The following is a 44,707-nucleotide window of genomic DNA, read 5'->3' as shown; positions in this document are numbered from 1 at the left end:
AGGTAGGCCTCGAGGGTGCCGTGATAGTCGAGGTGGTCGTGGCTCAGGTTCGTGAACACCGCGGCGGCCAGCTCGAGTCCGTAGGCGCGACGAGGGCGCGCGCGCCGTCGTCGCGCAGCGTCGCGAGCGATTCGTAGATCGCGATCGCATCCGGAGTGGTGAGCGCCGAGGCGCGGACCTGATCGCGAAAACGCACTCCGGTGGTGCCGATCACGCCGGCGGCGATGCCCGCATGTTCGAGCATCGCCATCGCGAGGTAGGTGGTGGTGGTCTTGCCGTTGGTTCCCGTCACGGCGATCACGTCGAGGGTCGTGGCGGGATCCGCGGTGAAGCGTCGGGCGGCGAGCGCGAGCGCGATGCGCGGATCCTCGACTTCGATACGTGCCGTGGCGCTCATCGGAGGCCATGCGGTTCCGCGCCGCGCGACCACCGCCGCCGCCCCCGCCCGCTCGGCGTCGCGGACGAATGCGCTCCCGTCCGCGTTCGCACCGGCGAGCGCGAAGAAAGCGTCACCGGGCCGCACGCGGCGAGAGTCGAGCGCAAGTCCGGTGATCTCGACGTCGAGCGTACCCGAGAGCGCCGTGCCGCCGGCCGGATCGAGCAGCGCACGCAGGGTCACCGCGCAGTTCCGATCCCGTGACCGCGCGCGGCAGCCGCGCGGGCGAGCACCACGGAGCGGGTCGTGCGACCGCCGAGTTGCCCGGAGAGAGTCGCGTCGGGACGTTTCGCTTCGGCGTCCGCGGCGTCGCGACGCGACGGTGCACCGGGCGCGCAGTAAAGAACGCAGGGGCGTTCGATCGGCAGCGATGCTCCGGCGGGCGGCTCCTGACGCACCACGTTTCCATGCCCGACCAGCCTCACCGCCACCTGGCGACGCGTCAGCTCGCGCAACGCCTCTCGAATCGGACGTCCGACCAGATCCGGCAGCGTGCGCCCGAGCGAGTCGTCGGACGCGGCGAGCCACACCGTCACGCGCGAACCGCGTTCGGTCGCGACCCCCGCGGCGGGTTCCTGCCCCAGCACCCGCGGTCCGGCGCCTTGAAACGCAGCGCGCAGTCCGTAGTCGGCCAGCCGCGACTCGGCGACACGGCGCGGCAGCAGTCGCAGATCCGGCACCGTGACGGGCGCCGGTGCCGGAGGGCGCGCGGCGACCAGCGCGGTGCCCGACTGCATCGGAGCGCTCGGCAAGCCGCGCCAGTCGAGCAGCACCTGTCGGAACACCGGAGCCGCGACCTCGCCGCCGTAGTAGTGGCGACCGCGCGGCTCGTCGATCACGACCACTCCGACGAGGGTCGGTGCATCGGCCGGCGCGAAGCCGGCGAATGAAGACAGATACATGCCCTTTCCGTAGCCCCCGACCGACGCGTCGTATTTCTGGGCGGTGCCGGTTTTGCCCGCCACTCGCAGTCCTGGCACCTGGGCAGCCCTCGCGGTGCCGCTGTCGACGACCGCCGCCATCATGTCGCGGACCTGATCGGTGGTGTGCTCGGAGAATACGCGCTGCGCGGCTTCGGGCGTCTCGCGCCACACCACGGCTCCGCCGGGTCCTCGTACCTCACGGACCAGCCGCGGTCGCATCAACACGCCACCATTCGCGATCGCGGCGTAGCCCATCACGAGCTGCAGAGGCGTCACCGAGAGTTCGTGACCGATCGCGACGGTCGGCGCCGAGCGCAGCGACCAGTGATCCGGCGTGCGCAGGCGTCCACCGGCCTCGCCGGGAAACGTGATGCCGGTGATGCTTCCGAAACCCAGCGCGCTCACGTAGCGGTAGAGGCGCTCGTCGCCGAGCATCAGCCCTACTCGCCCGAGCACGATGTTGCTCGACCATCGAACCGCATCGAAGAACGAGTAGCGAGGCTGCTTGTGTACGTCGTGGAACACCGCGCCCTGGACCAGCTTCGCCTCGCCGTTCGGAGACGCTTCGATGATCTGCCCGGGGCGCACCAGACCTTCCTCGAGCGCCGCCGCCGCGGTGAACACCTTGAACGTCGAGCCGGGCTCGTAGACATCGGTAAAGCTCCAGTTGCGACCGCGGCCCGCCGGCAGGTGCGGGGCGTTGGCGCACGCGAGGATCTCGCCGGTGCGTGGATCGACGAACAGCGCGAAGCCGCGCACCGCACGCAGCGAGTCCACCGCCGCCGCGAGGCGGCTCTCGACGATCGCCTGGAGATCGGAGTCGAGCGTCAGCATCACGTGATTGCCGTCGACCGGATCGCGGCGCATGCCGCGCGGCAGCTCGTGCGAGCGTCCGCGGCCGTCGCGGAATCGCGTCACCCAGCCGGAGCGCCCTCGCAACTCCTCGTCGTACTGCAGTTCGAGGCCTTCGACGCCGGAGTTGTCGAGATTGGTGCGTCCGAGGATCTCGCCCGCCGCCGCTTCAAGCGGATAGACCCGCTGAGTTTCGGGCGTCAGGTAGAGCCCGCGTTCCTTGAGTCGTCGCACGCCCTCGGCGATCTCGGGAGCGACGTGGCGCGCGACCCACAGGTAACGCGGCTTGCGCGTGAACTCGCGCTGAAGTCGGCGCGGTTCCTGCTCGAGCAGGCGCGCGAGCGCGCGCGCGGTCACCTGGGGATCGCGCATCTCCCGCGGGGCAGCCGCGATCGAGTAGGTCACGAGGTCGCGGGCCATCACGCGACCATGGCGATCGAGCAGCCGTCCGCGCACCGCGCGCAGCGGCACGCGCTGCTCCTGCAATTCCTCGGCTCGCTGCGCGTAGTGGCCGTGCAGGCACAGCTGCAACCACACCAGGCGGCCCCACAGCACCGCGAAGCCCAAACACAAACCGGCCGCGACCATCAGCACCCGACTCCTGCGCGATTCCGTGTGGGCCAACTTCCCTCCCTGGAACGGCGGGTCACGCATCCCGCCAGGCCTTCACCCGCGCGGTGCTGTAGTGCGGCCGGCCCGTACGCTCCGGACCGTCCGTCCGCTTATGGTCGACGAAGCGTCAGCGATCCCGGCGCCCGCGTGCCATGGCATCCGGCACGATCGAACGCGCTGCCCTTTCTGCCCAGGCCACCACCGTGCCGGGCGCGCTCCGTACCGCGTCATCGTCGACGAGATAGCTGGAGGGCAGCACGACGACGTGGTTGGCATCGAGCGGCGCCAGGCCCAGGTCGTCGGCGACCGGAGCCAGTTCGGCGCGGGTGGTGCGGCGCTCGTGCTCGGCGCGCACGAACTCGAGTCGTGCGTCCGCCTGCTGAAGCGCCGTGCGATGCTGCCCGAGCGCCAGCGAGAGCGCCGCCATGCGCGAGCTCTGCCACACCTCGACCAGCAAGAGAGCGATGACGACGATGCCGAGAAGCCACAACTCCGGTCGGACGACGCGGACTTCGACCGCGCCCCACGACGGGACGGAACGACGCATGTCCCTGATCATGTCCGCTTCCTCCGGAAGGCTCGCAACCGCGCACTGCGTGCACGGGGGTTCGTAGCCGTCTCCTGTTCGCTCGGTCGCACGACCCGGGACGTCAGCGCTTCCCAGGGACTCACGGCCGCAGATTCGATCGCCACCGGCAGGCGCCGCGGCGTGAACGTCACGCGACCGCGCACGGCCTGCTTGATCCTGCGATCCTCGCCCGAGTGATAAGCGAGGGTCACCACCACCCCACCCGGACGCATCACGCCGGGCAACCACTCCAACATTCCGTCCAGATCCCGCGCCTCGTCATTGATCCACGTGCGCAATGCCTGGAAAACCTGAGCGTAGCGTCGCGGATGCGGACGCCCGCCGAGCACTCGATCGATCAGGGCGCACAATTCGGAGGTCCGCTCCAACCGGCCCTCGCGCGCCGCCCCCACGATCGCGCGAGCGAGCGCACGGGATCGCGGCACGTCACCATGAACGTGCAGGGCATCCGCGATCTCCGCTTCGCCTGCGGTCGTGAGCCGGGCGCGCAGCGGCGTGCCCGATCCGGTGTCGAAGCGCAGATCCAGCGGTCCATCGGCGCCGAAGCTCATCCCGCGCGACGGATCGTCGATCTGTCGGGACGACAAGCCCAGATCCATCAGCGCACCGGTGAACGGCTCGGCGCCGATCGCGAGGTGCGCTTCGCGCACTTCGCCGAACGTCGCCTGGGCGAGTGTCACGCGCGATCCGAACCGTGCGAGTCGCTCGCGTGCGAAGGCGAGCCCGAGCGCGTCGCGGTCGGTGCCGAGCAGCCGGGCTTCGGGCTCTGCCTCGAGCAGTGCGAACGCGTGTCCGCCGTCACCGAGCGTCGCATCGAGATAGAGTCCGGGGCCGGCGCGCAGGAAACCGAGCACCTCGGCGAGCAGCACCGGCTCATGACGCGCGCTCACCGAGTCCCGGTTGCAGCGAGGTCTCGACCTCGAGCAGCTCCGACGCGGAAGGCCAGCTGCGCAACCGGCCTTCACAACCGGACAGGCGAAACAGGTCACGCAAGTGTCGAGACAGCCCGCACACCACCACGCCCCCGACGCGCGCTTCGAAGCGCTCGAGGCGCTCGACCAGCTCGGCGGTGAGGCGATAGTCGATGTGCCGCAGCTGCGCGCAGTCGAGCAGCACCTGGTCGACGCCGCGCAACGCGAGGTCGTCGAGGGCGCGGCCGAGCCGCTTGAGCGCGGGCTGATCCATCCAGCCGCGCACACCGATCCAGGCCAGACGGCGAACGCCCGGTGGGGAGTCCGGGCGTTCGTGGAGCTCGACCCGGGCCGAGGCGCCGTGCCGGCCATGGCTCAGCTCCAGATCGAGGGCCAGGATTGCATGCGGTCGTTCGGTGGTGGCGATCATCCGAGGTCGTCCTTGAGGAACTGCTCTCCGAGCCGCTCGTACTCGCCGTCCACGTCGAGCACCGGCGCCAGTGCCGCGGCATACGCTTGCGGATTCCAGATCTCGATGTGGGTGCCCGCGCCGTGCAGGACGGCTTCCTTGCCGAGGCCTGCACGACGGATGAGTGCCGGTGGGATCGGGACCCGTCCTTGGGCATCCACCGTCACTTCTCGAGCATCACTCATGAAGGCCCGACGAAAGCGTCGCGCGAGCGCCACATCCCTGGCGCGTCGAATTCGCTCCATCCATTCGCCCCACTGCGTCGGCGAATAGACGTTCACGCAACCGTCGAACCCCATGTTCACGAACAGCGCGGCCAGTGGCTCCCCATCGGCATCGCGGCGCAGATGCTCCGGGATGACGATGCGGCCCTTGTGATCGAGCGAGTAGTTGTCAGTGCCGACGTGAAATGTCATTCGCGACCCACTTCATTTCACGGCGGTACCATTCATTGCCACCCGTCACCACAAATCACCACCGCCGGACGGAAACTTAGCCGCGAGGGAGCGGTCTGTCAAAAGGAAATTGCGCCGTAAGCCAGATTTCTTCTTGGACTTACGCTGCACGCACGTGCAGTGGTCGAGGTGCGAATCGAAGCGCACTTCCCCACTTCAGCACCCGTCGACCGAAATCTCCTCGACGGCGCTCACTGCACTTCTTCGCGCGCCACCCGTGCGGCGCGGAGTGAATCGAACACCGCCCAGTCGATGCGATAGACGGAGTAGACCGCCGGAGTCGGTCGCGCGATTCCGAGATTCGGAATTGCGGCGACGCCAAGCGGAGTCAGCGCGCGCGCATACGGCGAGCGGCGCAGCAGTCCGTACGCTTCCGGGTCGCGATCCATGAGGTAGTCGGGTCGCGAGAATGCTGCGAACGCGAACGAAGCGACCGCGTCCTCCATCGGCGCGCGCACCAGCGCCGGAATCATCTCGGGGGTCACGAGCCCCGCGAGGTCGATGACGCGTCGCTGACTGTAGTAACCCAGCGCGCCGATGTCGGGTGCTGCGATCACGGTGCCGGGCGGCGTGTAGGCGCCGAACCAGCGGCCCCATCGAATCAGACTGGTGCGAAGCGCCGGGCTGAACGATTGCACCTGCGGGACCACTTTCTCGCGGTATACCACCAGGTTCTGCACCGTCACGCCGAGCGCCAGCGCACAGGCCAGCACCTGTCCGGTGCGGCGGCGCGCACTCGATGCCTCCGCGTCGCCGACCCACCAGCGGTCCACCACTCGCCACGCCAGCCAGGCGAGCACCGGCAGGATCGGGAGCGCGTAGCGCGACAGCACCGGCACGCCGCGCAGGTTGTAGAGCATCGGCAACCCGATCACCCAGCACCACGGGAGGAAGCGTTGGGCGTTGGCGGGTCGTGCGGCGAAGACGAGCTTGAATGCGAAGACCAGCCCGAGCGCAAGGATCACGAGATAAGCGCCGTCGGTCGCCGCGATGAGCTTCAGGGTGCGTCCGAGATTGTCGAGCACGAACTGGGGATCACCGCTGCCGGCCGCCTTGGCGGCGAGTGTCTGCGGCCAGAACGTTCCGAAGTAGAAGCGCGCGAACACCAGCCACGCGCCGTAGATCAGGGTCGGCGGCAGCACGCCGGCCACGAATCGCCGCAGACTCTCGCGCGTGTCGGTGTCGATCAGCAGAAACGAACCCCAGAACAGCAGCAGCAACCCGGCCTCGGGCCGCGTGAGTGCGGCGAGCGACCACAACGTGCCGGTTCGCACCGGCCGCGAGCCCCACTGCCGCCCCTCGGTGAAGGCCACGAAGCCGGCGAGCGTGAGCGCCACCGCGAGCGGCGTCTCCATGCCGGACATCGCCCAGCGGATCATCCACGCGTGGCTCGCCCACGCGACCGTCGCCGCCGCGCGCACCACCGGATTCGTGACCGTACGGCGCATGAGCTGCAGGAACAGCCCGACCGATGCGAGTGTGGCCGCGTAGCCGGCCATCTTCGAGAACCACAACCCGTCGATCCGCAGCAGCATCGCGTCGGCCAGCAGCGTGACCCACAATGGACTGGTGCAGCCGTAGACGCGTTCGCCGACGTTGAACACCAGTCCGTGCCCGGTCGCCAGATTGCGGGCGTATTGCAGGTGAATGAACGTGTCGTCGGTGATATAGCCGCGCACGAACCACATCAGGACACCGGCGAGGACCAGGCCGAGTACGAGGCCGGCGCGCTCAACGGGCTGAATGGGCTGGCTGGTGGACTGGATCAACGGCGTCCTTTCACGATCGTCTCGAGTGTGCCGGCGAGTTCGGCGGCAAGCCGCTCACGCGCGTGTCCGGTCAGCCACGCGGGACGCCGCTCGGGTACCCGCCCGCCTTGCAGCCACGATCCAAAGGCGGCTTCGAGCGCTCGCTCGACCGCCGCCGCATCGCCCGGCGGCACCACCGTTCCGCCCGCATCCAGGACCATCCGCGCAGCCTCGTCGTCGGACGGCAGCAGCGCGAGGATCGGACGCCCCGCATCGAGGTACTCATAGAGCTTGCCCGGCACCATGGTGCGATATCCGACTCCGAGCGGTTTCCACAGTAGCAGCACATCGGCCTTCCGCTGCAACGCGCGCGCCTGATCGTGGGCGAGCGATCCGGTGAGCCGCACCAGGTCCGCGAGCCCGAGTGCTGCCACGCGTTGCGCATAGCTGCTTTCGTAGGGGCCCGCGAGCACCATCTGCAACTGCGAACGAGCCGCCGGTCGCGCGCGCACGAACCGCGCGAGTGCTTCGAGTGCCGTGAACGTCGAGTCCATGAGCGCGAGCGTGCCGGTGAAGACCAGCAGGAAACGGCTCTCGGTCGACGCGGTCGGCGCGCCGCCATCGCGCGACCGAGGCGGCGACTCGGCATCCGCGCTCGCGGCGGCATTCGCAGGCTCGTAGCCGTTCGGGAGCCACACCACGGAGCGCGCCAGCGGGCGACCGTCGCGGCCCCGCAGTGCCTGCAGCTCACGCTCGTGTGTGTGCGACGCCGCCAGCACCACGGCTGCTTCCGCCACCACTGCGCGCTCGGCCGCCCGATGCCGCGCGCGGTGCCAGGGTGTCGGCGGCGTTCGAAAGTGGAGCCCCACCCACGGATCTCGGAAGTCCGCGACCCACGGCAGCCCGAACCGGCGAGCCAGCGAGCGTGCCGCCAGATGCGAGCTGTCGGGCGGCGAGCTCGAGAGCAGCACCGAGATGTCGCCGCGGGCCAGCCGGCGCGCCGCGACCGCGCGGGCACGAGCGGCCCAGCCGGCATAGCTGTCGGGAAACGCGAACCAGTCGACGGCGCGTCGCAGCCATCCGATCGTCGTGCTCGAGCGCGTCGCGGAGGTTCGCGCGCCGCGCAGCCGCTGCAGCAACGCGAGTCCACTGCCACCTCCCACCCGCAGGACTTCGGTGCCGGCCGGCACGCGATCCAACAGCGAAGGGTCTCGGATCCAGGAGTCGTCGGGCCCTGCGCACACCACCGTGCAGTCCCAGCCGTGCGCGGGAAGGTGGCGCGTGAAGGACAACACGCGATGCACGCCGCCGCCCGCGAGCGGCGGATAGAAGTACGCGAGGATCATCACGCGTCGGCGCTCGCCGCTCACGCGCGCGCCCCGCTCGACGGCGCGCCGGCGCCGCGCCCGCCCCGGCTTGCGGCGAGCCGTTCGAAGTGCGCTTCGATCGTCGCCATGTTGCGCGTCAGGTCACCGTGCGCGACGACTCGCTTTCGTGCGCGCGCTTGCGCGCGCTCACGCCATGTGGCGTCGGTGAGCGCCACGTCGAGTGCCGCGACGAGCGACTCGAGGCCGGGCCCGAACAGTCGGCCCTCCACCCCGTCATCGATCCACTCGCGGTTCCCCTCGATGTCGCTGACCACCGGCACCGCGCCGCTCGCCATCGCCTCGAGCAGCGAAATCGAGGTCGAGTCCGAACGCGAGGCCGACACCATCACCTCGGCGCGCGCGAGCCACTCGGACATGACGTCCGGAGTGAGCAGGCCGATGAACTCATAGCGTCCCGCCGGCAGGCAGCGAGCCGCGAGCCGCTCCAGCTCGGGGCGCATGGAGCCGTCGCCCGCCACCACCAGTCGCGCCTGCGGATGGCGCGCCAGCAGCCGATCGAAAGCGAGGAGGATTCGTTCGATGTCGTAGATCGGCTCGTGCATCCGAGTGCTGAGCACCAGACCGCGCTCGCGCTCGCCGCGGGGCCGAAAGCGCGTCAGGTCGACGCCCCACGGCACGCACGCGACGCGCTCCGCGGGGGCCCCGAGCCGCACCGCCGCTGCCGCCAGGTTGCGCGCATCCGTGATCACCAGATCGGCGCGTCTCAGCACCCAGCGGCTGCGCGCACGTCGCAACACATCGGCGGAGCCCGAGATCAACAGGTCGGAGCCCCACGCGCTCACCACCAGCGGACGGCGCCCGGTCAGCGCTCCGAGCAGGCCGTAGTTCGGCACGTAATGCGCGTCGACCACCGCGGGAGCGAACTCGGCGAGTGCGCGGGCCAGTCCCGGTGCTGCGAGCGGATAGCGCAGCGCTCCTGGCACGGGGGCATTCGGCAGCTCTATCGCACCGAGTTCCGACGGGCCAGGCTCGAGCGACCACAGGCGCACCTCGTGACCGCGCGCTCGAAAGTGCTCGACCCAGCGGCGCGTGTGGCCGACCGAGGCATTCGAGAGCGTCGCGATCTTCATGGTGAGCGTTCCATGTCGGGCGCGCGCTCGAATCCGGCCTCCGGCGTGCCGCGAGCACGCGCGCTGCGCGACCACCGCTGAATCGCGAACAGCGCGCGGCCGACCGACGACGCGTGCGTCGGCGTGATCCATCGCACCCCCACCGACTCGGTGCGGGCACCGAGCGAGCGCTTGAACGCCTCGACGCTCGCGCTCTGCGCGCTGGCACCCGCGTTGAAGCGTCGTGCGCCGTGGCGCGCCGCTTCCTCGGCCAGGTGCCACATCAACACTGAGAACGCGGAACGCCGGCGCGCTTCCGCACGTGAACCGCTCCACCATGCGAACCACTCATGCGCGCCGACCAGCACCTGCACCGCCGACAGGATGCCGCGCGCGTCGCGCGCCACGTAGAGCCGCGCGAGCGGAACCCCCGCGGAATCGTTGCCGAGCAGTCGTCGCGCCAGCTCGATCGGCAGCGGGCGATGGCCGTGCCACGCGCGCGCCTGCGACGCGTACAGCGCATGCGCATGCTCGAGCGCCTCCGGCGCTTCGGCGACTTCCACGCCGCGGCGCCGGGCGACGGCCATCTCCTGGCGCGCATGGCGGTCGACGCGGCGCAGCGCGACCTCGATGCCGTGATCGAGATCCACGATCGCGCGCTCCATCGAACGCGTCTCGCCCGCGACGCGCTCGAGTACGGCGACGCTCCGACCCTTTCCGCGCGCCACCACCCACTCGCCGCCGATCGCGCGCCGCGTCGCCAGCAGCGATGCAAGCGCAGCGGCGCAGGCGTGGTCGACACGCTCATGCTGCCCGTCACGGGCGAGCGGCGTTCCGGGCAACAAGTGGGGCAAGGCGTGAATCGACTCGAATCCGGCGCGACGCATGATCAGCACCGGCATGCCCCCGGCGGGCTCATGCTCGGGGCCGACGATCAGGTAGCCCGCGGTCGCTCCCGGTGTGGTGGCGGCGAGCGCGTCGACGAAACCGCTGCGATGCGCGGGACCGGCCGCGACATCGTGTTCGACGAGCGCGTCCCACGCGGAGGGCGCGCGCTCGAACCACCGGGCGGCGTCCGGAGCTTCGGTCACCGCAGCAGAACGATGCGGGCGACGGCTTCGCGACCGCCGGCGAGAACCCTCAGGAAGTAAACCCCGGGCATCACCGCGCGGCCGTCCGCGTCGCGTCCATCCCACACCACCTGGCCATTCGCGGACGTGGAGAATCTCCTCAGCTCGCGACCGTTCAGATCGTAGATGGCTCCGGTGTAGCTCGAGCCATCCCCTCCGAGTCGCAGCGTCGTTCCGATTGCGGTGACGCGCGCGGGGTTCGGCCACACCCGAACCGACAGACGGTCGATCGACGGAGGCGCGGGCGGAATGAAGTTCGGATCGAAGCGGTTGAGCGCTCCGACGCTGGTGATCCACAGTGCGCCCGTGATCGGATCCAGCGCGACCGAGCGAACCAGATCGGAGCCGAGCGGCGAGTTCGCAACCGTGTACGACCGGGCGGTCCCGTCGGGGCGGAAGCTTCGCAATCCGGCCCCGGTCGCCACCCACACCGTTCCGTCGAGTCCGACTGCGAGCGGCTTCACGCTCAGGTCGGTGGTTCCTCCGAATACGTCGAGCGTGTCACGGGCGGTCGCACTGGTGGGCCCCGCGATGCCGAATCGATACAACCGGGTCGAAGTCAGGATCCACAGCGAATCGCCGCGCGCCAGCACATCGCGCACGTTCTGCCCCTGCAATTCGGACAGACGCAGCGCCGAAAATCCCCCGGGCAGGCCGCTGCCGTCGCCCAGATCCACGAAGTCGACGCCTTCGTTTTCGTAGCCGATCCACAGCCGATTGTTGCGATCCACACTGAGGCCGCGGATGAAGGTGCCGCCGAGCCCACCCGCCGCAGAGGTGTAAGCACGCACGAAGTTCTCGTTTGCATCGTAGTAAGCGAGCCCGGCCGGGTCGTAGCCGTCGCGATCCGGAGTATCGAGTCCGAACCAGCGGCCTCCGGTGTTGTCGGCCGCCGACGAGAAGCTCCAGGTGAACGGCGCTTCCGGCGAGTTGGCGCCGCCCGAGGTGACCTGGAACGGGCGCCCCACCACCGGCGTCGCGCCGGTGTCGTCGAGCCACTCGAACGCGCTCGTCCACGAGCCCATCCACTTCTTGCGCTCGCGATCGACCAGCAGCGAGAAGGTGAATTGCGGATTCGCAAACGTGGTGTCGCACTGCGGTCCGACGCACGACAGCCCCGCGCGATAGTGCCGCCAGGCTCCGCCGGCGAGCCTCCCCGCTCCGTTGACCGTCGTCACGTACACGCGGTCCCCGTCGACCGCGACGTTCACCAGATTGTTGTCGGGCGGGCAACCGATCTCGTAGCGATTCCACACCCCGGCCGTCGGGCTCTCGTAGAACTGCCGGCCCGAGGCGGCGTAGACCACTCCGTCGGCCGCCTGTGCCGGGCGCAACTGATCCTGATAGGTGTCCGCGGACTTGGGATCCGATCGCGGCGAGTTCGGCAGCGCCACGAAGCTGAATCCATTGAAGACCGCGACGCTGTCGGCGGTGCCGATCATCATCACGCCGGGACCGCCGGAGCCGGTCAGTGTCGAGCCGTTTCGGAATTCCCAGTTCGGCCCGGTCGGACGCCAGCGATGACAGGCGAGCGAACTGATCGCGAACACGTCGGTGCCATCGGTCTCGAGTTCGAGGATGTTCTCAGAGCCGATCGAGAGGCCGGCGTTCGCCCGTCGCCAGTCGGTGAGCCCGCTCGACAGTCGCGCGAGTCCGAAGCCGCTGCGCGTGCCGAGCCACAGCGAATCTCCGAACTGAAGCACCGCGGTGATCGCGAGATTCGTGAACGTCGTATCGAACGACACGGTGTTGCCGTCCGGAAGCGAGCCCGAGATCTCGACTCCGTTCCACAGCGCAAGCCCGCGCGCCGTCCCGATCCAGACCGTGTCGCCGACCGCTTGCAGCGACAGAACCGAATCCGAAGGCAGGCCGTCGAACACGTTCACCAGATCCCAGCCCGACGCGTCGGCGCGTCGACGACTGACCCCCGCCGTGGTGCCGACCCACAGCCGACCGCTGCGGTCGCGCGCCAGCGAAGTGAGTTCGTTCGCCGCGATTCCGCCCGGCTCGCGATGGAACGACTCGAACACGTGAGCGGCGCGATCGAAGCGGTAGAGCCCGCCTTCGCGCGTCGCACACCACACGTCGGTCGGGGTGGTGAGCAGTTCGGTGAAGTAGCCGGGATACGCAAACGTCTGCCAGCCGTCGGCGGCAAACGCCGGACCGACCCGCGCCAGCACACCTGCCGCCAGCGCGCATGCGCCGATCCACAGGCAACGAGTGACGAGCGAGCTCGCACCTCTCATCGCGTCACTCCAATCGTCCGAGTAGGTCGCTGAGCCGCAGCCGCCACACCATGCCGGCCGCCTCCCAGATGATCTTGCGGTTCATCTTGGACACCCCCGCACGGCGATCGACGAACACGATCGGGATCTCCCGCATGCGGAAGTCCTTGCGCCACGCCTTGTAGTTCATTTCGATCTGGAAGGCGTAACCGTCGGAGCGCACCCGATCGAGTCGGATCGCCTCCAGCACCCGCCGGCGAAAGCACTTGAAGCCACCGGTCGCGTCATACACCGGAAGCCCGGTGATGATCCGGGTATAGAGGTTCGCTCCATAGGAAAGAATCAGCCGCCCGAGCGGCCAGTTGACCACGGTCACCTTGCCGCCGAGGTAGCGCGAGCCCAGCACCAGGTCCACTTCACGCGCGTGACGCAGGAACTCCCCGATGCTGTCCGGGTCGTGTGAAAAATCGGCATCCATCTCGAAGATGAATTCGGCACCGCGATCGAGCGCATAGCGGAACCCATCGCGGTAGGCCGAGCCGAGTCCGAGCTTGCCGGGGCGGCGCAGCAGGTGAATCCGGGGTTCCGAGTCACAGCGCGCCGCAACCAGGTCTCCGGTGCCGTCGGGCGAGTTGTCGTCGACCACCAGGACTTCGAGTCCATACGGCAGCGCGAGCAAGCGATCGAGCAGCGTCGGGATGTTCTCGCGCTCGTTGTACGTGGGAATGATGACCAGCGTTTCCAAGCTCAGGCAGCTCCCGGCTCGGGGCCGGTCCGGCGCCGGCGCGCCGTCCAGAAGCCCGCGAGCAGCAGCAGCAGGATCACCGTGAGACTCACGAAAGACAGCGTGAGCCCCAGTCGCACCGACTTCGATTCGAATCGGAACTCGACCCGGTGCTTGCCGGCCGGCACCTCGACCGCTCGCAGTGCGTAGTCGGCTCGCAACACCGCGGTCGGCCGTCCGTCCACCGTGGCGACCCAGTCGGGATACCAGGCGTCGGCGAGTCGCAGCAGCGCGGGGCCCGGAGTCTCGACATCGACCGTCACGCGATTGAGTCCGTAGTTCGCGATCTTCGCGGTTGCACCTTCGACCGGGCCCAGAGTGAGACCCGGATCGCGGTCGAGCCACGTCAGGTTCGCGACGTCGTCGATCGAGTACGAAATGCTGTCGATCATCGCCGTGTCGACCGGCGCCACCCGATAGCGCCCGACCACGGTCGCGCGCGGCAGCGCGAACAGGTTCTCGTACACGATTCCGCTCTGCCCCCTGATCCGCTCGACCAGTCCCGGCGAGTCGAGGATCGTGCCCACCACGATGTAGCGGATGTTCAACAGGCGCTGCCAGTTCAGATTGTTGTGGATGTCACGCTCGATCAGATCCTGGAACGCGCGGGGCTTGGCTGCGTGATAGCCGCCCAGCGAGGCGATTTTAAACGTCGCGAATCGATTCGACTGGTATTCGCTGTACGGCAGAATGCGATAGGGGTCCGCCGGTGCATTGCTCTCGAGCCACCGCACGACATCGTCACGACCCGTTTCGGGGTCGTTCATCGCCGGCATTCCGATCACCGGAGTCATGACCGCTCGGTCGACCGGCCACACCTCGAAGCACACCAGCAGCAGCATCGCGAAGCTTCCGAGCAGCGCCGGCACCCGACGCCGCGCCACCGCCCATCCGAGCAGCCCGACCAGGATCGCGAACAGCCCGAGTCGCTTCACGTCGCCGAGGTAGAGCTGGAACGCGTAGTTTGCGGCGTCCGCCTGGAAGCGCTGCTTGAGCCGTAGCGCATCCGCTACGTACGACGTGCGCCAACCCTCACCGGTCGCGATCGCAGCCACCAGCACCAGCGCACCGATCAGCGCCACGGCGAGCAGCACACGCGACGCGTCGAAGCGGCGCGGCGCAACGGAAGCGTCGCGTTCCTCGAGCACGCGCGTCCAACCCCAGCCCGCCGCGAGCGCGACCGCGAGGTGCGTGAGCAGCACGATCATCACCGGCACTCGGAACTTGTTGAACAGCGGCAGGTGCTGATAGAGCAGGCCGTAGACGGGCGTGTTGCTTCCGAACGCGACGAACAGCGAGAACAATGCGAGCACCAGCGCAAACACGCGCGGAGCTCCGCCGACGAACAGCGCCGGCAGGCAAAGGGCGAGCGCCACCACTCCGATGAAGGCATTCGGGTAGTCGGTGAACGGCATGCCGCCCCAGTAGGTGGCCCCTCCGAATCCGACCGCATGGGGAATCACGAACGTGCCGAGTTCGTAGGGCGCGAGCGACCAGAACGTCGCGTACTGCATGCCAACGCCACCGTCGACCCCGCCCCCGCGGATCGAGTACTGCGCATAGTCGCGCAGCGGCAGGTTGTAGAACCCTGCGAGTCCGAACGCCAGCAGCATCGCCGCACCGATTCCGGCCGCGCGCAGCAAGCGAGTCGTGAGCGGACGTTCGTCCTGCGCTCGAACGAACGAGACCGCGAGGTCGACGAGCAGGTAGAGCCCGACCGCCATCCAGGTGTAGAAGACGATCTGCGCGTGACCGCGCAGCATCTGGAAGCCACCCGCCAGCGCGAGCCAGCCGAGGTCTCGAAGGCTGCCGCGCCTGAGCCATCGGGAAGCGAGCCACAGGAGCAACGGCAGATACGCCGAGTCGACCAGCTGACTTCCGTGCCCGTGCGAGCCGACCGCGACCAGATTGGGGGTGAATGCGAACAGCGCCCCCACGATCATGGCGGCCCCGGGGCGTGCACCCCACTCCCGTGCGAGCAGCGCTGCGAAGCATGCGCCCAGGAAGTAGTAGAGCAGCATCCACGTCAAACTCGGCAGCGGAATCACACGCTCGACGAGCGCGAGCGGCCAGTCGGGCGGGTAGATGTAGGGGTTGTAGCCGCCACTGGCGAACGATGGCATGCCGAGGAAGACGTAGGGATTCCACAGCGGGTACTCGCCATGCTTGAGCGCTTCCTCGCCCGGACGCACGAAGCCGGCCGGGTTGTTCGCGTCAGGCGAGGCGAACGTCATGCCCTCGAGCGCGACCTCGTGAAACAGCGCCAGAGTCAGGAGTCCGAGGATCGCGGCCACGACGCGAATGTCGAACGACCACGCGGGGCGCGCGGAGATGGGGCGCGAAGCGGCCGGCTTTTTCGTCATGCGTCCTCGCGGGCTTGAGAATCCGATCGAACGGCGCTCAGCCGACGCTCGATCTCGGTCACCATGCGCGTCGCCCGCTCGCCCCAGTCATGCGGGCGCGCCAGCGCGCGGCAGGCATCCGGATCGCGCCCCGCGTCGAGCGCCGCGTGCACCGCGGACACGAAGTGGCCCGGTTCCGCGGCGAACTGCAGGTGCGGAGGCGCCGCCTCGAGGTCGAGCAGCGGCGTGGTAACCGTGGCGCACCCCGCGGCCAGGTATTGGTAGACCTTGTTCGGGTTGATGCCCTGCACGAAGGAATCGTGCGCCCGGAAAGGTATCACACCCACATCGAGCGCCTGCATCACGCCGGGCACCTGCTCGTAGGGCCGCGATCCGAGCACCGCCACGCCCCCGCGCGCCGCCAGCGCGCGGACCGCATCATCGGTGGCGGGGCTTCCGGGGCCGATCAGGATCAGCGTTCCTCCGCGGCGTTCCGCGCGCAGGCGTTCGAGCAGCTCGAAGTCGAGGAAGTGCGAGAGCAACCCCACGTAGCCGATCCACGGACGCGGCCACTGCGCGAGTTCGTCCGGCGGCGGCGACGGGGCCGCGAAGCGATCGAACTCCACTCCGTTGCCGAGCGGCACCAGTGGGGCTGCGACCTCCGTCGACAGCTTGCGGCGATACCACTCCGAGACCACGAACATCCAGTCGACGGCCGCGTGCGCGCGAGGCCAGTAAGGATGCGTCCAATCCGGGACTCCGGCGAACTGAAAGGGATGATCATTGAAGTCGTAGAACGCCGCGCGATGCTCGAGGCGCTCGAGCGCCTGCGCCGCGTAGATGTTCGAGGCCATGACGACCGGTCGCGGCTCGACGCCCAGTTCGCGCAACCGACGACTCAGATGGCTCCACGCCGTCCGTTCGATCAGCGCGCGACCCGGCGCGGTCGCGGCCGCCGCGTTGTAAAGGCGATTGCGGGTCACGGGCTTGAGGAACGGGACCGTGAAGTAGGTCACGCGGCCCTCGTGACGGGGCGTCCACGGATCGTCAGCCCCGGCCGCCGGAGGCTGCGCGAAGAACACCCGCCAGCGCTCCGGAAAGCGCGACAGCAGGAATTGCTTACGGGTGCGGAAGTATCCCCACCTCACTTCGGAGAGAACCACCAGATCCATGAGGAACTCAGGCCGCTCCGACGGTCTCCTGCTCGATCCGCTGCTGCACCTGTTCATAGTTGAGGTGCAGCCCGGGGTGGGTGTAGTCCGGCTGGGCGCGTTCGATCACCCGAGGATCCGCCACGACGTATTCGCGCGCCCATGCCTCGAGCGACAGCCACCGCCACACCTGGAGACCCAGGTTGCGGCCCGCCGCGAACTCGGCCAGCCGTTCACGCATCGCATCGGGATTCACCCACGCGTGGAGTGCACCCGGAGTGAGCAACCGACGCCGCAGCTCGCCGGCCTCGCGACCCCGCAACCACAGGTCGGTCGGCGTTTCGAAGCCCATCTTGTCGCGACGCTCGAGCACGCGCTGAGGGATCCGATCGGCGAGCGCGCGGCGCAGAATCGACTTGGTGGTGGTGCCGGAGAGCTTCTGTTCGTCGGGCAGCGAGAACGCGAACTCGACCACTCGGTAGTCGAGAAACGGCAGCCGCGTCTCGATGCCGAACGCCATGCTGTTGCGATCTTCGTAGCGCAGCAGAGACGGCAGCAGCCGCTGCGTCGCGTCGAACACCTGCTGGGCGCGCACCGCGGTGCCCCAGCCGGCGGGCGGCCCGGGCGACTCGATTTCGCGTCCCCTCAGGTCCTCTCCCAGCACGCGATCCTTGCCCTGTCCGAACGCGCGCCGCAACGGGCGGACGAGCGCCGCCGGCAGCCATGGCTCGAAGGCGAGCGCGAACGTGTGGACGAGCCCGAGCCGCTGCGCCACGCCACCCAGGTCCCGCACGAAGCTCCCGACGTCGCCGGTCGCGAGCAGGTCGCGCAACCGCAGCGGCAGGTAGCGAAAGTAGCCGGCGAGGATCTCGTCGCCGCCCTGACCATCGAGCAGCACTCGCAATCCGCTGCCGTGCGCGAGGTCCATCACCTTCCACTGCGAGTAGACACCGGGGCCCGCGGTCGGTTCGGCCTGCGACTCCACGATGCGGTCGAATACCGTCCAGAAGTCGCGACCATCGGGCACCACCAGATGAGACGTGGCGCCGCTCGCCTCGATGACCGAGCGCATGAAGGGGCGCTCGTCGAATGCCGGACCCTCTTCGTAGGCAACCGTGAATGCATGCATGGGTCGTTCGAGCTGGCGTGCGGCGGTGGTAACGACGGCGCTCGAGTCGGTACCGCCCGACAGGCACGCGCCGACTTCGACGTCGGCCCGCAGCCGAATGCGCACGGCGTCGGTGAAGAGGTCGCGAAACCGCGCCTCCCACTCGGCGGTCGATCCGGTCGCACGGGCGTCGGGATCCAGCGTCCACCACCGACGGATGGAAAGCCCGTCGCGACCCAGCGTCAGCGAGTGCCCGGGGGCCAGCGAAACGAGTCCGTCGAAAAAGGTGTGTGTGTCGTGATCGACCCAGTCGAGCGCCACCAGATCGCGCACCGCCGCGAGGCGCGCCTGGATACGCTGCGGCTGGGTGAGCACCAGCGCGCGGGGCTCCGATGCGAACGCGAATCGACTGCCATCCCACTGGTAGTAGAACGGTTTGACGCCCAGCCGGTCGCGCGCGCAGAACAATTTTTGCGAGCCGCCGTCCCACAGTGCGAAGGCGAACATGCCATTCAGGCGAGAGAGGCAGTCGGCGCCCCAGGCGCGATAGGCGGCGAGGATTACTTCGGTATCGCTGGTACCGACGAACGTCGCCCCACCGCGCTTCAGTTCGTCACGCAACTCGACGTGGTTGTAGATCTCGCCGTTGTAGGTGATCCACAGGCGACCCTCGCCGTCGCACATCGGCTGATGACCGGTCGGCCCGAGATCGACGATCGCGAGCCGGCGATGCGCCAGACCGATCTGGAACGAGGCGTCGCGGACCGCCCCGTCCTGGCGCCCGGGCGCGAAGCGAAGCCCGCTCGCGAATGCTTCGCGCGGCGTGTCGGGACCGCCCATGGTGATCACCGCACCGGAGCGATCGATCAGCACCGCCCCTTCGTCGTGGGGCCCGCGGTGCCGCATCAGCCGCTGCATATGGTGGAGTCGACCCAGGTCCACGCGTTCGTCACGGCAATAGAGTCCGGCGATCCCGCACATGATCAGTCCTCTCGGCTCTCGCGATCCGGTTCTCGAGCTGCGGCGGTCGCACGCGCAAGCTGAGCCTCGGTCAGGCTCCAGGCGCGCGTCACCGCGAGCACCCCAGCGAACAGCACCACCACGCCCGCGCGCGCCAACCATCCGAGCGGTCCGGCCGGAATCCATCCCGGCACGGAGACGAACAGCGCGAGCACGAGTCCCGCTCCGAGCACCATGGCCGCGCGCGCCCCCTGGTAGGGCAGCGGATACAGGTGTTGGGCCGCGCGGTAGGTCAGCACGGCGGCGGTGGCGTAGGCGCAGCACGTCGCGGCCGCAGCGCCCGCGACCCCGAAGCGGGGCGTGAGCAGCGCCTGCGCGACCGCGTCGACCACCACGGCGAGTCCGGCTGTCCCTGCCAGCCACCAGGTTCGAAGCGAGAGGCTCACCCCGATGGCGGCGAGAGTGTACGCGCCGTATGCGGCGGCGGCAAAAGCGAGCCATGCAACCGCGACCGTGATGTCGCGGTAGACCGGCGGCACCAGCCACTCGAGCACCAGCGGCGCGGCGGCCGAGATCGCGAGCCCTCCGACCGCCATCAACGCCGCGAAGCCCGCGAACACTCGCGCGAACATGCGCCCCGCCGCCGCACCGGTTGCGGCGGCGCGCGCGTACGCGATCGGGCCGTAGGCAAGCTGGAAGCCCGACACTGCGAGCGTGGCGACCGCGAAGAACTTCATCGCCACCGAATAGGCACCGACGTCGGCGAGCGTGTGCGAGCGCAGCAGGAAGAATCGGTCGAGGCTCGCCATGAGCCCGAATGCGAACGCCGCCGGCACCAGCGGCAGGCCGAACGCGAGCATGCGACGCAGCGTCGCGCCCTCGAACCGGAAGCGGATCGAATGGCGCAGCAGCAGCAATCCGAGCAGCGCCGCACAACCGTCCGCCGCGAGTCGTCCGTACAGAACGCCCACGACGCCGATGTCGCGGACCACCACCAGGTAGAGCGCCAGCGCCACCGCGACGAGGGTCTGGAGCAGGTTCATCGCGATGAACTTGTCGGGTTGGAAGGTCACCCGCAGCACATCGTTCGCGAACAACGTCAGGAGGGTGAACGGCACGGTTGCCGCGCCGATCGCGACGTACTTGGTGTAGACCGCGTTACCGAGCAGCGACACCGCGATCGGCCGCGCCAGCATCAGCAACACGAGCGCGACCGCCAGGCCGAGCGCGAGCCGGAACCACAGCGACGTCGAGGTCATGCCGATGCGGGCCGCACGATCGGTCGCGCCATAGAAGAAGCGCGCCAGCGCCGCGTCCATGCCGAGCACCAGCAGGAAGATCGCGGTTTGCGAATACGCGACCACCAGCTCCGAGACTGCGTACTCGGCGGGTGCCAGCACGCGCGTGAGCACCGGAACCAGCAGCAGCTGCACCGCTCGACCGCCGAACTGGCCGAGCCCGTAGACCAGCGACTCGCCGCGCAGTTGCTTCAGCGCGTCGCGCACGGCGACCGATCGAGCGGGAAGAGCGTCATCGCGCGCAGCCTAGGTGGCGACGGCACGTCCTGACAAACCGCGCTATGCTGCCGCACTTCGACCTTCGTCGCTCACCCCGAGGCCGGCTCTCGATGCGGTTGTTCATCGTTCCCTCCTGGTACCCGCACGCCTGTTTTCCGTTCGAAGGTGCATTCGCACGTGATCAGGCGCTTGCGCTCGGCACGTTGCGCCCCGAATGGAGGGTGGGACTCGGGTTGTGGAATCAGGGCGAGGGCTTCGTTTCGCCCGACCACCTGAGACGCTCGCCGCGCTGTCTGTTGCGCGCACTCGCTCGGCTTTCGGAACCGCCGCGCACGACGCCACTGACCGCGAACGTGTTCGAGTTCGAGCACGCCGCCCTGGCGACCAGTCAGCGCTGGAATGGTGGCAATCGCCAAGCGCTGCTGGCCGCGAGCCGCCGGAACTGGCAGCGGGCATCTCGTGACTGGGGTGCGATCGACGTCATTCACGCGCACGGCAGTTACCCGGGCGGCTGGGTCGCGATGCAGCTCGCTCGCGAACACCGCGTGCCCTACGTGATCACCGAGCACATGGCGCCGTTTCCGCTCGCCGTCTATGCGCGTCGCGACGGGACGCTGCTTCCAATCCTGGCCGAACCGCTCGCCAACGCCTCCGCGATCGTGGCCGTGAGCGGCGCGCTCGCGCGGCGCATCGAGCAGTTCGGATTTCCGGCCCCCGAGGTGGTTCCGAACGTGGTGGACGAACGGTTCTTCGCTCCCGCCCCGGCACCTCCGGACACCCCCCGAGGATTCACGTTCTTCCTGCTCGGCGGCATGACCGCACGCAAAGGCGTGAGCGAACTGTTGCAGGCGCTCGCCGATCTCCTGCCGCGCCTGTCCGAACTGCACCGCGCCGGAGTGCGGCTGAGGATCGGGGGCGACGGACCGGACCTCCCGCGCTTTCGCGCCGAGGCACAACGTCTCGGGCTCGCGGAGCGCGTGAGCTGGCTCGGCATGCTCGCTCCCGAGCGCGCACTCGAGGAGTTCCAGCGCTGCGATGCATTCGTGCTGCCGAGTCGGGCGGAATCGTTCGGCATCGTCTACGTCGAAGCACTCGCGTGCGGCAAGCCGGTCATCGCGACACGCTGCGGCGGGCCCGACGAAGTCGTCGACGACACGAACGGCGTGTTGTTGCCGGTCGGCGACGCGGCGGCGTTGCGCGACGCCCTCGCCGCCTTCGTCGTCGGTGCCAGGCACTTCGACCCGGTGCGGCTGCGCGCCGATGCGCTGGCGCGGTTCGGCCGCTCCGCGGTGGTGGGGCGGCTCGAACGCGTCTACGAACGGGTGTTGGCGAGCCCCGTCACCCGCGCGGTCGGCCGAGCGGATTGAGCTCGCCGCAGTAGGGGCACTGCCAGGTGCGCGGAGTCGGAAGGGGTGGCGACAGCACCGCGAGTTCCCCGCACTCGCGACACACGTGTGTGACGCGGCGTTCGACCCACGGGCCGCTCACGCCACGCCGAAACGTCATCACGAAGTTCGCGTCAGCCGCCAGGTCCACACCGGTCGCCCGGTGCAGGCCCGCGAGCGCGTTCGTGAACGGGCCCTGCAGGCGCTTGGTTCGCGCGTCGTTCATCCACGAGAAGCCGGCCGGCACGCGCGCGAACGCGGTCAGTCCCATGCCGCGCGACGCGAACAGGCGGGTGAGCTGCTCGAAGTCGAAGCGCTGCTGATGCTCGATGCGCTTGCGAAACTTGCCGAGCGCATACTTGGCGAAGTAGCCCGCGAATCGATAGAGGCGATCGTCGAACGCGGCCGCGCGCGGCACCGACAGGTACAGCGTGCCGTCCGGTTTCGTGACCCGCACCAGCTCGTCGCAACAAGGCGCGAGCTCGGTGACGTGCTCGAGCACGTAGTGGCACACCGTGAGGTCGAATCGGCCATCGCGTAGCGGCAGTCGCGCCAGGTCGCCGCGAAAGACATTCACATTCGGCGCCCGAGTCGGCGGGCCGGGCGGGAACTTGACGTCGAAACCGGTAATGGCGAAGTCGGGGCGGCTCGGATAGTCCCACGAACCGGGCCCGCAGCCGGCGTCGAGCACGTGCGCACCGGCGGGTGCGGCCGCCACCAGCTCGCGCACGAACAGCGGCGGCTCGCCGGCCCCGCGCTCGGGCATGCGAATCCAGGCGGCGCTCACGGCTTGACCTCGCGAGGCGAGCGACCGCGCACGGCATCGAACAGCGCACGCGGCACTGCGAGGGCGGCTGCCAGGTGACCGCGGGCTGCGAGCCAGGCCGCCAGCACCACCTGCTGCGCGAGGAATGCGGGCAGCCAGGTGAGTGCGCCGAGGCCACGGGAGTGCGTCGCGAACAATCGCCAGTTCGCGCGCAGGCGCTGATAGATCTTCCACGGGCTCGAGGCCCCCGATGAGGCGGAGACTTCGTGCCACAGCCGCGCGGTCGGCACGAACAGCAGGCGCAAGCCTGCGGCCCGCACGCGCAGCGACCAGTCCGCGTCCTCGGCGTAGAGGTAGTACCTCTCGTCGAGGCCTCCGACCTGCTCCCACACCGCGCGCAGCGCCACCACGCAACAGCCGGTGCAGTAGCCGGTGTCTTCGACCACGCGCCACTGCCCTTCATCGAGTGCTCGGAGCCCGCGGTGCGAGGCGTGTCCGAGTGCTGGAAGGCAACGCCCGCCCGCGTACCAGATGCGGCGCGTCGGGGCACCGAAGTAGATCAGCGGCGCGGCCGCCCCGGCGCGCGGCTCCTGCTCGAGTGCCAGCAGCAGGTGCTCGCAGAGTCCCGGATCGGCCTGAGTGTCGTTGTTGATCAGCATCACGGCGTCGGCGCCGTGCGCAAGCGCGTGCGAGAGCCCGGCGTTGTTACCGCCCGCGAACATTCGATTGTCGGGCAGCTCGAGCCACTCGACGTCTCGGAACTCGGTTCGTAGCGTCGCGACCGAACCATCGGTCGAGCCGTTGTCGATCACCAGCAGGTGATGGCGCCAGCCGGCCGGCATGCGACACGCGAGCAGGCTCGGCAGCAGGCGCCGCGTGTCAGCAAGTCCGTTCCAGTTGAGCACCAGTGACCAGAGCGTTCGCGAAGCCTGCGGCGCGGCGGACGCGGAACTCATGCTTCCCGCCGGGCGGCGACACGTGCCCGCAGGGCCGCGGCGAGTCCGAAGGCGAGCAGCAGAAGCGCGACGGCCTGCAGTGGCAGCCGCGGGAGGCCGGCGTAGGCGGCGTAGGTCCACCAGAAGTCGAGCGCACGCAGCAGTTGGGCCTGATCGACCGCGCTCACCCCGAGGCGTCCGGGCGGCGCCGCCGCACTCGAGTCGATGGCCGCCGGTGCGGCGGCCGAGAGCTCGAGCCGCGGCGCATCGCCGCGTGCTTCGGCCGAGGCATTCGCGATCAACAGACGCCAGTGGCCGAGAATCGGCGAGAACCTGGGATTGAAGTGCGCGTCGCTCATGAATCGTGGATCCGAGAGCGCAAGTCGATACGGATAGTCGCCGGCCGACCGCATCTGCGCCCCGAAGTGGATTCCCACGCCGCCGAGCTGAACCAGCAGGCCCGCCAGCGCGAGCCACTGCGCCGCGCGACGCCGCGCGCGCGAGGGGTGTTGCAGACCGAACGCCACCAGCAGGAAAGCGACCGGCAACAACGGCACCAGATAGCGGGGGCCGAACGAACCATCGCCCGCCCAGTGCTCGAAGGTGCCGTACAGCAGCAGCGCCATCGCCGCCATGCCCGCGATCGCAGGCGCCGCGCGCCGCAGGTCGTCGAAGCGATGCTCGACAACGACCTCGGACTCGCTCGGCCTCCACCCTCGCGGCAGGAATCGCGCGAGCCCTCGTAGCGCGCGCTGAAAGCGACTGGGCTCGTGACGCGCTTCGTCGTGCGGACGGTGCAGTTTGCGCCACGCGCCGGGCAGCAGCCACAGCGCCGGTGCGAACCACATCACGCCCTTACCCGACGACAGCAAGAGTCCGTAGACGCCGACCCATAGCGGCGTCGTGTACGCCGCGAAGCTCGCCTGCGCGCCGTAGCCGGTCTCGAGTGGCGTGCCGAAGCGCGCAACGTTGTAGCCGAGGTGCGCGAGCAGCGCGCTCCCGAGTCCGATCGCGAACGGCAGCCAGCGCTGCGGCGCCTGTGCGCGCAGCGGCAGCAGCGCCACCAGCGCGAACGGCAGCATGCTGAGCTTGGCACCGACGGCGAGGAACACACCGACGCCGCCCGCACGACGCCACCGCGGTTCGTCCGCGAACGACGCGCCGGCCAGCGCCAGCAGCACTCCGAGCGCCTGCAGGGGTTCGGCCATGAAGCTCTTCGCATACACCCACAGCGGGGTCGTGAAGCCGAGCAATGCCACCCCCGCGAGTGCCGCGGGGGCTCGAATCCCGAAGCGGCGTGCGGCCACGTAGAACGCCGCGAGCAGCAGCGCGGCAATCAACGCATTGAGGAGCGAGGCGACACAGCGGGCGGCCAGCTCGCGCCTCGCCGGTGGCAGTCCCGCGAGCTGCGCCGCGCCATCACCGATCGCGACCAGCGGCAGCGCGACCACCGCCTGCAGGGCGCTGTTCTTGGTATAGAAGCGGCCGTCGCGGCCCGCCAGCGTGGCACCCTCGGGCACCGCCACGCCGCCGCGCATCAGGGCACGCGAGAGCTCGAGCATGGTGACCTCATCGCTTCCGACGATTCGTCCTCCGCCGGTCGCGGCATAGATCAGAAATGCGGCGATCGCGATCCAGCGCGCGGTGCGAGCGGTCCCGGTCATCGCCATCCTCGCGTGGGTGCGAGCGTGTCACCGAGCGCCAACACCTCGTTCGCGAGCACCTCCCACGAGTGCTCGGCCTGCAGGGCGCGCACGCCCTCGCGCAGCCGGGGCCCGAGCCGCTCGGCGAAGAAGCGTTGGATGGCTTCCGCGAGTGCTGCGGGATTCTCGGGCGGCGCCACCAGACCGGTCTCCCCCGGCTTCACGGTTTCCGCGAGTCCGCCGACGTCGGTCGTGATCACCGGCACGCCGAGCGCGTACGCCACGTGCGTGACGCCGCTCTGCGTGGCCGAGCGATAGGGCAGCACCACCACGTCGGCAGCCTTGAACAGCGCTTCCACTTCGTCGTCCGCGATGTAGCGATCGATCATCCGCACCGAGCCCGGCGAGTTCGCGTCGATGAGCGACTGGTAGGTGCCCGCCGGCTCGTAGTGCTCGCCCGCCACCACCAGCGTCGCCGCGCGGTTCGAGTGCACCTGCTTCCACGCCTCGAGCAGGATGTCGAGACCCTTGTAGCGGCGGACGTAGCCGAAGAACAGGGCGACCTCGCCTTCGAGCCCGAGCCGCGCGCGGGCGGTCTCGCGGGTGTAGCGTCCCTGATCGAAGTGCGCATAGAGCGGGTGCAGCACCCGGCGCCGCGTCGCACCGGGCTTGATCGTGTCGAGATCGCGCTCGACCTGATCCGACATCACCAGGTAGCCGTCGGAGTTTCGCATCATCCAGGCGGTGAAGGCGTCGTCGAACGGACGCTTCTCGTGCGGCACCAGGTTGTCGCACACCAGCGCGACACGGGTGCCTCGTTGCCGCAGCGGGCCGACGGCCGACGCGAATGCGGGACCGAAGAATGGCAGCCACCACTTGAGGATCACGAGCCCGGGCGCGAAGCGTTCGAGTTCCGCGGCGGTGCGCCGCCAGCTCCGAGGATCGATCGAGTCGAGAAGCGCCTCGACCGGAAGCTGCGGAGCCATCGCGTCGGGATCGCGCTGACTCGAGCCCGGAAACAGGAAATTCGGGTACTGCCTCGTGAACGTCACGCCGCGCACCTCGGCGCGCGCGGCGAGCGCCTCGCCCAGCAGTCCTAAGTACTGCGCGATTCCGCCGCGCCACGGGTGGAAAGGGCCGACCAGCGCGACGCGCATGTCAGGCCTTTCGGCCGCGTCCCCGCCAGCCCCAGGTCATGAGCCCGCGGCGCTCGAACTGGATCGGCACCACCTGCCCGCCGTTCTTCTCGAGCACCGCGGCCACCCGGTGCTTGCGATCGAAGCGGGTGAGCAGCATGAAGTAGCCACCCCCGCCGGCGCCCGGCATCTTCCCGCCGATCGCGCCTTCGCGTCGCGCGAGCTGGTAGAGCTTGTCGACGCGCGAGGTCGAGATCCCCTCGTCGAGCTTCTTCTTCGCCTCCCAGGCCTCGTGCAGCAGCTCGCCCATGCCGTCGACGTCGCCGAGCAGCAGTGCCTTCTTCATCTCGAGCGTCTCACGCTTGAGATGGTGCAGCGCGTTGACGGTGCGCTTGTGGCCCGAGCGGTAGCTCGCAGTCTGACGCTGGATGATGTTCGCCGACTGCCGCGTCTGCCCCATGTAGCACAGCAGCAGGCGGTACTCGAGTTCGCGCAACACGTGGGTCGGGACGCGCAGCGGATTGACGACCGTGGCGTCGCGTCCGAACTCGATGAAGTTGAAGCCGCCGAACGCCGCGGCGTACTGGTCCTGCCGTCCGCCCGCGAGCTTCATGTCCACGCGCTCGATCCGATACGCGAGCTCGGCGACTTCGTAGGACGTGAGCGACTTGCGCTTCCACTCCGCGAGCGCGCCGATCAGCGCGACGCACAACGTAGACGACGAACCGAGCCCCGAACCCGGCGGCGCGTCGCTGTGCACCCACAGGTCGAGCCCGGTCTTGGGCTTGAACTCGCGCACCACGGCCTTGATCAGGTCGAGATTCCCGTCGAGCTTGAGCCGCTTCGGATGGTCGTACTTGGCGACCACGTCGTAGTCGAGGCTCGCAATCGTGGTGCGTGAATCGCGCCGCGGCCGCAGCGAAGCGTAGGCGTACTGATTGATGGTCGCCGACAGGACCATGCCGCCGTGCTCTTCGGGGTAGGGCGATACGTCGGTCCCTCCGCCGCAGAACGACAGTCGCAGCGGCGCCTTGGCGCGCACATACGCCGGAACGCTCATGCCGTCGGGCCTCCCCGCATCGAGCCGAGATCGCGATCGGCGCGCTCCCAGTCCTCGGGCGTGCCGATGTCCCAGAACCCGCCGGCGACGCGCTCGCCGCGCAGACGCCCTTCTGCGGCGAGCCGCGGCAGCACGTCGCGCTCGAGCGACGAGGCGCCCTCCGGCAGCTCGCGCCACAACGCCCCGGAGCATGCCATCACGCCGCCGTTGACCCACGCGGCGCCGTTCCATTCGGGATCCTTCTCGACGAAGCGAATCATGCGGCCGGCATCATCGCACTCGACGCGGCCGCGCGCACGCGCGTCCGGCACCTGAAACAGCGCCAGCGACGCGACCGCGCCGTGCTGCCAGCGCGCCTGCTCGATCTGCCACGGGTCGCAGGGGGCGAACGTATCGCCGTTGAGCACCAGCGCCGCACCCGCGACGTGCGGGCGCGCCAGCGCCAGCGCGCCGCCGGTGCCGAGCGGCTCGCGCTCGATCGAGTACGCGAGTGCCACGCCTCCGGCATTCGCTCCCAGCTGCTCGAGCACCTGTTCGGAACCATGCCCCACACACAACACCGCCTCGCGCACGCCGTGCGACGCAAGCCACTCGAGCTGGTGCACCAGAAACGGGCGACCGCCGATCGGCGCGAGCGGCTTCGGCAGTTCTCCGAAGCGTCCGCGCAGGCGCGTGCCGAGTCCGCCGGCGAGGATGAACGCCTTCACGCGCGACTCCCGCGAGCGACGCTCAGGCGTCCTCCGCCAGGTTGTAGCGGGCGCGCAGCGGGTATTCGGCGCGCGCCGAGAGTGCCGCGATCATCTCTCCGAGCAGCCCCATCAGAATTAGCTGAACGCCGACCAGGCCGAGGCCTGCGCCGAACAGCATCAGCGGGCGCACGCGGATCGGCTCGCCGCCGATGAACAGCACGACGAAGTAGATCGCGACCGCGGCGGCCACTGCGATGAACGAGAGCCCGATGCGCCCGAACACATGCAACGGCTTCAAGCCGGCGGTCGAGATGAACGCCGCGGCCAGCAGGTCGAGGAACCCATTCACGAACCGCGAGGCGCCGAACTTGCTACGTCCGTAGCGGCGCGCGCGGTGCTGGACGATCGCCTCGGCGACCCGGAAGCCGCGCCAGTGCGCGAGCGCCGGCATGAACCGATGCAGCTCGCCGTAGACCTCGATCGACTCGACGACTTCCCGGCGATAGAGCTTGAAGCCGCAGTTGAAGTCATGCAGCCGCACGCCCGACACCCACGCGGTCACCGCGTTGAACAACTTGGAGGGCAGCGTCTTGGTGATCGGATCGTGGCGCTTCTGCTTCCAGCCCGACACCAGGTCGAAGCCTTCTTCGAGTTTCGCGATCAGGCGCGGCAGCTCGGCGGGATCGTCCTGCAGGTCGGCGTCGAGCGTGACGATCCACTCCCCTTGCGCGAGTCGGAAGCCGGTCGCGAGCCCCGCCGACTTTCCGAAGTTGCGTCTCAGAGAGACGCCGCGCACCCGCGCATCCGCGGCCGCCAGCTCGGCGATCACGCGATCGGAGCCGTCGCGCGAACCGTCGTCGATGTAGAGGATCTCCCACGCGGGCCCGAGTGCTTCGAGCGCGCGCGTCAGCTCGGCGTTCAGCTCGCGCAGGCTCTCGGCCTCGTTGAACAGCGGCACCACGGCCGAAATGTGGGGAGTGGCGGTCACCGGCGTCTTGCCTCCGTGTCGTCGAGCGTCCGTGCCCGATTCGGCGCGCGACGATACACCAGCCGCGGGGTCATGCGCCCGCGTACAGCTCCCGCGCCCACGCGGCCTCGGCCGCCAGGCCTTCCTCGATACCGACCTGCGGCACGTAGTCGAGATCGGCCTTCAAGCGGGTGGCATCCGCACGCGTACGCAGCGGATCACCGGGCGGGCGCGGCTGGAATTCGAGTTTCGCCTTCGCGCCGAGTGCCCGCTCGAGGATCTGGATCGATTCGAGCACATCGACCTGGGACCCGCCTCCCACGTTGTAGACGCCCTGCGGTTCGCTGCGCTTCCATGCCCGCACGTTCGCCTCGACGGCGTCCGAGATGAACGTGAAGTCGCGCGACTGCTTGCCGTCGCCGTAGATCGTGAGCGCGTCGCCGCGCAGCAGCGCGCGACAGAAGCGATGGAACGCCATGTCGGGGCGCTGGCGCGGCCCATAGACCGTGAAGTAGCGCAGCGCCGAGACCGGAACGCCGAAGTTGCGACCGTACAGCAGCACCAGGTGCTCGGCCGCCAGCTTGGTCACGCCGTAGGGCGAGAACGGCCGCGGCAGCATCGCCTCGTCGGTCGGATAGCGCTCGGCATCGCCGTACACCGACGACGAGGACGCATACACGAAGCGCTCGAGCGTAACGTCGCGATAGCGCTCGAGCAGCCGCTGAGTGGCGAGCACGTTGTGCGCGGTGTAGGTCGCGAACTCGGCACCCCACGACGCCCGGACGCCGGGCTGTGCGGCCTGGTGATAGATCACGTCGACCGTCGGCAGCGCCGCGAGATCGTCGCGTCCCAGGTCCAACTCGAGCAGCGTGAACGCCGGATGCGCGGAGGCCGAGGCGAGATTGCGCCGCTTGAGCGACGGATCGTAGTAGTCCGTGAAGCAGTCGACTCCGGTCACTCGCACGCCGTCGGCGAGCAGGCGTTCGGTCAGCGAGGAACCGATGAAACCGGCGGCGCCGGTGACGAGGGCGTGCGCCATGGCGTCAGGGCAACTGCGGCGGCGGCAGCGGCGGCGCGTTCGCGGACGGAGCGCGCCCGAGCTGACGCATGTGGCCGTCGTAGAGCGCGCGTACCTGTTCGTCGTCGGGCCGGATCGCGAGCCAGCGCTGCAGGTACTGGAGCGCCGGCTCGGTCTGGCCGCTCTCCCACAGCATCGAGTAGGCGCCGAGGTAGGCGTAGAAGTAACCGCGATCCAGATCGATCGCACGATTGAACTCGGCGAGCGCGCCCCGCAGATCACCCTGCAACATGCGGCCGACGCCCAGGTAGTAGTGCGCGTCGGGCAGCATCGGGTGACGCACCGCCATGCGCTCGAACAGGCGCGTGGCGCGCAGCGTGTCGCCACCGTCCAGATAGAAGCGTCCGAGCGGGATCATGACCTCGACGATGTCGGGGAACATGCGCTCGACGCGCTCCAGTTCCGCGACCGACTCGGCGTGGTCGCCGCGCTGCTGCGCCAGCTGCGCCAGCTCGAGATGTGCCGCTGCGTAGTTGCGGGTCAGCGTCGAGGCGTTCTCGTCTTTGTAGACGGTCGAATCCCAGCGCCCGTCGGCCGTGAACAGCCCGCGGTACTTGAAGGTCTCGTACAACGCCTGCCGCATCTTCGCTTCATCGGCGCGCGGCCCGAGCGTGTCGGGGTTCACGCGGTACACCAGCCCTTCGAGCGTGAAGTACTTGTCGAGGCCGCCGTGCTCGGGAACCGTGACCGCGAAATACGGCTGCTTCTTCCAGCCGCCGTCGGCGGCGCGGTTCGCCTCGTGGATGTGACCGATCATGATCTTGTTCGTCATCAGGATGTTGCCGTTCTCGTCCTGAACCGCTCCCGGTCCCAGCAACCGCACGGTCGCGTCGTCGAGGGTGATCGGAACCTTGGGCTCTTCGTCGCGCAACTGAAAGATGTACCAGTCGGTGTTGAGCAGGCTCATGTTGACGATGCGCACGTCCTTGCGGAACCCCTCGACCTGCTGGATGTACCACAGCGGGAAGGTGTCGTTGTCGCCGTTGGTGTAGATGAACGAGTTCGGCGCGAGCGTCGCGAGCATGTTGTAGGCGTAGTCGTGCGCCACGAAATTGTGGCTGCGGTCGTGCGTGAACCACAGATTGCGCGCCAGCAGCACCGGCTGCGCGAGCAGGATCGCGCCGCAGGCGGCGAGTCCCACGCGCTGCGCACCCTCCGCCTCGAAGGAGTCGCGGACCCACGCCATCAGCCACGCCGATCCCATGCCGATCCACAGGGCATACCAGTGGTATCCGGTGGTGAAGAAGTAGTCGCGGTCTCGGACTTCGGAGTCGGAGAAGTTGAGGAACAGGATCATTCCGGCGGTCGAGAACAGGAACATGGTGCCGGTGCTCGCGAAGCCGGTGCGATCGCGCCGCGACTGCCACACCAGGCCCATGATGCCGAGTCCGAGCGGAAGGATCACGGTCCACAGCCGGTCGCCGGGGAACAGCGGCCACTGACGACTGAAGTAGCGCCAGAACTCCTTGTTGAGCTGGGTCTCGACCACCTTGCCGCGGCGCACGAACATGCTGGTCTGCCCGTACTGCTTACGCTCCAGCTGGTCCTTCAGGCGCGACCAGTTCGAAGGGTCGCCTTCGTTGATCGCGGGGTGCTGAGCGGCGCGGATCGGCAGGTAGAGATGCGTCGAATAGCCGGCCACCATCAGGAACAACGCGAGCGCCAGGATGCGACCCTCGTGATGGCGACGCGCGAGCAACACCAGCGGTACGACGACCGAGGCGAGGGCGAGGAACGCGGTGCCGGGCGTGAACTCGCTGTCGCCAAGCGCCACCGTCATCGCGATGCCGGCGGCGAGTGCCGCGGCGCCGACCAGCCAGCCGTTGAGCTTCCGCTGATACGCGAAGATGATGAACTGAATGGTGAACAGTCCGATGATGCCGCCGGCCATGCGCTCGAGTCCGTAGGGCGCGAGCAACGCCGACAGGACCGGGGTGCCGAACATCAGTGCCGCGCGTCGATCGACGAGCCACATCATGACGAGCAGCGGCAACGCCAGCATTCCGACGCCGAGATGCAATCCGACGCACAGCCACATGAGGTAGACGCACATCAGCAGCGGTCCGGCGAGCGGGCGCTTCTCGTGCGCCTCCCACCACTTGAGCCCGAGCCAGAACACCAGGATCTGAGCGAGGCTCATGAGCGAGTAGACCTCGGCCTCGGTCGCGTTCTCCCAGAAGCTGTCCGAGAACGCGAGCAGCAACGCGCCGACCGTCGCACCGATCACCGCCAGCCATTCGTCGCTCGCTTTGCGCTCGGTGCCCTGCGCGAGACGGATGAGTCGCAGCGTCGTGAAGTAGGTCATCACGACGGCGAGCGCCGAGGCGATCGCGGACAGGCCGTTCACGCGTTCAGCGATCGAACCGAACGGAAGCAAGGTCGCGATGCGGCCCAGCATGACGTAGAACGGGGTGCCGGGCGGATGCGGAATGCCGAGGATCGTCGCGACCGCGATGAACTCGCCCGAGTCCCAGAACGGCACCGAGCGTTGCATGGAGAGCAGGTAGACGACGGCGGACAGCAGACCGACCAGGATGCCGCCGGCCCACGCGACACGCTTGCTCCACTGCATCGTACGAGTCCTCCGGGGAACGGCGCGCGGCGACGAAGATGCGGCCGCCGAGACTAGCACCCCCGCCGCGCGGCGCGCGAACGCTTCAGCCTCTCCTGCGCCGCGGCATTCGCACCAGGAACACGAGCCCGCCGAGCAGGCTGACGGCGACCGCCACCAGATAGGTGGTGAACTGAAGCGAGAAGGCCGCCGCCCGCTCGACGCCGATGAGCCCGAACAGCACCACGCCGGCGCCCTCGCGAATGCCGAGCCCATTGAAGGACAGCGGCAGCGAGACCACGACGGCCAGCAGCGGCACGAACAAAAGGAAATAGACGAACGGCACCGGAATCCCGAGTGCTCGCGCCACCAGCGCATGCACGCAGATGCGCGAGATTTGAGTGACGAGCGCGAGCCCGCCCATCGCGAGCAGCAACCCACGCCGTTCGCGGAACAGCGAGAGCCGCGCGGCGAGGTCGTCGAGATGCGGCGCGAGGCGCGCGAGCCCCACGCGGCTCAGCAGCCGGTCGAGCACCGGCACCAGCGCCGGGTGAAACACCACCCACAGCATGCTGACGCTGGCAGCGAAGAACGCCACCACCAGCGCATAGGCGACCCCCATGTGGAAGCGATCGAGCGCCGGGATCGACGTCACGAGCGCGAGCCCGGCCAGAGCCACGGTGCCGATCAGTCGATCCATGAGCACGGCCGAGAGCGCCGCGGTGCGGGTCGAGCCGTGACGCGATGCGTCGGCGATGCGCGAGATGTCGCCGCCGATGTTCGCCGGCAGCAGATTGTTGAAGAACAATCCGACATGGTAGTAAGCAAGCACCTTCCAGCCCGGAATCCGGATGTCGACCGCGCGCAGCAGTCGCCCCCACTGATAGGCACCGAGCACGTTGCTGAAGAACATCATGGCGAGTGCCGCCGCGAGCCAGCGCGGGTCGGCAGCCTGCAGCGAGGCCCGCACCTGATCGGGATCGATGCGGCCGAGCAGGAACCACAGCAGCGCGGCGCTGATCGCGAGCTTGATCGCGATCGCCACGAATGCACCGCGCGAGGGGCCGCCGTTCGGTGCGCTCACCCGCGGACGCTCGTACGGGCGGTGAGCAGCGCGTCGAGGGAGCGCGAAGCGCACTCGGACCACTGGAAGCGCGAGGCCCACGCGAGCCCGCCGCGCTCGAGCCGCGCGCGCAGCGCTCCATCGGTCAGCACCCTGGCGAGCGCGTCGGCGAGCGCCGTATCGTCACCGTAGGGAACCAGCAACCCGGTCTCGTCGCGCCGCACCGAGTCGCGCAGGCCCGGACTGTCGGCCGCCACCACCGCGGTGCCGCATGCCCCGGCTTCCACCACCGTGAGCCCCCACCCTTCCTTCGGCGAAGGCTGCACGACCACCCACGCCTGCTGCATGCGACGCACCTTCTCGGGACCCGGCACGAAGCCCAGGAACTCGACCGCATCACCGAGCCCGGCGCGTCGTGCCATCGCATGAAGCCGAGCCGCGAACGGGCCATCGCCGATCACCTCGACCCGGACGTCCGGTACGCGATCGCGAAGCCGCGGCAGCGATCGGAACACCCAGTCCACGCCCTTGTAGCGTCTCAGCCGGCCCACGTAGAGCACCGTCGGTCGCGCGTGCTTCGAGACCGCGTGATCGGGCCGGTAGCGCTCGTGGTCGAGGCCGCAGTGCACCACCGTGATCCGCTCGGCTGCGATTCCGCGCGCGATCAGGTCGTCTCGGGTGCTGTCCGAAATCACGACGAACGGAGCGTCGCGGTACGCCGACGGGATGCGACGCTCGAGCATCACGACGTAGGCCGCGATGAGTGCATTCGCCTCGCGAAACGCGGTGGTGCCGAACAGATGAGGCACGATCACACCCACCGGCGCACGCGTTGCACGGGGCGCGAAGCACGGCACCTTGTTGATGTCTTCCACCACCAGGTCCGGCGCCGGATTCGAGAACTCGCGTCGCAGGATGCCGGACAGCTCGAGGTTGAAGTTCCACCAGTCGGCGCGGCGCACGATGCGCATGCCGCGGTGCTCGGCTTCGGAAGGCGCGCCGCGAAATCCACTCGCCAGCCACGTGACGCGCCAGCCGCGCCGCACCGCTTCGAGCAGGATGTGCTCGAGGTGGAGTTCCGCGCCCCCGGCTTCCGGGTGCATGGGATCGCGGAAATTGACGGCCAGCAGATGCGGGGCCGCGTTCACGGCTTTTCGGCCACCGTGCCGATCACGTGACTCACGTAGAGCGTCCAGCGCTGGCCGCGAACCGCGCGCCGAAAGGCGCGCCCGAGCGGGGTGAGCACCGGCACCTGAGGATCGAGCGGAAGCTGCAGCCCCGCGCGCTTGAAGACCTCGCGAAACGCGCGATAGGCCAGCCCCGGCACCATCCAGTCGCCATAGGTGCGGCGCGGACGCAACCCCGCCGCCGCGCACACGCGCTCGAGCTGTGCCGCCGTGAACTGGGTCTCCCAGCCCGCGAACCAGCGATTGATCGCGATCAGGCTCTGCTTGAGAAGCGTGTAGAGGTGGAAGGTCTGCGGCACGTCGACCACCACGCGGCCGCCGCGCGCGGTGACGCGAGCGTTCTCGCGCAGCAGCGGCTGCGGATCGCGAAAGTGCTCGAGCAGCCCCTGATGGAACACCACGCGAAACGCACCCTCCCGAAACGGCATCGCCAGCGCATCGGCGCGCACCAGATGCACGGGTACGTTCTGCTCGCGGGCCAGGCGCTGCACGATTCCGAGCGACGCCGGCGAATAGTCGAGCACCACGCCGATCGCGCCCGCGCGCGCGAGCCCGATCAGGTCACGGCCCGAGCCGGCGCCGACCTCGAGCACCGCCGCCCCGCGCACCTCGCCATCGGCGAGAATCTCGCGCACCAGCCGATCGCCGGTCGAGTAGGTGTCCTCGACCCGCGCGTGCGAGCGCCAGTACGCCTCCCAGTGCCCGAGCGTGGACTGACGCGCCATCACTCGCCCCACTGCAGGCGCTCGGCCAGGAAGCGTGGCAGCCCGGCATCGTGGATGCGCCGCATCGCGCCGGCGATGTCGTACTCGAGCCGCACGTGCTGCAGCGTGCCCTCGCCCTCGTCCCAGATCAGGTAGGCCGCACGCGGATCGCCGTCGCGCGGCTGTCCCACGCTGCCGACATTCACGAGGTAGCGATGCCCCGGCTCGACACGCACCGTCTCGGCGCGGGTGTAGCGCACCTGATCGCCGTGGCGATCGAACACCCCCGGGTAGTGCGAGTGCCCGATGAAGCACAGCGACTCGACGTAGGCGGTCATTTCCTCGGCGGCCTCGGCCGGCGACAGCACGTAGTGCCACTCCTCGGGAGCCGCCGGTGACGAGTGCACCAGGCGGGTGCCGCGCCACTCGACCTGGAACGGCAGACCGCGCAGGTACTCGCGATGGGCGGGCGTGAGGTTGCTCTCGGTCCAGCGCGCGGCGAGTGCGGCGTTGTGATTGAAGTAGCCGAGCTTGATGCGGCCGCACGCCGCCAGGTCGTGGTTGCCGGCGACCGAGTGTTCGATCAGCGGCTGCAGTCGGTCGATGCATTCGTTCGGCGAGGCGCCGTAGCCGACGAAATCGCCGAGGCACTGGATCGAGTCGGGCCGGCGGCGCTCGATGTCGGCGAGCACGGTCTCGAGCGCCTCGAGATTGCCGTGAATGTCGGTCACGATCGCATGCCGCATGGGGGTCATCCTCGCAGGAACGCGGCGCGCGCGCTCATGCGAATTCCGCAGGCCGCAGCGTGCGCGCGACGCGATCCAGCACGCCGTTCACGAAGCCGCCCGACTCGTCGGAGCCGAAGCGGCGAGCGATCATGATCGCCTCGTCGAGCACCACACGCGCCGGCGTTCCGGGCCGCGCAATCAACTCGGCGACCGCGAGGCGCAGCACCGCGCGGTCGGTGGCGGCGAGTCGCGCGAGCGGCCAGTGGCTGGCTGCACTCGCGATCGATTCGTCGATGCTCGCGAGATTCGCGCTCAGCGCGCCGGTCAGGTCGGTCGCCAGTTCACGCGGATCGTCGGCGAGTTCGGCGGCCTCGGGCAGCTGCTTCCACAGCTCTCCGATCGAGTCGCCGATGAGGTCGGACTGATAGGCCACCCGAAAGACCAGCTCGCGCGCCTGATGACGCGCGCCCTCGACCGGTGCGCTCACGAGTTCGCGCCCGCGAGGATGCGTCGCAGCGTCACCATCTGGATCGCCGCCAGCGCCACGTCGGCGCCGCGATTGCCGAGCGCTCCGCCGGAACGTGCCGCCGCCTGTTCGGCGTTTTCGGCCGCCAGCACCCCGTTCAAGACCGGCAGGCCGGAGTCGAGCATCACCTGCAGGAGTCCCTCGGAGGCGGCCTCGGAGACGAGGCGGAAGTGCTCGGTCTCTCCGCGAATCACCACGCCGAACGCGAGGATCGCATCGACGCCGCCGCGTTCCGCCAGCCACTTGGCGGCCACCGGCAATTCGTAGGAGCCCGGCACCCACGCGAGCGTCACCGACTCGTCAGTCACGCCGCGGCCGCGCAGCACTTCGCAGGCCGCGTCGACCAGGCGCTTGACGTAGGACTCGTTGAAGCGTGCGGCCACCAGCGCGTAGCGGTGCCCGCTCGCATCGTGCCCGGGCCGCAACTCTCGAATGCTCACGTCTCCCCCAGCTTGAGATCCAACAGGTGCCCGAGCTTGTCGCGCTTTGTGGCGAGGTAGCGCCGGTTGTGGCGCGTCGAGGGGAGTTCGATCGAGACCCGCTTGCGGATGTGGAGGCCGTAGGCTTCGAGCCCGATGATCTTGCGCGGATTGTTGGTGAGCAGGTCGAGTGCTCCGATCCCCAGGTCGACGAGGATCTGCGCGCCGATGCCGTAGTCGCGCAGGTCGGCGGGGAATCCGAGCTTGACGTTCGCCTCGACGGTGTCGAGCCCGCGGTCCTGGAGCGCGTAGGCACGCAGCTTGTTCGCGAGCCCGATCCCGCGCCCTTCCTGCCGCAGGTAGAGGAGGACGCCGTGACCGTTTTTTGCGATCGCGCGCATCGCGGCGCGCAATTGCGGACCGCAATCGCAGCGCTGCGAGGCGAACACATCGCCGGTCAGGCACTGCGAGTGGACACGCACCAGCGTGGGGCGGGCCTTGCGGATCTTGCCGAACACCAGCGCGATGTGGTGATCGTTCTCGAGCGTGCTCTCGTAGAGGTGCATCTGAAACTTGCCCTCGGGCGTCGGCAGCGGCACCGAGACCAGCCGGCGCACCAGCATCTCGCTGCGGCGCCGCCACGCGATCAGATCCCGGATCGCGAGCAACCCCAGATCGTGGGTGGCGGCGAAGGTCTGCAATTCCGGCAGCCGCATCATGCGCCCGTCTTCGCGCAGGATCTCGCACAGCGCGCCGACCGGCTGGAGACCCGCGAGCCGGCACAGATCGGGCACCGCTTCGGTGTGCCCGGCACGGCGCAGCACGCCGCCCGGCACCGCGCGCAGCGGAAAGACGTGGCCGGGGCGCGCCAGGTCCTCGCCGCGCGTGCGCGGATTCGCGAGCACCCGCAGCGTGCGCGTGCGGTCGAACGCCGAGGCTCCGGTCGTGGTGCCCTTGATGGCATCGACCGACTCGGTGAACGGGGTGCCGAAGCGCGCGGTGTTGCGGCTCACCATGAGCTTGAGATCGAGTCGATCCGCGACTTCGGGCGCCATCGGGGCGCACAGGATGCCGCGGCCGTGCTTGATCGCGAAGTTCACCATGCGGGCGGTCGCCTTCTCGGCCGCGAACACCACGTCGCCTTCGTTCTCGCGGTCGGCGTCGTCGACCACCACCAGCATGCGGCCCGCGCGGATGCGCCGGATCGCTTCCTCGACGCCGATGAACGGCGACGCGGCGGCGCGGCGCGCGGGGCGCGGCTTGCGCGCCGGGCGGAGGGTTCGCCGGCTCGACTTCTTCTTCACGACGAACTCTCCCGGGATGGGGTCGTCTCGAGCAAGCGCGCCACGTAGCGGGCAAGCAGATCGACTTCGAGGTTCACACGCGAACCGGCACGGTACTCGCCCGCCACGGTGGCCGCCAACGTGTGAGGGATGAGCGCGATCTCGCACCCCGCCGTCGTGACGCTGGCAATCGTGAGGCTGACGCCGTCGACCGCCAGCGAGCCCTTGAACGCGACGAATCGCGACAACTCGCCCGGCACCGCGAGGATCAGGCGGCGGCCCTCGCCTTCGGCGCGCATCTCGATGACCTCGCCCGCGCCATCGACGTGGCCCTGGACCAGATGCCCGCCGAGCCGCTGATCCAGTCGCAGCGCGCGCTCGAGGTTTACTCGCGTGCCGTCCGTCCAGCTTCCGACCGTGCTGCGTGCGAGGGTTTCCGGCACCGCCTCGACTGCGAATCGCTGCGGCTCGATCGCGATCGCGGTCAGGCAGCAGCCATTGATTGCGATCGAGTCCCCGAGTGCCGCTCCGGCGGCGATCGCGGCGCTGGCGATCCAGAAGCGGCGACCGCCCGGGCGCTCCTCGACCTGCTGCACGACTCCCACGGTCTCGACCAGTCCGGTGAACATCAGCGTTCGAGCTCCACCAGGGTGAGCGTGTCGGCACCGAGGCGCTGCTGGCGCTCGATGCGTCCGCGCCGGATCGCGTCGCCGAGCGGCGGCGCCCACTCGAGGCCGTCGCGACCGAGCAGGGTGGGCGCCGTGAAGAGCGCGAGGCGATCCACGTAGCCGGCGTGAATCCAGCTGCCGGCGAGCGCGGCGCCGCCCTCGAGCATCACTTCGTGGCGTCCTTCGCGTGCCAGTCGTTCCGCGAGCGTAGACGGACACACGCCACCGAAGCCGGCACGCACGCGCCACACGCGTACGCCGCGGCGCTCGAAAGCGCGCACTCGGGCGAGCGTCGCGCGGCGCGTGCACACCAGCACGGTTCCGCGCGCGAGCGGAGGTCGGAACAGTCGCAGCGTGAGCGGCAACGAGGCATCGGCGTCGCACACCACGCGCAGCGGCTGGCGCGCGCCACGGACGCCGCGCACGGTGAGACGCGGATCGTCGAGTCGCGCGGTCTCGGATCCGATCACGATCGCGTCGGTGAGCGAACGCATGCGATGCACTTCGTGACGCGCCTCGGCGCGCGAGTCCGCCGGCCGGTGCGATGCGACCGTCGAGCGAAGCTGCAAGCTTGAGCGTCACGCGCGGCCGAGCCTCGGTGTGGGCGCTCCAGTAGCCGCCGAGTTGTTCGCGAGCCTCGTCCGCCAGACACCCGAGCTCGACCTGAACGCCCGCGGCGCGCAGGCGACGCAGGCCGCGGCCATTCACGATCGCGTGAGGATCGCGCAGCGCGACCACGCAGCGCCGGATGCCGGCCGCCAGGATGGCGTCGGCGCACGGCGCGGTGCGTCCGCGGTGAGCACACGGCTCGAGCGTGACGTAGAGCGTGGCACCCCGCGCTTTCGCGCCGGCGCGGCCGAGCGCCACCACTTCGGCATGAGCCTCACCCAGCGCGCGGTGCCAGCCCTCTCCCACGACACGGCCTGCGCGCGTCACGACCGCACCGACCACGGGATTCGGACTGGTGTGGCCGCGCCCCCTCTCGGCGAGCGCGATCGCGCGGCGCATGAACCGCTCGTCGTCCTCGCCGCGCTTTGCCATGAGTGCCGTCCTCCAACGAATGACGCCCCGCAGGAACGAGTCCCCGGGGCGTGCACGATCGCGCCGAGAGGCAGCGGGCCGCGTGGCGTCGAAAGGCTCCGCTCGCGGGCTTTATCGCCGGTGGGGAACTGGCACCCCGCCCCGAAGGAGCAAGGCGGCGAAGATAGTCAGCGCGCGCGAACAGTGTCAACGCACGGTCGGGCGGGCGGGCGCACGCCCGCTCGCGGACATGCGGAGGCGATCAGTAGTGAAAGACGAGGCGCGCCTGAATGAGGGTCCAGGTCTCGTTCGAGACGAACGCGAAGCGGGTGTTCGCCTCGAGCCCGACGCGCACCGGCGCGGGGCTTCGCTTCATCAGAGTGACGCCGGCGGCGACCGCGGGTGCCACTTCGCGCACTCCGAGCGACTCGAACTGCGCGGCGCCGATCGACGACAGGTCCGCACGCGCCGCGACCAGCCCGGGCCCGAACGATACGCGACCGATCGGACCACGCCAGGCCGGCTGCCAGTGCGCGAGTGCCAGAATCTCGAGCGCGCTGTAGTCGAGATCGGCGAGCAGGCTGCCGTCGCTCACGGTCTTGCCACCGAGCAGATTCACGCCCACTTCCATGCCGGCGCGCAAAGTCGTTGTCACCGGCAGGTCGATGCCACCCGCGAACGAGATGTTGCCACCGGGCGCGTTCTCGATCAGCAGCTGCGAGTAGCCGACCGACAGATGTCCGCGCAACGGCTCGACCCAGGCGAGCCCGGCGGCCGAGGCGGGCCCGGCGATGGCCGCGCACAGCGCCGCCACGCACAGAGCAGCCGCGTACAACGGAACCCAGCGAAGCGATCGCACCTGCACGTCGAACCTCACTTGTTGAAGCGAATCTCGAAGCAGTCGCCATCCTGCACGCGGTATTCGCGGCCCTCGAGCCGCAGCCAGCCCTTGTCACGCGCCTGCGAGTGACCACCGGCTTCCAGCAACTTGTCCCACGGAATGGTCTCGGCTCGAATGAAACCCTTCGCGAGATCCGAGTGGATCTCGCCCGCGGCGTCGACCGCGGTATCGCCCTTCTGCACCGTCCAGGCTCGCACTTCGTCGGGGCCGACGGTGAAGAATGAGAGCAGCCCCAGCAACTCGTAACACGCCCGAATGACGAGCGAGAGCCCGTCCTCGGTCGCCCCCAGCTCGGCTCGGAACGACGGCCGGTCGGCAGCCGGCAGCGACACGATTTCGCGCTCCAGATGCGCACGGAGCGCGACCGCGCCTGCTCCGGGTCCCGGAGCGGGCGGCTTGCGATCCGACGCATCGTCCTGGTTGTACACCACGAGCAGGGGTTTGAGCGTCATGAATTGAAAGCCGCGCAGCAGCTTGAGGTCGTCTTCGGTGATCTCGGCTTCACGCAGCGGGCGTTCCTGCTCGAGCAGCGCGCGGCACCGCAGCAGCGCGGCGTGCTCGGCCTCGGCCTGCTTCTTTCCGATCCGCAGCTCCTTCTCGATCCGCTCGATCCGGGTCTCGCAGATCGCCAGGTCGTTGAACGCCAGTTCGGTGTCGAGCGTGCGCAGATCCCGCGCGGCGTCGACGCCCGCTTCCGCGGGTACCGCGGGATCCTCGAAGTCGCGAACCACCGCCACCAGCGCGTCGCAGTTGCGGACCCCGGCGAACAGGTCGGTGCCCTTGGCGGCCGAGCGCGCGCTCTGGCCCCCGGCTGCGACCGTGTCCACGAACTGGATCTGCGTATAGGTGGTCTTCTTGGGCTTGTAGAGCGCCGACAGCCGGTCGACCCGCTCGTCGGGGACCTGGACCATGCCGATCTGTTCGCGGCCCTGGCTCGAAGCGGCCGCACCGGAGGCGGTGAGCAGGATCTGGAACAGCGTGCTCTTACCGGATTGCGAAAGCCCGAGGATGCCGACGCGTTTCATTCAGGAACCCGTAAGGAGGGAATGAAAACGCCCGCCGGAGGAATGCTCGCGGGCGGGCAGGGAGGACGAGCGGCGCGGAGGCTACGTGCGCGGTCGGGCGAGTGTCAACGCCGTGCGGCCAGGATGAAGCCGAGCTCGGTGCGTCAGGACTTGGAGCCGCCCGGCTCGCCGTAGACCTTCGAGAGCGCGACGCGCAGCTGGTCGCTGACTCCGCTCGGCAGCTCGATCGGTCGCTCGGCCTGATACAGCATGATGGTCTTCTTGAGCGTGTCCACTTCGAGCTGACAGTCGTGACAGGCGTGAAGGTGTTCCTGAATGGCCAGGCACAAGGCTTCGCGGGCGTCCGCATCGAGGAAGTCACTGAGCTGGCTCAGCACCTCTTCGCAGTTCAAACGCTTCCTGGGTGTGGACTCCACCGTTCGAAAACTCCCGGCCTGATCACACGTGGCATGGCGGGCCTTCGGTCGGGAGTTCCGCCGTCGCCCAGTCGGCCCGCGTTCATAGATGCGGCGCGGTCCGAAGCGTTCGCAAAAATCTCACACTTCGCCGGGGCAGGGCCAGAGGGGATGTACCCCTCCCGGGACGACGCCTGCACGGACGGTTACCTGGAAGCGCGATTTGCACACCTTCCCGGCCCGATTGAGGACTGGTGACCCGTGTTGGGATCGAACCAACGACACCCTGATTAAAAGTCAGGTGCTCTACCGACTGAGCTAACGGGTCACCGAATTCGACCTGCGACAGCGGCGTCTCAGCGCCGCGGGACCTCGGCTTCGGGCGCCGCTCCGACCGAAACCAGCCGGATCGGCACTCCGAGCGCCTGCTCGACCCACTCGAGATAAGCACGAGCGGCGCCTGGCAGGTCGGTCCATTTTCGCACGGCGGTGGTAGGAGACTTCCAGCCCGCGAATTCGCGCCACACCGGCACGCAGCGTTCGAGCGCCGCGGCGGAGGTTGGAAAGCCATGAACCGGCTGGCCGTCGAGCGCGTAATCGGTGGCGACGCGAATGGTCTCGAACTCGTCGAGCACGTCGAGCTTGGTGAACACGATCTCGTCGAGACTGTTGACGCGCGCCGCGTAGCGCAGCGCGGGCAGGTCGAGCCAGCCGCAGCGGCGCGGGCGGCCGGTGGTGGCGCCGTACTCCTCGCCGGCCTCGCGCAACCGCGCGGCTTCGTCGGGCGGCATCTCGGTCGGGAACGGGCCGTGGCCGACGCGCGTGGCGTAGGCCTTGGCGACGCCGATCACCCGGTCCACCACGCGGGGTCCGAGCCCCACTCCGAGCGTCGCGCCCGAGGCACTCGCGGGTGACGAAGTCACGAACGGATAGGTGCCGTGGTCGAGATCGAGCAGCGTCCCCTGCGCGCCCTCGAGCAGCACGCGCTTTCCGGCCGCGAGTGCTTCGTGCAGCTCGAGCGAGGCATCGCACACCATGGGTTCGAGCCAGCGCCGCAACGGCTCGAGTGAGTCGAACAGCGTGCCGCCGCTCATCGACGCGAGCGGTGCCGCTTCGGGGAACTCGCGGCGAAGCCGGGCGAGATTGCGATCGCAACGCTCGACGAACGTCTGGCGATCGAACGCGTCGCCGACTCGCAGGCCCACGCGGGCGGCCTTGTCACGGTAGGCGAAGCCGATGCCGCGACCGGTGGTTCCGATCGCGCCGGGTCCCTGTTCGGCGACGGCCTCGACCGCGCGGTGATACGGCAGGATCAGGTGAGCGCCGGCGCTCACTCCGAGCCGGCCCGCGACCTCGATGCCGATCGCCTCGAGGTGCGAGACTTCCTCACGCAGCCGCTCGAGATCGACCACCACTCCATTGCCGATCAGGCACCGCACGCCCGGAACCATGATTCCGGACGGCACCAGGTGGAGCACCGTCGTCACCGCGCCGCGCACCACGCTGTGGCCGGCGTTGGGCCCGCCCTGGTAACGCGCGACGACATCGGCGTTCGCGCTCAGCGCGTCGACGATCTTGCCCTTGCCCTCATCGCCCCATTGAGCGCCGACCACCACCGTGCATGGCATCGCATCCCTCCCGACAAAACGCGGGGCACGCTACCGCGTGCGGGAGTTGTGGCGCAAACCGCGGAGGGGACGGCGTGGGGAGCTGCGAGTGATTCGCGTGGGGGTTGATTCGAAAATAGAGCTTGACGACTTTCGGGCGCGACATCGCCGCGACGCACGACTCGCCCGCTGAGATCGCTGCAGCGTTCGCCACGTGCGCGGAGCTGCACGCAACTCGCGCGGCGCTGAATCGTTTTCGCGCGGCTCGCCGCGAGGCGCCGTGCCGGCCTGCAATTGCGCCGCGAATGCGCATGATATGAAG

At 69.1% G+C, this 44,707-nt stretch carries 39 protein-coding genes, 1 tRNA gene and 1 pseudogene; 1 reads left to right on the top strand and 40 read right to left on the bottom strand.

Going from position 1 to position 44,707, the window contains the following annotated elements:
* Window positions 1–43 precede the first annotated feature (43 nt).
* The 16 genes from HOP12_13665 to HOP12_13590 form a co-directional block, all read right to left on the bottom strand.
* Complete coding sequence (locus HOP12_13665; protein NOT35189.1) at window positions 44–619, bottom strand: hypothetical protein; 576 nt, start codon at window positions 617–619, stop codon at window positions 44–46.
* Window positions 616–2,835 (bottom strand): PASTA domain-containing protein, encoded by a 2,220-nt coding sequence (locus tag HOP12_13660; GenBank protein ID NOT35188.1) that lies wholly within the window; start codon window positions 2,833–2,835, stop codon window positions 616–618. The genes HOP12_13665 and HOP12_13660 overlap by 4 nt, the downstream gene beginning before the upstream one ends.
* Before the next feature lie 115 nt (window positions 2,836–2,950).
* The gene (locus HOP12_13655) at window positions 2,951–3,370 is read right to left on the bottom strand and encodes a hypothetical protein (protein NOT35187.1); all 420 of its coding nucleotides are present in this window, start codon (window positions 3,368–3,370) and stop codon (window positions 2,951–2,953) included.
* Window positions 3,371–3,378: 8 nt separating this feature from the next.
* Window positions 3,379–4,302, bottom strand: coding sequence for a 16S rRNA (cytosine(1402)-N(4))-methyltransferase RsmH (gene rsmH / locus HOP12_13650; GenBank protein ID NOT35186.1), 924 nt, complete (start codon window positions 4,300–4,302; stop codon window positions 3,379–3,381).
* Window positions 4,286–4,753, bottom strand: coding sequence for an STAS domain-containing protein (locus tag HOP12_13645; GenBank protein ID NOT35185.1), 468 nt, complete (start codon window positions 4,751–4,753; stop codon window positions 4,286–4,288). The genes rsmH and HOP12_13645 overlap by 17 nt, the downstream gene beginning before the upstream one ends.
* Entirely contained in the window at window positions 4,750–5,208 is a 459-nt protein-coding gene (locus HOP12_13640; GenBank protein ID NOT35184.1) for a cell division/cell wall cluster transcriptional repressor MraZ, read from the bottom strand. Before HOP12_13640 ends, HOP12_13645 begins: the two co-directional genes overlap by 4 nt.
* Window positions 5,209–5,438: 230 nt before the next feature.
* On the bottom strand, window positions 5,439–7,016 hold the full coding sequence (locus HOP12_13635) for a hypothetical protein (protein ID NOT35183.1): 1,578 nt from the start codon (window positions 7,014–7,016) through the stop codon (window positions 5,439–5,441).
* Window positions 7,013–8,365: a glycosyltransferase gene (locus HOP12_13630; protein ID NOT35182.1), complete on the bottom strand. Its 1,353-nt coding sequence runs from the start codon at window positions 8,363–8,365 to the stop codon at window positions 7,013–7,015. Before HOP12_13630 ends, HOP12_13635 begins: the two co-directional genes overlap by 4 nt.
* Window positions 8,362–9,453, bottom strand: a complete 1,092-nt coding sequence (locus tag HOP12_13625; protein NOT35181.1) for a glycosyltransferase — start codon at window positions 9,451–9,453, stop codon at window positions 8,362–8,364. The genes HOP12_13630 and HOP12_13625 overlap by 4 nt, the downstream gene beginning before the upstream one ends.
* Complete coding sequence (locus tag HOP12_13620) at window positions 9,450–10,523, bottom strand: GNAT family N-acetyltransferase (protein NOT35180.1); 1,074 nt, start codon at window positions 10,521–10,523, stop codon at window positions 9,450–9,452. The genes HOP12_13625 and HOP12_13620 overlap by 4 nt, the downstream gene beginning before the upstream one ends.
* Window positions 10,520–12,808 carry a hypothetical protein gene (locus tag HOP12_13615; protein ID NOT35179.1) on the bottom strand — a complete coding sequence of 763 codons (2,289 nt, stop codon included), beginning with the start codon at window positions 12,806–12,808 and terminating at the stop codon, window positions 10,520–10,522. Before HOP12_13615 ends, HOP12_13620 begins: the two co-directional genes overlap by 4 nt.
* 4 nt (window positions 12,809–12,812) lie before the next feature.
* On the bottom strand, window positions 12,813–13,532 hold the full coding sequence (locus tag HOP12_13610; GenBank protein NOT35178.1) for a polyprenol monophosphomannose synthase: 720 nt from the start codon (window positions 13,530–13,532) through the stop codon (window positions 12,813–12,815).
* A 2-nt stretch (window positions 13,533–13,534) separates the two neighbouring features.
* Entirely contained in the window at window positions 13,535–15,934 is a 2,400-nt protein-coding gene (locus HOP12_13605) for a hypothetical protein (protein NOT35177.1), read from the bottom strand.
* On the bottom strand, window positions 15,931–17,085 hold the full coding sequence (locus HOP12_13600; protein ID NOT35176.1) for a glycosyltransferase: 1,155 nt from the start codon (window positions 17,083–17,085) through the stop codon (window positions 15,931–15,933). Before HOP12_13600 ends, HOP12_13605 begins: the two co-directional genes overlap by 4 nt.
* Window positions 17,086–17,092: 7 nt before the next feature.
* Entirely contained in the window at window positions 17,093–19,153 is a 2,061-nt protein-coding gene (asnB, locus tag HOP12_13595) for an asparagine synthase (glutamine-hydrolyzing) (GenBank protein NOT35175.1), read from the bottom strand.
* A 2-nt stretch (window positions 19,154–19,155) separates the two neighbouring features.
* Window positions 19,156–20,637: an oligosaccharide flippase family protein gene (locus HOP12_13590; protein NOT35174.1), complete on the bottom strand. Its 1,482-nt coding sequence runs from the start codon at window positions 20,635–20,637 to the stop codon at window positions 19,156–19,158.
* 122 nt (window positions 20,638–20,759) lie between these two features.
* Between HOP12_13590 and HOP12_13585 the strand changes: the two genes are divergently transcribed.
* On the top strand, window positions 20,760–22,016 hold the full coding sequence (locus HOP12_13585; GenBank protein NOT35173.1) for a glycosyltransferase: 1,257 nt from the start codon (window positions 20,760–20,762) through the stop codon (window positions 22,014–22,016).
* On the opposite strand, the gene HOP12_13580 is transcribed toward HOP12_13585, so the two are convergent.
* The 24 genes and pseudogenes from HOP12_13580 to HOP12_13465 form a co-directional block, all read right to left on the bottom strand.
* Window positions 21,988–22,821, bottom strand: a complete 834-nt coding sequence (locus HOP12_13580) for a class I SAM-dependent methyltransferase (protein ID NOT35172.1) — start codon at window positions 22,819–22,821, stop codon at window positions 21,988–21,990. The genes HOP12_13585 and HOP12_13580 overlap by 29 nt on opposite strands.
* Window positions 22,818–23,756 (bottom strand): glycosyltransferase family 2 protein, encoded by a 939-nt coding sequence (locus HOP12_13575; protein ID NOT35171.1) that lies wholly within the window; start codon window positions 23,754–23,756, stop codon window positions 22,818–22,820. The genes HOP12_13580 and HOP12_13575 overlap by 4 nt, the downstream gene beginning before the upstream one ends.
* Window positions 23,753–25,399 (bottom strand): hypothetical protein, encoded by a 1,647-nt coding sequence (locus tag HOP12_13570; protein ID NOT35170.1) that lies wholly within the window; start codon window positions 25,397–25,399, stop codon window positions 23,753–23,755. The genes HOP12_13575 and HOP12_13570 overlap by 4 nt, the downstream gene beginning before the upstream one ends.
* Complete coding sequence (locus tag HOP12_13565; GenBank protein ID NOT35169.1) at window positions 25,396–26,535, bottom strand: glycosyltransferase; 1,140 nt, start codon at window positions 26,533–26,535, stop codon at window positions 25,396–25,398. Before HOP12_13565 ends, HOP12_13570 begins: the two co-directional genes overlap by 4 nt.
* A 1-nt stretch (window position 26,536) precedes the next feature.
* Window positions 26,537–27,574: a GHMP kinase gene (locus HOP12_13560; GenBank protein ID NOT35168.1), complete on the bottom strand. Its 1,038-nt coding sequence runs from the start codon at window positions 27,572–27,574 to the stop codon at window positions 26,537–26,539.
* Window positions 27,571–28,281, bottom strand: coding sequence for an NTP transferase domain-containing protein (locus tag HOP12_13555; GenBank protein NOT35167.1), 711 nt, complete (start codon window positions 28,279–28,281; stop codon window positions 27,571–27,573). The genes HOP12_13560 and HOP12_13555 overlap by 4 nt, the downstream gene beginning before the upstream one ends.
* Window positions 28,282–28,303: 22 nt before the next feature.
* Window positions 28,304–29,251, bottom strand: a complete 948-nt coding sequence (locus HOP12_13550; GenBank protein ID NOT35166.1) for a glycosyltransferase family 2 protein — start codon at window positions 29,249–29,251, stop codon at window positions 28,304–28,306.
* Window positions 29,252–29,321: 70 nt separating this feature from the next.
* Window positions 29,322–30,269, bottom strand: coding sequence for an NAD-dependent epimerase/dehydratase family protein (locus HOP12_13545; protein NOT35165.1), 948 nt, complete (start codon window positions 30,267–30,269; stop codon window positions 29,322–29,324).
* Between the two features lie 4 nt (window positions 30,270–30,273).
* The gene (locus tag HOP12_13540; GenBank protein ID NOT35164.1) at window positions 30,274–32,880 is read right to left on the bottom strand and encodes a DUF2723 domain-containing protein; all 2,607 of its coding nucleotides are present in this window, start codon (window positions 32,878–32,880) and stop codon (window positions 30,274–30,276) included.
* Window positions 32,881–32,965: 85 nt separating this feature from the next.
* Window positions 32,966–33,943, bottom strand: coding sequence for a flippase-like domain-containing protein (locus HOP12_13535; protein NOT35163.1), 978 nt, complete (start codon window positions 33,941–33,943; stop codon window positions 32,966–32,968).
* Window positions 33,940–35,070: a glycosyltransferase family 4 protein gene (locus tag HOP12_13530; GenBank protein NOT35162.1), complete on the bottom strand. Its 1,131-nt coding sequence runs from the start codon at window positions 35,068–35,070 to the stop codon at window positions 33,940–33,942. The genes HOP12_13535 and HOP12_13530 overlap by 4 nt, the downstream gene beginning before the upstream one ends.
* Window positions 35,067–35,834, bottom strand: a complete 768-nt coding sequence (locus HOP12_13525) for a class I SAM-dependent methyltransferase (GenBank protein ID NOT35161.1) — start codon at window positions 35,832–35,834, stop codon at window positions 35,067–35,069. Before HOP12_13525 ends, HOP12_13530 begins: the two co-directional genes overlap by 4 nt.
* Window positions 35,834–36,559, bottom strand: coding sequence for a metallophosphoesterase family protein (locus HOP12_13520; protein NOT35160.1), 726 nt, complete (start codon window positions 36,557–36,559; stop codon window positions 35,834–35,836). Before HOP12_13520 ends, HOP12_13525 begins: the two co-directional genes overlap by 1 nt.
* A 34-nt stretch (window positions 36,560–36,593) precedes the next feature.
* Window positions 36,594–37,028: a transcription antitermination factor NusB gene (nusB, locus tag HOP12_13515; protein ID NOT35159.1), complete on the bottom strand. Its 435-nt coding sequence runs from the start codon at window positions 37,026–37,028 to the stop codon at window positions 36,594–36,596.
* The gene (locus HOP12_13510) at window positions 37,025–37,501 is read right to left on the bottom strand and encodes a 6,7-dimethyl-8-ribityllumazine synthase (protein ID NOT35158.1); all 477 of its coding nucleotides are present in this window, start codon (window positions 37,499–37,501) and stop codon (window positions 37,025–37,027) included. The genes nusB and HOP12_13510 overlap by 4 nt, the downstream gene beginning before the upstream one ends.
* 2 nt (window positions 37,502–37,503) lie before the next feature.
* The gene (locus tag HOP12_13505) at window positions 37,504–38,709 is read right to left on the bottom strand and encodes a bifunctional 3,4-dihydroxy-2-butanone-4-phosphate synthase/GTP cyclohydrolase II (protein NOT35157.1); all 1,206 of its coding nucleotides are present in this window, start codon (window positions 38,707–38,709) and stop codon (window positions 37,504–37,506) included.
* 77 nt (window positions 38,710–38,786) lie between these two features.
* Window positions 38,787–39,398 carry a riboflavin synthase gene (locus tag HOP12_13500; GenBank protein ID NOT35156.1) on the bottom strand — a complete coding sequence of 204 codons (612 nt, stop codon included), beginning with the start codon at window positions 39,396–39,398 and terminating at the stop codon, window positions 38,787–38,789.
* A complete protein-coding gene (locus HOP12_13495) occupies window positions 39,398–39,931 on the bottom strand; it encodes a RibD family protein (GenBank protein ID NOT35155.1) in 534 nt (177 codons plus the stop codon). Before HOP12_13495 ends, HOP12_13500 begins: the two co-directional genes overlap by 1 nt.
* A gap of 4 nt (window positions 39,932–39,935) precedes the next feature.
* Window positions 39,936–40,478 (bottom strand): annotated as a pseudogene (gene ribD, locus HOP12_13490) (bifunctional diaminohydroxyphosphoribosylaminopyrimidine deaminase/5-amino-6-(5-phosphoribosylamino)uracil reductase RibD).
* Between the two features lie 241 nt (window positions 40,479–40,719).
* The gene (locus tag HOP12_13485) at window positions 40,720–41,334 is read right to left on the bottom strand and encodes a hypothetical protein (GenBank protein NOT35154.1); all 615 of its coding nucleotides are present in this window, start codon (window positions 41,332–41,334) and stop codon (window positions 40,720–40,722) included.
* Window positions 41,331–42,383, bottom strand: a complete 1,053-nt coding sequence (gene ychF / locus HOP12_13480) for a redox-regulated ATPase YchF (GenBank protein ID NOT35153.1) — start codon at window positions 42,381–42,383, stop codon at window positions 41,331–41,333. The genes HOP12_13485 and ychF overlap by 4 nt, the downstream gene beginning before the upstream one ends.
* 143 nt (window positions 42,384–42,526) lie before the next feature.
* Window positions 42,527–42,799, bottom strand: a complete 273-nt coding sequence (locus HOP12_13475) for a zf-HC2 domain-containing protein (GenBank protein ID NOT35152.1) — start codon at window positions 42,797–42,799, stop codon at window positions 42,527–42,529.
* Window positions 42,800–43,030: 231 nt separating this feature from the next.
* Window positions 43,031–43,106: transfer RNA gene (locus tag HOP12_13470), tRNA-Lys, on the bottom strand.
* A gap of 28 nt (window positions 43,107–43,134) precedes the next feature.
* The gene (locus HOP12_13465) at window positions 43,135–44,406 is read right to left on the bottom strand and encodes an adenylosuccinate synthase (GenBank protein NOT35151.1); all 1,272 of its coding nucleotides are present in this window, start codon (window positions 44,404–44,406) and stop codon (window positions 43,135–43,137) included.
* Window positions 44,407–44,707: the final 301 nt, after the last annotated feature.

This window comes from Candidatus Eisenbacteria bacterium (assembly GCA_013140805.1).
GTDB lineage: Bacteria > Eisenbacteria > RBG-16-71-46 > RBG-16-71-46 > RBG-16-71-46 > JABFRW01.
The sequence above is the reverse complement of the archived record's forward strand: the minus strand, read 5'-3'. Positions and strand labels throughout refer to the sequence as shown.

Excerpts from the sequence above, each read along its gene's own strand:
- HOP12_13545 (NOT35165.1), bottom strand. The coding sequence starts at position 30,269 with ATGGCGCACGCCCTCGTCACCGGCGCCGCCGGTTTCATCGGTTCCTCG.
- HOP12_13570 (NOT35170.1), bottom strand. The coding sequence starts at position 25,399 with ATGACCGGGACCGCTCGCACCGCGCGCTGGATCGCGATCGCCGCATTT.
- HOP12_13615 (NOT35179.1), bottom strand. The coding sequence starts at position 12,808 with ATGAGAGGTGCGAGCTCGCTCGTCACTCGTTGCCTGTGGATCGGCGCA.
- HOP12_13600 (NOT35176.1), bottom strand. The coding sequence starts at position 17,085 with ATGGATCTGGTGGTTCTCTCCGAAGTGAGGTGGGGATACTTCCGCACC.
- HOP12_13625 (NOT35181.1), bottom strand. The coding sequence starts at position 9,453 with ATGAAGATCGCGACGCTCTCGAATGCCTCGGTCGGCCACACGCGCCGC.
- HOP12_13540 (NOT35164.1), bottom strand. The coding sequence starts at position 32,880 with ATGCAGTGGAGCAAGCGTGTCGCGTGGGCCGGCGGCATCCTGGTCGGT.
- HOP12_13605 (NOT35177.1), bottom strand. The coding sequence starts at position 15,934 with ATGACGAAAAAGCCGGCCGCTTCGCGCCCCATCTCCGCGCGCCCCGCG.
- HOP12_13645 (NOT35185.1), bottom strand. The coding sequence starts at position 4,753 with ATGATCGCCACCACCGAACGACCGCATGCAATCCTGGCCCTCGATCTG.
- HOP12_13495 (NOT35155.1), bottom strand. The coding sequence starts at position 39,931 with ATGCGTTCGCTCACCGACGCGATCGTGATCGGATCCGAGACCGCGCGA.
- HOP12_13500 (NOT35156.1), bottom strand. The coding sequence starts at position 39,398 with ATGTTCACCGGACTGGTCGAGACCGTGGGAGTCGTGCAGCAGGTCGAG.
- ychF (NOT35153.1), bottom strand. The coding sequence starts at position 42,383 with ATGAAACGCGTCGGCATCCTCGGGCTTTCGCAATCCGGTAAGAGCACG.
- HOP12_13655 (NOT35187.1), bottom strand. The coding sequence starts at position 3,370 with ATGCGTCGTTCCGTCCCGTCGTGGGGCGCGGTCGAAGTCCGCGTCGTC.
- HOP12_13465 (NOT35151.1), bottom strand. The coding sequence starts at position 44,406 with ATGCCATGCACGGTGGTGGTCGGCGCTCAATGGGGCGATGAGGGCAAG.
- HOP12_13525 (NOT35161.1), bottom strand. The coding sequence starts at position 35,834 with ATGGCGCGTCAGTCCACGCTCGGGCACTGGGAGGCGTACTGGCGCTCG.
- HOP12_13565 (NOT35169.1), bottom strand. The coding sequence starts at position 26,535 with ATGCGCGTCGCGCTGGTCGGCCCTTTCCACCCGTGGCGCGGCGGAATC.
- HOP12_13520 (NOT35160.1), bottom strand. The coding sequence starts at position 36,559 with ATGCGGCATGCGATCGTGACCGACATTCACGGCAATCTCGAGGCGCTC.
- HOP12_13560 (NOT35168.1), bottom strand. The coding sequence starts at position 27,574 with ATGAGCGTTCCGGCGTATGTGCGCGCCAAGGCGCCGCTGCGACTGTCG.
- HOP12_13575 (NOT35171.1), bottom strand. The coding sequence starts at position 23,756 with ATGAGTTCCGCGTCCGCCGCGCCGCAGGCTTCGCGAACGCTCTGGTCA.
- HOP12_13585 (NOT35173.1), top strand. The coding sequence starts at position 20,760 with ATGCGGTTGTTCATCGTTCCCTCCTGGTACCCGCACGCCTGTTTTCCG.
- asnB (NOT35175.1), bottom strand. The coding sequence starts at position 19,153 with ATGTGCGGGATCGCCGGACTCTATTGCCGTGACGAACGCGTGGACCTG.
- HOP12_13640 (NOT35184.1), bottom strand. The coding sequence starts at position 5,208 with ATGACATTTCACGTCGGCACTGACAACTACTCGCTCGATCACAAGGGC.